This window comes from Mycobacterium paraintracellulare, assembly GCF_000276825.1.
GTDB lineage: Bacteria > Actinomycetota > Actinomycetes > Mycobacteriales > Mycobacteriaceae > Mycobacterium > Mycobacterium intracellulare.
The window spans coordinates 3,312,915-3,370,585 of record NC_016948.1 but is presented as its reverse complement, the minus strand read 5'-3'; the positions used below and the strand labels follow the sequence as shown (position 1 = coordinate 3,370,585).

Sequence of the window (57,671 nt, the reverse complement as noted above, 5' to 3'; positions counted from 1 at the left end):
ACGCTCGCGCGGGTCGTCGCGGCCGAGCGGCCGGCCGTGGTGCCGCTGTCGTTCGCGCAATCCCGCCTGTGGTTCCTCGACCAGCTGCACGGTCCGTCGCCGGTGCACAACATGTCCGTCGCCCTGCGGCTGCGCGGGCCGCTGGACCCCGACGCCATGGGCACCGCGCTGGGCGACGTGGTGGCACGCCATGAAAGCTTGCGCACGGTGTTCGTCGCGTCCGAGGGGACGCCCCGGCAGGTGGTGGTCCCGGTCGAGCGCGCCCGGGTCGGCTGGCAGGTCATCGACGCCGGCGGATGGCCGGTCGGCCGGCTGAGCCAGGCCATCGAGACCGAGGCGTGCCACCGATTCGACCTTTCCAACGAAATCCCTTTGCGGGCAAAGCTTTTCCGGCTCGCCGAGGACGACCACGTGTTGGTGGCGGTGGCCCACCACATCGCCGCGGACGGATGGTCGCTGACCCCGCTGGTGCGCGACCTCGGCGCGGCCTACGTGCGCAGGTCCCGCGGGCAGGCCCCGGATTGGGCGCCGCTGCCGGTGCAATACGTCGACTACACGCTATGGCAACGCGCCCAATTCGGTGACCTCGACGATCCGGGCAGCCCCATCGCCGCGCAGCTGAGGTACTGGCAGGACGCGCTGGCCGGGATGCCCGAACGCCTCGAACTGCCGACCGATCGCCCCTACCCGCCGGTCGCCGACCACCGCGGCGCGCGCATCGACGTCGAGTGGCCGGCCGAACTGCAGCAGCGGGTCGCGCAGGTGGCGCGGGCCCACAACGCGACCACCTTCATGGTCGTGCAGGCGGCCCTGGCCGTGCTGCTGTCGAAGGTCAGCGCGAGTTCCGATGTGGCGGTGGGCTTCCCGATCGCCGGCCGCGGCGATCCGGCGCTCGACGATGTCGTCGGCTTTTTCGTCAACACCCTGATTTTGCGGGTCGACCTGAGCGGCGACCCCAGCGTCGCCGAGCTGGTGGCCCGGGTGCGCCAGCGCAGCCTGGCGGCCTACGAACACCAGGACGTACCCTTCGAAGTCCTGGTGGACCGGCTCCATCCCACCCGCGACCTGGCGCATCATCCGCTCGTCCAGGTGGTGTTGGCCTGGCAGAACCTGCCCTGGCAGCACGACGGCCCCGCCGCCGGGCTGGAGCTGGGCGACGTTCGGGTCACCCCGCTGCCGGTCGACACCCAGGTCGCCCGCATGGACCTGGTGTTCTCCCTGGCCGAACGGTGGGACGAGGAGGGCGCGCCCGCCGGCATCGGCGGCATGGTGGAGTTCCGCACCGACGTATTCGACGCGGACAGCATCGAGACGCTGATCGAGCGGCTGCGCCGGATGCTCGCGGCCATGACCGCCGACCCCGACCGCCCGCTGTCGGCGATCGACCTGCTCGACGCCGCCGAGCGCGAACGGCTCGACGACATCGGCAACCGCGCGGTGTTGACCATGCCGTCCATGGCCGCCCTGGTGTCGATCCCGGCGTTGTTCGCCGCGCAGGTGGCCCGCGGCCCGGGGGCGGTGGCGATCACCTGCGGCGGGCGGTCGTTCACCTACCGCCACCTGTACGAGGCCACAAATCGGTTGGCGCACTTGCTCGTTGAGCGGGGCGCGGGCCCGGGCCAGCGGGTCGCGGTCGCGGTGCCGCGGTCGGCCGAGGCGATCGTGGCGATCCTGGCGGTGCTCAAGACGGGCGCCGCCTACGTGCCGATCGACCCGAGCGTGCCGGCGGCGCGGGTGCAGTTCGTGCTCGGTGACGCCGCGCCGATCGCGGCGGTGACCACCGCCGAGGTGCGGCCGCAGTTGGGTGGCTTCGCCGGGCAGATCATCGACATCGACGACCCCGCCGTCGCCGGCCAGCCCGCCACGGGCCTGCCGGTGCCGTCGGCGGACAGCATCGCCTACATCATCTACACCTCGGGGTCCACCGGCGTTCCCAAGGGGGTGGCGGTCACCCACAGCAACGTCACCCAGCTGCTGGAGTCCATCGACGCTCAACTCGACGTCGGGCAGGTCTGGACCCAGTGCCATTCCCTGGCTTTCGACTTCTCGGTGTGGGAGGTCTTCGGCGCTCTCCTGCACGGAGGTCGCCTGGTCGTCGTGCCCGACGATGTCGTGCGATCACCAGATGACTTGCGCGCCTTGCTGGTTCGCGAGCAGGTCAGCGTGCTCAGCCAGACGCCGTCGGCGTTCTATGCGCTGCAGAGTGCCGACGCGTTGGCCCCGGAGCTGGGTGAGCAGCTGAAGTTGCAGACGGTGGTGTTCGGCGGGGAGGCGTTGGAGCCGCGCCGGCTGTCGACGTGGCTGCATCACCATCCCGGCCTGCCGCGGATGATCAACATGTACGGCATCACCGAGACCACGGTGCACGCCTCGTTTCGCGAGATCCTTCGCGGCGACGTCGACAACAACGTGAGCCCGATCGGGGTGCCGTTGGGCAACCTCGCCTTCTTCGTGTTCGATGGGTGGCTCCGCCCCGTGCCGGTCGGGGTGGTCGGCGAGTTGTACGTCGCCGGTGGGGGATTGGCCACCGGCTATGTGGGCCGCCCGGGGCTGTCGGCGTCACGATTCGTGGCCTGCCCCTTCGGTGCGCCCGGCGCGCGGATGTATCGCACCGGTGACCTCGTCCGGTGGAGCGCCGACGGGCAGCTGCAGTACATCGGCCGCGCCGACGAGCAGGTCAAGATCCGCGGTTACCGCATCGAGTTGGGCGAGATCCGTGCTGCGCTGGCCGACGTCGAGGGCGTCGAGCAGGCGGCGGTGCTCGTTCGTGAGGATCGTGCCGGCGACAAGCGTCTCGTCGGTTATGTGACCGGAGCCGCCGACCCTTCCGAGATTCGGGCCCGGTTGGGTCGGCGGCTCCCCACCTACATGGTGCCGGCGGCGGTGGTGGTGCTCGACGTGCTGCCGCTGACGGTCAACGGCAAGCTCGACACCCGCGCCCTGCCCGCCCCGGAATACTCCGACGTCGACCGCTACCGGGCGCCGGCGAGCGCCATCGAGGAGATCCTGGCCGGCATCTACGCCCAGGTGCTGGGGGTGGAGCGCGTCGGTGTGGACGACTCCTTCTTCGACCTCGGCGGGGACTCGCTGTCGGCGATGCGCCTGATCGCGGCCGTGAATGCCGCTCTGGATGCCGGGGTTTCGGTGCGCGCGTTGTTCGAGGTGCCCACGGTGGCCCAATTGGCTCCGCGCCTCGACGAGGGTGCGGAACGGCTCTCGCGGGTCGCGGCGGCCGACCGGCCGGCGGTGGTGCCGTTGTCGTTCGCGCAGTCCCGGCTGTGGTTCATCGATCAGCTGCAGGGGCCCTCGCCGATGTACAACATGGCAGCAGCGTTGCGGCTGCGCGGGCCGCTGCAGGTGGAGGCGCTGCGGGCCGCGCTCGTCGACGTGGTGGGCCGCCACGAGAGTTTGCGCACGGTGTTCGCCGTGTCCGACGGGACGCCACAACAGGTGGTGTTGCCCGCCGAGGGGGTCGATATCGGGTGGGAAGTAATAGATGCCGCCGGCTGGTCGCCGGCACGGATAAAGGAGGGCGTTGATGCCGCAGCCGATTATGCATTTGATCTGTCAGCCGAAATACCCTTGCAGGCCAAGCTTTTCCGTGCCTCCGACGACGAGCATGTGCTGGTGGCGGTGGTCCATCATATTGCTGCGGATGGTTGGTCGCTGAATCCTCTGGTGCACGACCTGGGGGTCGCCTATGCCGGCCGCTGCGCCGGACGGGCCCCACAATGGTCTCCGCTGGCGGTGCAGTACGTGGATTACACCCTCTGGCAGCGAGCCCAATTCGGAGACCTCGACGACCCGGAGAGCCCGATCGTCGAGCAGCTCGCGTATTGGGAGCGCACGCTGGCGGGCCTGCCCGAAAGGGTCGAGCTGCCGACGGATCGACCGTACCCGGCGGTGGCCGACTACCGCGGCGCCAACGTGGACATCGACTGGCCGGCCGAGTTGCAGCAACACATCCGCGCGGTGGCGCGGGCGCACAACGCCACCAGTTTCATGGTGGTGCAGGCCGCCCTGGCGGTGCTGCTCGGCAAGATCGCCGCGACTTCCGATGTGGCCGTGGGCTTTCCGATCGCCGGGCGGCGCGATCCCGCCCTGGACGAACTGGTGGGCTTCTTCGTCAACACGTTGGTGCTGCGGGTCGACTTGGCCGGCGATCCCAGCGTTGCCGACGTGTTGGCCCGGGTCCGCCGGAGCAGCCTGGCGGCCTACGAAAATCAGGACGTGCCGTTCGAGTTCCTGGTGGAGCGACTCAACCCCACCCGTTCCCTGGCGCATCATCCGCTGACGCAGGTGATGTTGGCCTGGCAGGGCAACGATCCCGCCGAGCTGAGCCTGGGTGAACTGCGGATCACCGCGGTTCCGGTGCAGACCCGCACCGCGCGTACCGATTTGACGTTCTCCTTGTTCGAACGCCGCAGCGGCGACGGCCGGCCCGCGGGAATCGGCGGCACCGTCGAGTTCCGCACCGACCTGTTCGACGCGGACACCATCCGTGTGCTCACCGAACGGTTGCGGCGGGTGCTGGTCGCCATGGCCGCCGACCCCGGTCGCAGACTCTCGTCGATCGACGTACTGGACGACGACGAGCACGCCCGCCTTGACCAGTGCGCCAATCGTTCGGCATTGCGCCGGCCGAGCGCGGGGGCGTCGGTCCCGGCGCTGTTCGGCGCGTGGGTGCAGCGCGCGCCGCACGCGGTGGCGATCAGGTGCGCTGGGCGATCGTGGACCTACGAGCAAGTGGAGTCGGACGCGAATCGGCTGGCGCACCTGCTGGTTGGCCGCGGTGTGGGCCGCGGCCAGCGCGTGGGCCTGCTGCTCGAGCGCTCGGCCGAGGCCGTGATCGCGATTCTGGGGGTGCTGAAAACGGGGGCGGCCTATGTGCCGATGGACCCGGCGGTGCCGGCGGCGCGGATCGGCTTCATGGTCGCCGACGCCGGCATGCGGGCCGTGGTGACCAGCGCCGAGTTGCGTTCGCGGCTAGGAGAATTCGGCGGGCCGATCGTCGAGGTCGACGACCCGGCCCTGGCGCCGCATCCGGCGACGCCGGTGGCGGCGGGGCCGGCGGCCGACGACGTCGCGCACGTCATCTACACGTCGGGCACCACGGGTAGGCCCAAGGGGGTGGCGGTCACCCACGCGAACGTGACGCAGCTGTTCGGTGCGCTGGACGCCGGGGTGGAACTGGGGCCCGATCAGGTGTGGAGCCAGTGCCATTCGCTGGCATTCGATTTCTCGGTGTGGGAGATCTGGGGTGCGCTGCTGCACGGCGGGCGGCTGGTGGTGGTGCCCGATACGGAGGCCCGGTCGCCGGAAGAGTTGCGCGCCAAACTCATTGGCGAGCGCGTCACCGTGTTGACCCAGACGCCGTCGGCGCTGGGGATGCTGTCGCCGCGGGGCTTGGAGACGGTCACGGTGGTGGTGGGCGCCGAACCGTGTCCGGGTGAGCTGGTGGATCGGTGGGCGCCCGGCCGGGTGATGGTCAACGTGTACGGCCCGACGGAGACCACCATGTGGGTGTCGCACAGCCCACCTCTGACAGCGGGGCGGGCGCGGTCCGGGCCACCGGCAATCGGGTCGCCGGTGGCCGGAGCCGCGCTCTTCGTGCTGGACGGGTGCCTGCGCCCGGTGCCCGCCGGCGTGGTGGGGGAGTTGTACGTCGCCGGTGCCGGGGTGGGCGTGGGCTATCTGGGGCGGGCGGGGCTGACGGCGTCGCGATTTGTGGCGTGCCCGTTCGGTGGGGCCGGCGCACGGATGTATCGCACCGGCGACCTCGCCCGATGGGACCGCGACGGACAGTTGCACTATGTCGGCCGCGCCGACGAGCAGGTCAAGATTCGCGGCTATCGCATCGAGTTGGGCGAAATCCGCTCCGCCCTGGCCGAATTGGAGGGTATCGAGCAAGCCGCGGTGCTCGCCCGCGAAGATCGTGCCGACGAGAGGCGTCTCGTCGGCTATGTGACCGGAGCCGCTGACTCCGCCGACATTCGGGCCCGGTTGGGTCAGCGGCTCCCCACCTACATGGTGCCGGCGGCGGTGGTGGTGCTCGACGCGATGCCGTTGACGGTCAACGGCAAGCTCGACACCGCCGCCCTGCCGGCCCCGGACTACCGGGACGCCGGCCGGTATCGGGCCCCGGACAACGCGGTCGAGGAGACTCTGGTGGGCGTCTACGCCCGGGTGCTCGGCGTCGAACGGGTCGGCGTCGACGATTCCTTCTTCGACCTCGGCGGCGACTCCCTCTCGGCGATGCGTTTGATCACCGCGATCAACGCCGACCTGGACGCCGGGCTGACCGTCCGATCCGTGTTCGAGGCCCCCACGGTCGCGCAGCTGGCGCTCCGGGTCGAGGCCGGCGCCGGCCGCGCCGGACGATTGGTGGCCGGCGAGCGCCCGGCGCTGCTTCCGTTGTCGTTCGCCCAGACCCGCCTGTGGTTCATCGATCAGCTGCAGGGGCCCTCGCCGATGTACAACATGGCGGTCGCCCTGCGCCTTTCCGGCCGCCTGGATGCCGACGCGATGGGGGCCGCCCTGGACGACGTGGTGGCCCGACACGAAAGCCTGCGGACGATCTTCCTCGCCCCCGAGGGCGCCCCCCAACAGGTCGTGCTGCCCGCCAAACGGGCCGACGTCCACTGGCAGGTCGTCGACGCGACGCGGTGGCCCTCGTCCTGGCTGGCGGAGGCCACCCAGGACGCGGCGCGCTACACCTTCGACCTCGCCACCGAAATCCCGTTGCGGGCCTGGCTATTCCACACCGGCGAGGACGAACACGTGTTGGTGGCGGTCGTCCACCACATCGCCGCCGACGGATGGTCGGTGACCCCGCTGGTGCGCGATCTGGGGGAGGCCTACGCGGCCCGCCGCGGCGGGCGGGCGCCGGATTGGGCGCCGCTGCCGGTGCAATACGTCGACTACACCCTGTGGCAACGGGGCCGATTCGGCGACCTCGACGACCCCGACAGCCCCATCGCGGCGCAACTGGACTATTGGGAGCGCGCCCTGGCCGGGCTGCCGGAACACGTTGAGCTGCCCACGGATCGGCCCTACCCGCTGGTGGCCGACCATCGCGGGTCCAGCGTGGACGTGCACTGGCCGGCCGCCCTGCAGCACCAAGTCGCCGAGCTGGCGCGGGCACACAACGCAACGAGCTTCATGGTCGTCCAGGCGGCCCTGGCGGTGCTGCTGTCCGCGTTGAGCGCCAGTCCCGATGTGGCCGTGGGGTTCCCGATCGCCGGGCGGAGCGACCCCGCCCTGGATGAGGTGGTCGGGTTCTTCGTCAACACCCTGGTTCTGCGGGTCGACCTCAGTGGCGACCCCACCGTCGCCGAACTGCTGGGCCGGGTGCGCCGGCGCAGCCTGGCGGCCTACGAACACCAGGATGTGCCGTTCGAGGTGCTGGTGGAACGGCTCAACCCGGCCCGCGACATGGCGCATCATCCGCTGGTCCAGGTCATGCTGGCCTGGCAGAACAACGACCCCGTCGACATGAGCCTCGGCGACGTGCGGGCGACGCCGCTGCCGCTCGAAACCCAGGTCGCCCGCATGGATCTGGTGTGGTCGCTGGCCGAACGGTGGGACGAGGACGGAGAGCCCGTCGGCATCGCCGGGGCGGTGGAGTTCCGCACCGACGTCTTCGATGCGGCCAGCATCGAGTCACTCGTCACGCGCTTGCAACACGTGCTGGCCGCCATGACCGCCGACCCCACCCGGCCGCTGTCCGCGATCGACGTCCTCGACGAATCCGAGCGCGCCCACCTCGACGCCATCGGCAACCGCGCCGTGCTGACCCGGCCCGCGACCGCACGCGCGTCCATCCCGGCCTTGTTCGCCGCGCAGGTGGCACGGGACCCCGAGGCAGTCGCGATCACCTGCGGCGAGCGGGCGTGGACCTACCGTGAAGTGTACGAGATCACAAACCGGTTGGCGCACAGGCTGATTGGTTGCGGCGCCGCGCCGGGCCAGCGGGTCGCGGTGGCGATGCCACGGTCGGCCGAAGCGATCGTGGCGATCCTGGCGGTCCTCAAGACCGGGGCCGCGTATGTGCCGATCGACCCGGCGCTGCCGACCGCCCGCATCGAGTTCATGCTCACCGACGCCGAACCGATCGCGGCGGTGACCACCGCCGAGGTGCGGCCACGGTTGGGCGCATTCGCCGGGCACATCATCGACGTCGACGACCCCGCCCTGGCCACGCAGCCCGCCACCGGGCTGCCGGACCCGTCGCCCGACGACATTGCGTACGTCATCTACACCTCCGGGACCACCGGCGTGCCCAAGGGTGTGGCGGTCACGCACCACAACGTCACCCAGCTGTTGCGGTCGGTGGACGCCCAACTGGACCTGGGGCGGGTGTGGGGCCACTGCCACTCGCCGGCCTTCGACTTCTCGGTCTGGGAGATCTTCGGCGCGCTGCTGCGCGGGGGACGCCTCGTCGTCGTCCCCGACGACATCGTCGGCTCGCCGGAAGACCTGCACGCCTTGCTGATTGCCGAACGCGTCACCGTGCTGAGCCAGACCCCGTCGGCGGTGGCGGCGCTCTCGCCGCACGGGCTGGACTCGGTGGCGCTGGTCGTCGGCGGCGAGCCGTGCCCGGTCGAGGTCATGGACCGGTGGGCCCCCGGACGGGTGATGGTCAATCAATACGGCCCCACCGAGACCACGATGTACGCGGCCATGACGGCGCCGCTGACGGCGGGCTCCGCTCCGGTGCCGATCGGGTCGCCGGTGCCCGGGGCCGCCCTGTTCGTGCTGGACCGATGGTTGCGCGCGGTGCCGCCCGGCGTGGTCGGCGAGCTGTACATCGCCGGACGCGGCGTCGCCGCGGGCTACCTGGGCCGGGCGGCGCTGACGGCCTCGCGGTTCGTGGCGTGCCCGTTCGGCGGTAACGGAACGCGGATGTATCGCACCGGGGACGTGGTGCGCTGGGGCCGCGACGGTCAGCTGGAGTACCTCGGTCGCGCCGACGAGCAGGTCAAGATCCGCGGCCACCGCATCGAACTGGGCGAAATCCGCTCCGCCCTCGCCGAATTGGACGGCGTCGAGCAGGCCGCGGTGATCGCCCGGAACGACCCTGCCGCCGCGCGGCTGGTGGGCTACGTGACCGGGACCGCCGACCCGTCCGAGACCCGGGCGCGGCTCGCCGAGCGGCTGCCGTCCTACATGGTGCCGTCGGCGGTGGTGGTGCTGGACGCGTTGCCGTTGACGGCCAACGGCAAGCTCGACACCCGCGCCCTGCCGGCACCGGACTACCAGGGCGGCAACGGATATCGCGCTCCGGAAAACGCCATCGAGCAGATCTTGGCCGGCATCTACGCCCAGGTGCTGGGCGTCCAACGGGTCGGGGTGGACGACTCGTTCTTCGACTTGGGCGGCGACAGCATCCTGTCGATGCAGGTGGTGGCCCGGGCTCGCGCGGCCGGCGTAATGTGCCGGCCCCGCGATGTTTTCGTCGAGCAGTCGGTGGCCCGGCTGGCGCGGGTCGTCACGCTGGCCACCGGCGAGGACGACGTGGTCGACGAGGGGATCGGGCCGGTGGTGGCCACCCCGATCATGCGTTGGCTGCGCGACATGGACGGCCCCATCGAGCAGTTCAACCAGACCATGGTGCTGGCGGCGCCCGCCGGGGTGGGCCAGGCTGACGTGGCGGTCGTGCTGCAGGCGCTGCTGGACCGCCATCCCACGCTGCGGCTCTGCGTCGACGACGACGGGGCCGGCGGCTGGGACATACACGTTCCCGAAGCGGGCTCGGTGGACGCCCGGGCCTGCCTGCGCACCGTCGACGCGCTCTCGGAGGAGGCGCTGATGCGGGCCCGCGCGCGGCTGAACCCCGGCGCCGGCGTGCTGGTGTGCGCGGTATGGGCAAGCGCGACAAACCAATTGGCATTGATCGTCCACCACCTGGCCGTCGACGGTGTGTCCTGGCGGACCCTGATCGAGGACCTCAACATCGCCTGGGCCCAACATCACCGCGGCCAACCGATCGAGCTGCCCGCCCCCGGCACCTCGTTCGCCCGCTGGTCGTCGCTACTGGCCCAGCACGCGAAGGATCCGGCGGTGACCGAGCTGGCGGAGGTGTGGCGGCGAATCACCGAGACGCCGCCGGCGTTGCCGCCCGCCCAGCCGTGGGACACCTATGAGACGGCCGGGCAGTTGTCGGCGGCGCTGGACGCCGAGACGACCCGCCAGCTGCTGGGCGAGGTGCCCGCCGCGTTTCACGCCGGGGTGCAAGACATCCTGCTGATCGCCTTCGGGCTGGCATTCACCGAATTCCTGGGAACGGCGAGGCCGATCGGCATCGACGTCGAGGGCCACGGGCGCAACGAGGAACTGGCCCCCCACGTGCACCTGTCCCGCACCGTCGGGTGGTTCACCGCCAAGTACCCGGTGGCCCTCGACGTCGGCGGGCTGGACTGGGCTCGCGTGGTCGCGGGTGAGGCCGCGCTGGGGGCGGTGATCAAGGACGCCAAGGAGCAGTTGCGCGGGCTGCCCGACGGCCTGACCTACGGGCTGTTGCGCTACCTGAATCCCGAAGCGGACCTGGGCGGTCCGGACCCGGCCATCGGCTTCAACTACCTGGGCCGCCTCGGGGGAGCGCCCGCCGAATCGTCCGACGGGCTATGGCAACTCAGCCCGAACAGCCACGCGCTGGGCGCCGCGGCGGCGGCGGCGGCCCTGCCGTTGCCGCACACGGTGGAACTCAACGCCGGCACCATGGACACCGAGGACGGCCCGCACCTGCACGCCAGCTGGACGTGGGCGTCCTCGGCGCTCACCCACGATCAGGTAAACCGGTTGAGCCGGTTGTGGTTTGACGCCCTGGCCGGCATCTGCGCACACGTGCGCCGCGACGGCGGCGGGCTGACGCCGTCGGACATCGCACCGGCCCGCCTGGACCAGCAGCAGATCGACGAACTCGAGCGGCGATACGACGTCGCCGATATCCTGCCGTTGACCCCGCTGCAGCAGGGGCTGCTCTTTCATTCGACGACGCAACCCGACGGCGACGTGTACGCGGTGCAGCTGACCATCACGCTGCGCGGCGGCCTCGACCCCCAGCGGCTCCACCACGCCGTGCAGAACGCCGTCGCCCGCCACCCCAACCTCGCCGCCCGATTCTGCTCCGGCTTCGGCGACCCGGTGCAGATCATCCCGGTCACCCCCGAAATCGCCTACCGCCACGTCGAACTCGACGGCGACGCCGACGACATCGACGACCAGGTCCGGCGGATGTCCGCCGCAGAACGCGCCGCGGTGCGAGACCTCGACGACCAGCCACCCCTGCGGGCCACGCTGATTCGCACCGCGGACCAGGAATTCCGGTTCGTGCTCACCGTCCACCACATCGTGATGGACGGCTGGTCACTACCGATCCTGCTGCAGGAGATCTTCGCCTGCTACTACGGGTCGCGGCTACCGGCTGCGCCGCCCTACCGCCGCTTCGTCACCTGGCTGGCGGCCCGCGACGCTCCGGCCGCCCGCGCCGCGTGGCGCGACGCGCTCGACGGTTTCGACACCCCCGCCCTGGTGGGCCCGGCGGGTCGGGCGGAGCTCGGGCCGCGGGGAGCCGCCGCTGTCCGGCTCTCCGCCGAAACCACCGGTGCGCTCGGCGAACTCGCCCGCTCCTGCCGCACCACCCTCAACACCGTGCTGCAGGCCGCCTGGGCGCAACTGCTGATGTCGCTGACCGGCCGGCACGACGTCGCCTTCGGCACCGCGGTGTCCGGCCGGCCGGCGGAATTGCCCGGCGCCGAATCCATGGTGGGCCTGCTGATCAACACCGTGCCGGTGCGCGCCCAGGCCACCGCGACGACGACCGTCGCCGAATTTCTGGACCGGCTGCAACGCGCCCACAACGACACCGTCGAGCACCAGCACCTGGCGCTGAACGAAATCCACCGCGTCACCGGACACGACCAACTGTTCGACACGTTGCTGGTGTACGAGAACTATCCGATCGACGCCGCCGCGCTATCGGCGGCCGACGACCTGACCGCCACCGAATTCACCAGCCACGACTACAACCACTACCCGCTGTCGCTGCAAGCCGTGCCGGGCGACGAACTGCGCCTGCGCATCGAATTCGACACCGACGTCTTCGAACCCGCCGCCGTCGACGCCCTGGCCGACCGCCTGCGCCGGCTCCTGACGGCCATGCCCGCCGATCCGGATCGGCCGTTGCGATCACTGGATGCGCTCGACGCGCCGGAGCGCGCCCAGCTGCAACTGTGGGGAAACCAAGCAGTGCTGGCCGCCGAGTCGAGCGCCGCCCTATCGCTCCCGGCGCTGTTCGCCGCGCAGGTCTCCCGCGTCCCCGACGCGGGAGCGGTCACTTTCGAGGGCCGTTCGATGACCTACCGCGAACTCGACGAGGCATCGAACCGATTGGCGCACAGGCTGATCGAGCGCGGCGCGGGGCCCGGGGAGTGCGTGGCGCTGCTGTTCCCGCGTTCGGCCGAGGCGATCGTGGCGATCCTCGCGACGCTCAAGGCGGGGGCCGCCTACCTGCCGATCGACCCCGCGCTGCCCGCGGCGCGCCTCGAGTTCATGCTCGGCGACGCCACCCCGGTCGCCGCGGTCGCCGCCGCCGGCCTGCGGGCCCGGCTGGACGGATTCGAGCTGCCGGTCCTCGACGCCGGCGAGGCCGACGCCGGGCCCACCGGGCCGTTGCCGGCGCCCGCGCCCGAGAACATCGCCTACGTCATCTACACCTCGGGGACGACCGGCGTCCCCAAAGGTGTTGCGGTGACCCACCGCAACGTCACCCAGCTGCTGGAATCGCTGCACGCGACGCTGCCCGAGGCGGGGGTATGGTCACAATGCCACTCGTACGGCTTCGACGTCTCGGTGCAGGAGATCTGGGGCGCGCTGGCCTGCGGCGGTCGGCTGGTGGTGGTGCCCGAGTCGGTGACACGCTCACCGGACGAGCTGCACGCCCTGCTGGCCGCCGAGCGGGTGAGCGTGCTGAGCCACACCCCGTCGGCGCTGACCGCTCTGTCACCGCGAAAGCTGCGCTCGGCGTTGATCATCGGCGGCGAGCCCTGCCCGGCCGCGCTCGCGGACCAATGGGCGCCGGGCCGCGTGATGATCAACGCCTACGGCCCGACGGAAACCACCGTGGACGCGACGCTCAGTGCGCCGCTGACCGCGGGCGCCGGAGCGCCGCCCCTGGGGTCGCCGGTGCCCGGGGCGGCGCTGTTCGTGCTGGACGACTGGCTGCGGCCGGTGCCCGCCGGTGCGGTCGGTGAGCTGTACGTGGCGGGGCACGGGGTCGCCGTCGGGTATCCGCGCCGTCCCGGTTTGACGGCGTCGCGGTTCGTCGCCTGTCCGTTCGGCGCGGCCGGTGCGCGCATGTACCGCACCGGGGACCTGGTGCGGTGGGCGCCGGACGGGCGGCTGCACTACGTCGGCCGCGCCGACCACCAGGTCAAGATCCGCGGCCACCGCATCGAGCTGGGCGAAATCCAGTCCGCGCTCGCCGAATTGGACGGCGTCGGGCGGGTCGCGGTGATCGCCCGCGAGGACACGCCCGGCGACAAGCGGCTCGTCGGCTACATCACCGGCACCGCCGACCCGGTCGAGCTGCGCGCCCGGCTGGCCGACCGGCTGCCGGCCTACCTGGTGCCGGCCGCGGTGGTGGCGATCGAGGCATTGCCCCTGACACCGAACGGCAAACTCGACACCGGGGCCCTGCCGGCGCCCGAATACACCGGCGGCCGGTATCGGGCGCCGGCCACGCCCACCGAGGAGATCTTGGCCGGCATCTACGCCCAGGTGCTCGGGCTCGAGCGCGTCGGCGCGGACGACTCCTTCTTCGACCTGGGCGGGGATTCGCTGTCGGCCATGCGGGTGATCGCCGCGATCAACTCCGGTCTCGACGCGCACCTCGGCGTGCGAACGCTGTTCGAAGCGCCCACAATCGGCGAGCTGGCGGCGCGCGTCAGCGCGAACGGCGGGCTCCTGGCCGGCGTGGAGCGTCGCGAGCGGCCGGCGGTGGTGCCGTTGTCGTTCGCCCAATCGCGGCTGTGGTTCATCGATCAGCTGCACGGCCCGTCGCCGGTGTACAACATGGCGGCGGCACTGCGCCTCGCCGGGCGCCTGGACGCCGGTGCGCTGGGTGCCGCGTTCGCCGACGTGGTGGCGCGGCACGAGAGTTTGCGGACGGTGTTCGCCGCCACCGAGGGCATACCGCAGCAGGTGGTGCTGTCGCCCGATCGGGCCGACGTCACATGGCAGACCATCGACGCCACCGGCTGGTCACCGGCCCGGCTGGAGGGCGCCATCCGCGACGCGGCCCGGCACACCTTCGACCTGGCGACCGAAATCCCGCTGCGGGCAATGCTTTTCCGGGTGAGCGACGAGGAACACGTGCTGGTGGCCGTGGTGCACCACATCGCGGCCGACGGGTGGTCGCTGACTCCGCTGGTGCGCGACCTGGCGCTCGCCTATGCCAGCCGGTCGGTCGGGGATGCGCCGGGCTGGGCGCCGCTGCCGGTGCAGTACGTCGACTACACGCTCTGGCAGCGCGCCCAGTTCGGTGACCTGGAAGACCCGGGCAGCCCGATCGCCGCGCAGCTCGCGTACTGGGAGGAGGCGCTGGCCGGCCTGCCGGAACGGCTGGAACTGCCCACCGATCGTCCGTATCCGTTGGTGGCCGATTTCCGCGGGGCCAGCGTGGCCGTCGACTGGCCCGCGGAGTTGCAGCAGCGGGTGCGCGCGGTGGCGGGCGCGCATAACGCGACGAGCTTCATGGTGGTGCAGGCCGCGCTGGCGGTGCTGTTGGCCAAGATCAGCGCGAGTTCGGATGTGGCGGTGGGCTTCCCGATCGCCGGGCGGCGCGATCCGGCCCTCGACGATGTGGTGGGCTTCTTCGTCAACACCTTGGTGCTGCGCGTCGATCTCGGCGGCGACCCCACGATTGCCGAACTACTGGCGCGGGTGCGCCAACGCAGCCTGGCCGCCTACGAGCATCAGGACGTGCCGTTCGAGGTCCTCGTCGAACGGCTCAACCCGGCCCGCAGCCTCGCGCACCATCCGCTGGTGCAGGTCATGCTGGCCTGGCAGAACGACGAACCCACCGACGTGAGCCTGGGCGACGTGCGCGTCACCGCGCTGCCGGTCGACACCCGCACCGCCCGCACGGATCTCGCGTGGTCGCTGGCCGAACGCTGGAGCGCCGACGGCCGGCCCGAGGGCATCGGCGGGGCCGTGGAGTTCCGCACCGACGTGTTCGACACCGCCACCATCCAAAGTCTGATCGAACGATTGCAGCGGGTGCTGGCGGCCATGACCACCGACCCCGCCCGGCGGCTGTCGTCGATCGACGTGCTCGGCCCCGACGAGCACGCCCGGCTCGACGCGATCGGCAACCGGGCGGCGTTGACCCGGCCACCGCACGCATCGGCCTTGACCCGGGCCTCGATCCCGGCACTGTTCGCCGCCCACGTCGCGCGCACCCCCGAAGCGGTGGCGCTGAGCGACCGGGACCGTTCGATGACCTACCGCGAATTCGATGAGTCCACAAACCGGTTGGCGCACTTGCTCGTTGAGCGGGGAGCGCGGCCGGGGCGGTGCGTCGCCGTCCTGATGGAGCGCTCGGCGCCCGCGATCGTCGCGATCGTGGCGGTGCTGAAGACGGGGGCCGCCTACCTGCCGATCGACCCGGCGATGCCGGACACCCGGGTCGCATTCATGCTGACCGACGCCGCACCGATCGTCGCCCTCACCACCGCGGAACTGCGAGACCGGCTCGACGGTTTCGACGGAGCTGTCATCGACGCCGACGACCCCGCCGTGCACACCCGGCCCGCCACCGCCCTGCCGCCGCCGGCCGACGACAACATCGCCTACGTCATCTACACCTCCGGCACCACCGGCACCCCCAAGGGCGTGGCGGTCACCCACCACAACGTCACCCACCTGCTCGCCTCGCTGCACGACCGGCCGGCGCCGGCGGGGGTGTGGAGCCAGTGCCATTCGCTGGCCTTCGACTTCTCGGTGTGGGAGATCTTCGGCGCCCTGCTGGGCGGCGGACGCCTGCTGGTCGTGCCCGACGAGGTGGTGCGCTCGCCGGAAGACCTGCACGCCTTGCTGATCGCCGAGAACGTCAGCGTGCTGAGCCAAACCCCGTCGGCGTTCTCGGCGCTGCAGAGCCTGGACGGCGCGCGGTCGGGCCCGCGGCTCAACGTCCGGGCCCTCGTGTTCGGGGGCGAAGCGCTGAGCCCGCAACGGCTGGCGAAGTGGCTCGACAGCCATCCCCACCGGCCGCGCGTGATCAACATGTACGGCATCACCGAGACGACGGTGCACGCCTCCTACCGGGAGATCGTCGACAGCGACATCGACACCAACGCCAGCCCCATCGGAATGCCATTGGCGCATCTGGGATTTTTCGTGCTCGACGCGTGGCTGCGGCCGGTGCCCGAGGGTGTGACGGGCGAGCTGTACATCGCCGGTTCCGGCGTCGCGGCCGGTTACGTCGGCCGGGCCGGCCTGACGGCGTCCCGGTTCGTCGCCTGCCCGTTCGGCGCGGCCGGCGCGCGCATGTACCGCACCGGGGACCTGGTGCGGTGGGGCCCGGGCGGGCAGCTGCACTATCTCGGCCGCGCCGACGAGCAGGTCAAGATCCGCGGCTACCGCATCGAGCTCGGCGAGATCCAGTCCGCGCTCACCGAATTGGACGGCATCGAACAGGCCGCGGTCGTCGCCCGCGAGGACCGGCCCGGCGACAAACGGCTCGTCGGCTACATCACCGGGACCGCCGATCCGGTCGAGGTCCGCGCCCGGCTGGCCGAGCATCTACCGGCCTACATGGTCCCGGCCACGGTGCTCGCCGTCGACGCAATGCCGCTGACGGCCAACGGAAAACTCGACACCCGCGCGCTGCCCGCACCCGACCACTCGCACCGGTCGCAGGGCTCCGATCACTACCGCGCCCCGACCACCCCCGTCGAGCGGGCCCTGGCCGACATCTACACCCACGTCCTGGGCGTCGAGAACGTCGGGATCGACGACTCCTTCTTCGACCTCGGCGGGGACTCGCTGTCGGCCATGCGGCTGGTCGCGGAGGTCAACACCGGCCTCGACGTCCACCTCGGCGTGCGGGCCCTGTTCGAGGCGCCCACCATTCGCCGGCTGGCGGCGCGCCTGGGCACCGACGGCGGAGCGCGCGCGCCGCTGGTGGCCGGCGAGCGGCCGGAGATGGTGCCGTTGTCGTTCGCCCAGTCGCGGCTGTGGTTCATGGGCCAATTGCACGGGCCCTCACCGGTGCACAACATGGCGATCGCGTTGCAGCTGCACGGGCGCCTGGACGCCGAGGCGTTCGGCGCGGCGCTGGCCGACGTGATGGCCCGCCACGAGAGCCTGCGGACGATGTTCCCGGCGCGCGAGGGAATACCGCGGCAGCTGGTCGTCGATGTGGACGACGCCGACTGCGGCTGGCAGATCAGCGACGCGCGCGGGTGGTCGACCACCCGGCTGTGCAACGCGGTCGAGACCCTGGTGGGTCACCGGTTCGACCTGGCCACCGAAATCCCGCTGCGGGCAATGCTTTTCCGGGTGAGCGACGACGAACACCTGCTGGTGGCCGTGGTGCACCACATCGCCGCCGACGGGTGGTCGCTCACCCCGCTGGTGCGCGACCTGGGGGAGGCCTACGCCAGCCGCTCGGCCGGCTGCGCCCCGGACTGGGCGCCGCTGCCGGTGCAGTACGTCGACTACACGCTCTGGCAGCGCGCCCAATTCGGCGAACTGCAGGATCCGCACAGCCTGATCGCCGGACAGCTGCGGTATTGGGAACACACCCTGGCCGGAATGCCCGAGCGGCTCGAATTGCCCACGGACCGTCCGTATCCGTTGGTGGCCGATTTCCGCGGCGCGAGCGTGGCCGTCGACTGGCCGGCGGAGTTGCAGCAGCGGGTGCGCGCGGTGGCGGGCGCGCACAACGCGACGAGCTTCATGGTGGTGCAGGCCGCGCTGGCGGTGCTGTTGGCCAAGATCAGCGCGAGTTCTGATGTGGCGGTGGGCTTTCCGATCGCCGGGCGGCGCGACCCCGCCCTCGACGACGTCGTGGGCTTCTTCGTCAACACTTTGGTGCTGCGCGTCGACCTGACCGGTGACCCCACCATCGCCGACGTGCTCGCCCACGTCCGCGCGCGCAGCCTGGCCGCCTACGAGCATCAGGACGTGCCGTTCGAGGTCCTCGTCGAACGGCTCAACCCGGCCCGCAGCCTCGCGCACCATCCGCTGGTGCAGGTCATGCTGGCCTGGCAGAACACCGACTCCGCGGAGCTGAGCCTCGGCGACGTGCGCGTCACCCCGCTGCCGGTCGACACCCGCACCGCCCGCATGGATCTCGCGTGGTCGCTGGCCGAACGCTGGAGCGCCGACGGCCGGCCCGAGGGCATCGGCGGGGCCGTGGAGTTCCGCACCGACGTGTTCGACACCGCCACCATCCAACGTCTGATCGAACGATTGCAGCGGGTGCTGGAGGCCATGACCGCTGACCCCGCCCGGCGGCTGTCGTCGATCGACGTGCTCGGCCCCGACGAGCACGCCCGCCTCGACGCGATCGGCAACCGCGCGGTGCTGGACGGCCCGTCGCGCCCGCCGATGTCGATCCCCGAGGTGTTCGCCGACCACGTCGCGCGCACCCCGCAAGCGGTGGCCGTCACCCATGGGGCGGACTCGTGGACATACCGCGAACTCGACCAGTCATCAAACCGACTGGCGCACTTGCTCGTTGACCACGGTTGCGGGCCGGGGCAGTGCGTGGCGCTGCTCACCGAGCGCTCGGCGCGGGCCGTCGTCGCCATCCTGGCGGTGCTCAAAACCGGGGGCGCGTACGTCCCGATCGACCCAGGCCTGCCCGCCGCCCGAATCGACTTCATGCTCGCCGACGCCGCACCGGCGGCGGTGCTCACCACCGCCGAACACCGCTCGCGCCTCGACGATTTCGACGTGCTCGTCATCGATATCGATGACCCGGCGATCCAGCACCGGCCCACCACGGCGTTGCCGGCGCCGGCGCCGCACCACATCGCGTACACGATCTACACCTCGGGCACCACCGGAGTTCCCAAGGGCGTGGCGGTCACCCACCACAACGCCACCCAATTGTTCGCCTCCCTGGGGGCCGCCGGTCTGCCCGCGGCACCGGCACGGGTGTGGAGCCACTGCCATTCCCTGGCGTTCGACTTCTCGGTGTGGGAGATCTTCGGCGCGCTGCTGCACGGCGGGCGGGTGCTCGTCGTACCGGACGAGGTCGTGCGTTCCCCGAAAGACCTGCACGCCTTGCTCGTTGCCGAACGCGTCGACATGCTGACCCAGACACCGTCCGAGGTGACGATGCTCTCGACCGAGGGCCTGGAGTCCGCGGTGCTGGCGGTCGCGGGCGAAGCGTGCCCGGCCGAAATCGTGCAGCGGTGGGCGTCCGGGCGGGTGATGGTCAACGTCTACGGCCCCACCGAGATCACGATCGTCGCGGCCGTCAGCGCGCCGCTGACACCGGGACCCGAAGCGCCGCCGATCGGTTCGCCGGTATCCGGGGCCGCGCTGTTCGTGCTCGACGGATGCCTGCAGCCGGTGCCCGCGGGCGTGGTCGGCGAGCTGTACGTGGCCGGCGGCGGCGTGTCGACCGGTTACCTGGGCCGGCCCGGTCTGACCGCGTCCCGGTTCGTGGCGTGCCCCTTCGGCGGGGAGGGCGCGCGCATGTATCGCACCGGCGACCTGGCGTCGTGGGGTTCCGACGGGCAGCTGCGCTACGTCGGGCGCGCCGACGAACAGGTCAAGATCCGCGGGTATCGCATCGAACTCGGCGAAATCCAATCCGCGCTGGCCGCGCTGGACGGTGTGGAGCAGGCGCTGGTGATCGCCCGCGAGGACCGCCCGGGCGACAAGCGTCTGGTCGGCTACGTCACCGGGACGGCGAACCCGGCCGAACTCCGCACCCTGCTGGCCGACCGGCTGCCCGCCTACATGGTGCCGGCCGCGGTGGTGGTGCTCGACGCGCTGCCGCTGACACCCGCCGGCAAACTCGACGTCCGCGCCCTGCCCGCCCCCGATTACCAGGGCGGCGACGACTACCTCGCCCCGGCCACCGCGGTCGAGGAGATCCTGGCCTGGCTCTACGGCCAGGTGCTGGGCCTCGAGCGGGTCGGGGTGCAGGAGTCGTTCTTCGACCTGGGCGGGGATTCCCTGTCGGCCATGCGCCTGGTCGCCGCGATCTACAACGCCCTCGACATCCACCTGCCCGTGCGCGCCGTCTTCGAGGCGCCGTCGGTGCGCAGCCTGAGCCAGCAGCTCAACCGCGATCACGATGCCGGGGAAGGCCACCAGGGGGACTTCGCGTCGGTGCACGGCCGCGACGCCACCGAGGTGTACGCCTGCGACCTCACGCTGGACAAGTTCATCGACGCCCTGACGCTGGCCGCCGCGCCGTCGCTGCCGGGACCGAGCGCCGAGGTGCGCACGGTGCTACTGACCGGGGCCACCGGCTTTTTGGGCCGCTACCTGGTGCTGCAATGGCTGGAACGGTTGGAACTGGCCGACGGCAAGCTGATCTGCCTGGTGCGGGCCACCTCCGACGAGGACGCGCGGCGCCGGCTGCAGAGGACCTTCGACCCTCCCGGTTTTGCAGGGGACCCCGCTTTGCGGCGGTATTTCGACGAGCTCGCCGCCGACCATCTCGAGGTCATCGCCGGCGACAAGGGCCGCGCCAATCTCGGCCTGGACGAACACACCTGGCAGCGGCTGGCCGACACCGTCGACCTCATCGTGGACTCCGCGGCCGTGGTCAACGGCGTGCTGCCCTACAGCGAGCTGTTCGCCCCCAACGTCGCCGGCACCGCCGAGCTGATCCGGCTCGCGCTGACCACCAAACTCAAGCCGTACACGTATGTCTCGACCGCCAACGTCGGCGACCAGATCGAGCCGGCCGCGTTCACCGAGGACGCCGACGTCCGCGTCGCCGGCCCGATCCGCACGATCGACGGCAGCTACGGCAACGGCTACGGCAACAGCAAGTGGGCCGGCGAGGTGCTGCTGCGCGAGGCCCACGACCTGTGCGCGCTGCCCGTCGGCGTGTTCCGCTGCGACATGATCCTGGCCGACACCACCTACGCGGGCCAGCTCAACCTGTCCGACATGTTCACCCGATTGCTGTTCAGCGTCGTGGCCAGCGGCGTCGCGCCGCGCTCGTTCTACCAGCTCGACGCCCGCGGCAACCGGCAACGCGCGCACTTCGACGCCCTGCCGGTCGAGTTCGTCGCCGAGTCGATCACCACGCTGGGCGCCCAGGCGGGCCGCGATTCGGCCGCAGGGTTCGAGACCTATCACGTGATGAACCCGCACGACGACGGCATCGGGCTCGACGAGTACGTCGACTGGGTCATCGAGGCCGGCTATCCGATCGAGCGGGTCGACGACTTCGGGGAGTGGCTGCACCGGATGGAGACCGCGCTGCACGCCCTGCCGGAACGCCAGCGCCACCAGTCGGTGCTGCAGCTGCTGCAGTTGCGCAACGCCCAACACGTGCCGCCGGCGGACCCGGCGCGCGGCTGCCTGGGACCGACCGAACGTTTCCGCGCCGCGGTGCAGGAAGCCAAAATCGGCCCCGATAACGACATCCCGCACATCACCGCGGCGGTGATCGTCAAATACGTGACCGACCTGCGGCTGCTCGGTCTGCTTTGAAATATTTTGGGCTGCAGCATATTTCGTCGCCGTGTCCGAAGTCGTCGTTCGTCACGCCTCCCGCTGACTACCATGACCGTAGAACGCGACGGTCCCGCCGCCGGAGAGGAGTGCTCATCCGATGACAACAGCGCGCCTGCCCAAACTGCCACTGGACGAAGCCAAAGCCGCCGCCGACGAAGCGGCCGTCCCCAACTACATGGCCGAACTGAGCATCTTCCAAGTGCTGCTCAACCATCCGCCGCTGGCGCGCGCCATCAACGACCTGCTCGCCACCATGCTCTGGCACGGCGCCCTCGACGCGCGGTTGCGCGAGTTGGCGATCATGCGGATCGGCTGGCTGACCGCGTGCGACTACGAGTGGACGCAGCATTGGCGCGTCGCGTCCCGGCTCGGCGTCCCGGGTGACGACCTGCTCGGCGTGCGAGATTGGCGGAACTACGCCGGGTTTGGGCCCGCCGAGCGGGCCGTGCTGGCGGCGACCGACGACGTGGTGCGCGACGGCGCTGTCAGCGCCGCGAGCTGGACGGCCTGCGAGCGCGAATTCGACGGCGACACAACGGTTCTCGTCGAGCTGGTCACGGTCATCGGCGCGTGGCGCATGGTCTCCTCCATCCTGCAGAGCCTCGAGGTGCCGCTGGAGGACGGCGTATCGAGCTGGCCTCCGGACGGCCGGCCGCCCGGGCCCAAGGGTTGAGCCGGCGGCGCGAATTGCACAGGGCCGTAAGCGATTGACTTCTCAAGCGGGAACTCTTAGCGTCGGGCAATGAGAACCAGGGTCGCCGAGATGCTCGGTGTCGAATTCCCGATCTGCGCCTTCAGCCATTGCCGCGACGTGGTGGCCGCGGTGACCAACGCGGGCGGATTCGGCATCCTGGGCGCCACCGCGCACAGCCCGGCGCGACTGCGCAGCGAGCTGACCTGGATCGAGCAGCAGACCGGCGGCAAGCCCTACGGGGTCGACCTGCTGCTGCCGCCCAAATACGTCGGCGCCGAGCAGGGCGGGATCGACACCAACCAGGCCCGGACCCTGCTGCCCGAGGAGCATCGCGCGTTCGTCGACGACCTGCTGGCCCGCTACGGCGTGACGGCGCCCGCCGGGGACGCCCGCCCGTCCGTGGGCGGTTTGAACATCTCGCCCAAGAGCTACCAGCCGCTGCTCGACGTGGCCTTCGACCACGACATCCGGCTGATCGCCAGCGCGCTCGGCCCACCCCCGGCGGACCTCGTCGAACGCGCCCACGACGCCGGCGTGCTGGTGGCCGCGCTGGCCGGCACCACCCGCCACGCCCAGCGGCACGCCGCCGCCGGCGTCGACCTGATCGTCGCGCAGGGCACCGAAGCGGGCGGCCACACCGGCGAGGTGGCGACGATGGTGCTGGTGCCGGAGGTCGTCGACGCCGTGGCCCCGGTGCCGGTGCTCGCCGCCGGGGGTATCGCCCGCGGCCGCCAGATCGCGGCGGCGCTGGCGCTGGGCGCCGAGGGCGTGTGGTGCGGGTCGGTGTGGCTGACCACCGAGGAAGCCGAGACGGTGCCCGTGGTCAAGGAGAAGTTCCTGGCCGCCACGTCCTCGGACACGGTGCGGTCCCGCTCGATGACCGGCAAGCCGGCGCGCATGCTGCGGACCGCCTGGACCGAGGAGTGGGACCGGCCGGAGAACCCCGACCCGCTCGGTATGCCGTTGCAGACCGCGCTGATCACCGAGCCGCAGCTGCGCATCAATTCCGCCGCCGCCCACGACGGCGCCAGGGCGCGTGAGCTGGCGACTTACTTCGTCGGGCAGGTGGTGGGCTCGCTCGATCGGGTCCGGCCGACGCGCTCGGTGGTGCTGGACATGGTCGAGGAATTCATCGACACGATCGGCCGGCTCGACGGCCTGGTCGAGAAGTGATCACGGCGCGGTCGGTAACGAATCGCGGACACGCTGTCCAGGGATTTGACCGCGTCAGACCGCTCGTGCATTATCGGTCGGGTAAGCACCTCGTTAGGTGAGGCGTCTACACGAATACAGGCCACTGACCCCGAACGTCGAAAGACGCCCCGGGTCAGGACAGCTCCTCCCGGCTTAAGGGTTGAGCCCAGGTGGCTTCCGGTTTGGTTTTTCCAGGCCAGGACACGTCGTGTGGTGCCGAAGCTCTGACGAGAGGGGTGCGGATCTCCGGCGGTCGTCGGATTCTGCTCCTTTTGCTGCGCCTAGATCGCATGCGACCCCGCATGCGTCGCGACCGCGAGGAGGTGAGGGACACATGAGTTCTTGCGATAGTCCGGATCGAAGTCCGAACCCTGTTCCGTCCCGATCCGTTCTCCGGCGCGACCTCCTCGGCTGAGGCGTCGCACACGCTAAGTGCTTATCCGCCAAGCGTTCTGAGATCGGAACCCACCCGGGACGGGACACGTCAGTCCTTTTTGGTCCCCGTTGGAATTCTCCTCTAGGAGTCGATCATGACCGCAGCTCTCTACGACGACGTCGTCACCGTCGCGCCCGCCCGCACCCTGAGGGTGGTACGCGACGTCCCCGAAATCCACGTCCCCGAGCCCGTGGAAGAGCCGCGCCGCAGCGACTTCCCGCTCTTCGGCCCGGGCGGCGACCCCCTGATCCACGGGGCCTGCCGGTTGCTCAGCATTCCGCTGCGCCACGTGTACGCGGCGCTGTGGCGGGTGGGTGTGCTCGAGGTTCGGGGCCAGTAGAATCGTTTCATTGGCGTCGATCCGGCCATCACCGGGGAGCTTTCGGAAGAACAGCCGTTCCGGCTCAGTAGAACCGAACGGGTAGGCCCGTCACAGCCTTCAATGAGCGGTCGCGCGTGAGCGCGGCAAGCGGGGTGGTACCGCGGCGCTCGCGCAGCCGGCGCGTCGTCGTCCCCAGGCCTGGAGACTGGCACAGGAGACGACGTTTGACCGAGCACACATACCCGAAGCCGGCGGGCGGGGCGCCCGACTTCCCGGCCCTCGAGGTCGAGGTGCTGGACTACTGGGCCCGAGACGACACCTTCCGCGCCAGCATCGCCCGCCGCGACGGCTCGCCGGAGTACGTGTTCTACGACGGGCCGCCGTTCGCCAACGGCCTGCCGCACTACGGGCACCTGCTCACCGGCTACGTCAAGGACATCGTCCCGCGCTACCGCACCATGCGCGGCTACAAGGTGGAGCGCCGATTCGGCTGGGACACCCACGGGCTGCCGGCCGAACTCGAGGTCGAGCGCCAGTTGGGCATCACCGACAAGTCCCAGATCGACGACATGGGCATCGCCGCCTTCAACGACGCCTGCCGCGCCTCGGTGCTGCGCTACACCGACGAGTGGCAGGCCTACGTCACCCGCCAGGCGCGCTGGGTCGATTTCGACAACGACTACAAGACGCTGGACCTGCCCTACATGGAGTCGGTGATCTGGGCGTTCAAACAGCTGTGGGACAAGGGCCTGGCGTATGAGGGCTACCGGGTGTTGCCCTATTGCTGGCGCGACGAAACCCCGTTGTCCAACCACGAATTGCGGATGGACGACGACGTCTACCAGAGCCGCCAGGACCCCGCTCTCACCGTCGGATTCCGGGTAGTGGGCGGTTCGCTTGATGGCGCGCATCTGCTGGTGTGGACGACGACGCCCTGGACGCTGCCGTCCAACCTCGCCGTCGCCGTCAACCCCGATGTGACCTACGTGCAGGTGCGGGTGGGCGAGCGTCGTTTCGTGCTGGCGGAGGCGCGGCTGGCCGCCTACGCCCGCGAGCTGGGCGAAGAGCCCGAGGTGCTGGGCACCTACCGGGGCGCGGACCTGCTCGACACCCGATACCTGCCGCCGTTCCCGTATTTCGTGGACACCCCTAACGCGTTTCGGGTCCTGCCGGGCGAGTTCGTCACCACCGAGGACGGCACCGGCATCGTGCACATGGCGCCGGCCTACGGCGAGGACGACATGGCGGTCGGCGAGGCGGCCGGCATCGCGCCGGTCACGCCGGTCGACTCCAAGGGCCGATTCGACGCCAGCGTCCCGGATTACCAGGGGCAGCACGTCTTTGACGCCAACCCGCACATCATCCGCGACCTGAAGAACGGCACCGGCCCCGCCGCGGCCAACGGGGCGGTGCTGGTGCGCCACGAAACCTACGAGCACCCCTACCCGCACTGCTGGCGGTGCCGCAATCCGCTGATCTACCGGGCGGTCTCGTCGTGGTTCGTCGCGGTCACCGAATTCCGGGACCGCATGGTGGAGCTCAACCAGCAGATCACCTGGTACCCCGAACACGTCAAGGACGGCCAGTTCGGCAAGTGGTTGCAGGGGGCCCGCGATTGGTCGATCTCGCGAAACCGCTACTGGGGCACCCCGATTCCGGTGTGGAAGTCCGACGATCCGGCCTACCCGCGCATCGACGTGTACGGCAGCCTCGACGAGCTGGAGCGCGATTTCGGGGTGCGGCCGACCAACCTGCACCGTCCCTTCATCGACGAGCTGACCCGGCCCAATCCGGACGACCCGACCGGGCGTTCGGTCATGCGGCGCATCCCGGACGTGCTCGACGTGTGGTTCGACTCCGGGTCGATGCCCTATGCCCAGGTGCACTACCCGTTCGAGAACTCCGACTGGTTCGACACGCACTACCCGGGCGACTTCATCGTCGAGTACATCGGCCAGACCCGCGGCTGGTTCTACACGCTGCACGTGCTGGCCACCGCGCTGTTCGACCGGCCCTCCTTCAAAACCTGTGTGGCCCATGGCATCGTGCTGGGCTCCGACGGCCAGAAGATGAGCAAGTCGCTGCGCAACTATCCCGACGTGTCCGAGGTGTTCGACCGCGACGGCTCCGACGCCATGCGGTGGTTCCTGATGGCCTCGCCGATCCTGCGCGGCGGCAACCTCATCGTCACCGAGCAGGGCATCCGCGAGGGCGTGCGCCAGGTGCTGCTGCCGTTCTGGAACGCCTACAGCTTCCTGGCCCTCTACGCGCCGAAAGTCGGTACCTGGCGCACCGATTCGACTCAGGTGCTGGATCGCTACATCCTGGCCAAGCTCGCCCAACTGCGCGACGACCTGACCCGCGAGATGGACAGCTGTGACATCTCGCGGGCCTGCGAGCAGCTGCGCCTGTTCACCGAGGCGTTGACGAACTGGTATGTGCGACGGTCGCGTTCGCGGTTCTGGGCCGAGGACGTCGACGCCATCGACACCCTGCACACCGTGCTCGAGGTGACCGCGCGGCTGGCCGCGCCGCTGCTCCCGTCGGTGACCGAGGTCGTCTGGCGCGGCCTGACTTCTCAGCGCTCGGTGCACCTGACCGATTGGCCGGCACCCGGTGCCGTGCCCGCCGACCCCGAGCTGGTCGCCGCGATGGATCAGGTTCGCGAGGTGTGCTCGGCCGCCTCGTCGCTGCGCAAGGCCAAAAAGCTGCGGGTGCGGTTGCCGTTGCCGAAACTCACTGTGGCCGTGGAGAACCCGCACCTCCTGGAGCCGTTCGTCGACCTGATCGCCGACGAGCTCAACGTCAAGACCGTCGAGCTGACCGACGCGATCGACACCTACGGCTCCTTCGAGCTCACCGTCAACGCGCGGGTGGCCGGGCCGCGGCTGGGCAAGGACGTGCAGGCGGCGATCAAGGCGGTCAAGGCGGGGGAGGGCGTCGTCAACGACGACGGCACCCTGACCGCCGGGCCCGCGGTGCTGCAGCCCGGTGAGTACAGCTCGCGGCTGGTGGCCGCCGACCCGGAATTCACCGCGGCCCTGCCCGACGGCGCGGGCCTGGTGGTGCTGGACGGCACCGTCACACCAGAACTCGAAGCCGAGGGCTGGGCCAAGGACCGCATCCGCGAACTGCAGGAGCTGCGCAAGTCGAGCGGGCTGGACGTCTCCGATCGCATCAGCGTGGTGATGTCGGTGCCCGCCGAGCGCGCCGACTGGGCGCGGGCGCACCGCGACCTCATCGCCGGCGAAATCCTGGCCACCAGCTTCGAATTCGGCGACCCGGCCGACGGCGCGGACATCGGCGACGGCGTGCGGGTGAGCATCGCCAAGGCCTGAGCCGTCACATCCGCCACTTTCGTCTCCCCGCGAGGCGACACGTCTTGTGCCCACCTCCGAGCGACAATCGCCACCGCAGCGTGTCGGCGTGACCAACTGTCGCTGTGAGGCGGGCACAACACCATATGGTCGGACGCCGCTTTCGGCGGCCAAGCGAGCCGGGCGCGCGTCCGGAGGGCCCTAGCATCAATCTGTGGAGTCGCGTTGGGTGCTGCACCTGGACATGGACGCGTTCTTCGCTTCCGTCGAGCAGCTCACCCGGCCGACCCTGCGCGGTCGGCCGGTGCTGGTCGGCGGTTTGGGTGGGCGCGGAGTGGTGGCCGGCGCCAGCTACGAGGCCCGGGTGTTCGGCGCCCGGTCGGCCATGCCCATGCATCAGGCCCGCCGGCTGGTCGGCGTGAGCGCGGTGGTGTTGCCGCCGCGCGGCGTGGTGTACGGGGTGGCCAGCCGGCGGGTCTTCGACACCATCCGCGCCGTCGTCCCCGTCGTCGAGCAGCTCTCCTTCGACGAGGGATTCGGCGAACCCGCGCAGCTGGCCGGCGCGTCCGCCGCCGACGTCGCAACCTTCTGCGAGGACCTGCGCCGACGGGTCCGCGACCAGACCGGGCTGATCGCCTCGGTCGGCGCGGGCTCGGGCAAACAGATCGCCAAGATCGCCTCCGGTCTGGCCAAGCCCGACGGGATCCGCGTCGTCCGCCGCGACGAAGAACGGTCGCTGCTCGGCGGGTTGCCGGTGCGCCGCCTATGGGGAATCGGTCCGGTCGCCGAGGAGAAGCTGCATCGCCTCGGCATCGAGACCGTCGGCGAGCTGGCCGCGCTGAGCGACGCCGAGGCGGCCAACATCCTGGGCGCGACGATCGGGCCGGCGCTGCACCGGCTGGCCCGCGGCGTCGACGACCGCCCCGTCGCCGAGCGCGCCGAGGCCAAACAGATCAGCTCCGAGTCGACCTTCGCCGTCGACCTGACCAGCCTCGAGCAGCTGCGGGAGGCGATCGAACCGATCGCCGAGCACGCCCATCACCGGCTGCTGCGCGATGGCCGCGGCGCGCGCACGGTCACGGTCAAGCTGAAGAAGTCCGACATGAGCACGCTGACCCGGTCCGCGACGCTGCCCTACGCCACCACCGAGGTCGCCGCGCTGGTCGGCGTGGCCCGCCGCCTGTTGCTCGATCCGCGCGAGATCGGGCCCATTCGCCTTCTCGGCGTGGGGTTTTCGGGGTTGAGCGACGTGCGCCAGGAGTCGCTGTTCCCCGATTTGGAATTGCCGCAGCCGCAACCGGATTCGCCGTCGGTCGAAACCGCGACCGAGGTGATGTTCACCAAGGGGCCGGAAGAGGCTGGGTGGCGGGTGGGCGATGACGTCGTGCACCGCGAGCTCGGGCACGGCTGGGTGCAGGGCGCGGGCCACGGCGTGGTGACCGCGCGGTTCGAAACCCGCACCTCCGGGCCGGGCCCGGCCCGCACGTTTCCCGCCGACAGCGGAGAGCTCGCCCGCGCCAACCCGGTCGATTCGCTGGACTGGCCGGACTATGTGGGCGATCTGCAGACCGACGCCGCGTCAGCCCCACCGGCCGATGACGTCGGCGACCGGTAACCCGGCGGCCAGCGCGGCGATCAGCAAAACCCGCGCCTGGGCCGGGCGCAGCCCGGGCACCATGATCGCCCCGGCCGCCGCCATGTCATGGCCGGGGCCGTAGCTCGCGCCGACCCGCCCGCCGGGGACCCGGGTGGACACCGCGACGACGACCCCGTCGCCGCAGTGCCGGCGCACCGCGTCGACCACCGCGGGACCGGCGTTCCCCGAGCCCAGCGCCTCGAGCACCACGCCGCGCGCCCCGGCAGCCACGCAGGCGTCGAGCGCGACCGCGTCACTGCCCAGGTAGGCCGCGACGATGTCCACCCGCGGCGCCGAGTCCGCCCGCACCTCGCCCACGTACGGCCTCGTCTTCGACCCGGTCAACGCCACCTCGCCGGCGACGGTGCCCAGCAGCCGGCCGGTGAAGCCGCTCAGGTCCTCGGTGGCCACCTTGTACATGCCCAGCGGCTGCAGCACCCGGCCCGCGAAACACATCACCACGCCCAGGCCGCGGGCGGCGGGGCTGGCCGCCACGGCCAGGGCGTCGCGCACGTTCGCCGGACCGTCCGCGTCGGGCGCGTCGGCGCTGCGCATGGCGCCGGTCAACACGACCGGCGCGTCGCCGCCGTAGGTCAGGTCGAGCCACAGGGCGCTTTCCTCCATCGTGTCGGTGCCATGCAGGACGACCACCCCGTCGGCGCCCGCGTCGAGCGCGCCCGTCACCGCGTCGCGGATCCGGTCCCAATCGGCCAGCGTCAGCTCCGAGCTGTCGACCGCCAGCAGGTCCACGACGTCGACGTCGAGACCGGACGTCAGCTCCGCCGCGCCGTAGGCCGGCCGATGCACCCCGTCGGCGCCGGTGGCGGTCGATATCGTGCCCCCGGTGGCGATCACGGTGAGGCGGGCCATGTTCGAATCATTGCGCATCGCTGTCGCGGACGTCGCTCGCCCGCGCGGGGCGGTAGGGGATGATGGGAGAGTGCCTGAAGAACCAACGGGATCGACTGAGCCGGTGACCTCGGCCGACAAGCCCGAGGACGCCGCGGCGACCGACCCGCAGCGGCCCCCGCGCCGGCTGCGCCTGCTGCTGTCGGTCGCGGCCATCGTCCTGGCCCTCGACATCGTCACCAAGGTGCTCGCCGTCAAGCTGTTGCCGCCCGGCCAGCCGGTGCCGATCATCGGCGACACGGTCACCTGGACCCTGGTGCGCAATTCGGGTGCCGCGTTCTCGATGGCCACCGGATACACGTGGATGCTGACCTTGATCGCGACGGGCGTGGTGGTCGGCATCTTCTGGATGGGCCGGCGGCTGGTATCCCCCTGGTGGGCGGTGGGCCTGGGGTTGATCCTCGGCGGCGCCATGGGCAACCTGGTCGACCGCTTCTTCCGGGCCCCCGGACCGCTGCGCGGCCACGTCGTCGACTTCCTCTCCGTCGGTTGGTGGCCGGTGTTCAACGTCGCCGACCCCTCGGTGGTCGGTGGAGCCATCCTGCTGGTGGTGCTGTCGATCTTCGGCTTCGACTTCGACTCGGTCGGTCGGCGTCGCAAGGACGACGACACCGGGGACAGCGCGGGTGAGTGACCGCTCGATGCCGGTCCCCGAGGGACTGGCGGGCATGCGCGTCGACGCCGGGCTGGCCCGCCTGCTGGGGCTGTCGCGCAGCGCGGCGGCGGCGCTGGCCGAAGACGGCGGCGTCGAGCTGGACGGGGTGCAGGCCGGCAAGTCCGATCGTCTGACCGGCGGGGCGTGGCTGCAGGTGCGCCTGCCCGAGCCGCCGGCCCCGTTGCAGAACACGCCGGTCGACATCGAGGGCATGACGATCCTGTATTCCGACGACGACATCGTCGCGGTCGACAAACCGGCCGCGGTGGCCGCCCACGCGTCGGTGGGCTGGAGCGGGCCGACGGTGCTCGGCGGCCTGGCGGCCGCCGGTTACCGGATCACCACCTCCGGCGTGCCCGAGCGGCAGGGCATCGTGCATCGCCTCGACGTCGGCACCTCCGGGGTGATGGTGGTGGCGCTCTCCGAGCGCGCCTACACGTTGCTCAAGCGGGCGTTCAAGCAACGCACCGTCGACAAGCGCTATCACGCGCTGGTGCAGGGACACCCGGATCCGTCCAGCGGCACCATCGACGCGCCGATCGGGCGCCACCGCGGCGGCGAGTGGAAGTTCGCGATCACCAAGGACGGCCGGCACAGCCTCACCCACTACGACACCGTGGAGGCCTTCGTCGCCGCCAGCCTGCTCGACGTGCACCTGGAAACCGGGCGCACCCACCAGATCCGGGTGCATTTCTCCGCGTTGCACCACCCGTGCTGCGGAGACCTGGTCTACGGCGCCGACCCAAAGCTCGCGAAAAGGCTTGGGCTGGAACGTCAATGGCTGCACGCCCGCTCGCTGTCGTTCGCCCACCCGGCCGACGGCCGGCGGATGGAGATCGTCAGCCCCTATCCGCCCGACCTGCAGCACGCGCTGGACGTGCTGCGCGACGAGGGCTGACTCAGTCTGATGGTCGCGCCCGGCTTCGCCGCGCTTGCGATCGCTCAGCCGGGCTTGCGGGCCTCGACGAGCAGCCGCACGGAGTCGGTGACGAACGGCCCCTCGGACTCGATGCGCTCGTGCAGTTCGGCCAGCCGGTCGCGGTAGCGCTGGACGGTGAAGTCGGGCACCGACCAGATCACCTTGCGCAGGAAGTAGACGATGGCGCCGATGTCGAAGAACTCCGCGCGCATCCGCTCCATGCGCAGATCGACGATCTGCAGCCCGGCCGCCTCGGCCTGCGCGCGCACGGCGTCGGGGTGAAACTCGGTCCCTTTCTCCGGTTGGGGCCCGATGAAGTACTCGACCAACTCGGCCATCGTGGCGGGGCCGATGTGCTGCGCGAAGTAGCTGCCGCCGGGGCGGAGCACCCGAAAGATCTCGGTCCACCAGACGGAGATCGGATGGCGCGTGGTCACCAGGTCGAACGCGTCATCGGCGAACGGCAGCGGCGGCTCGTCCCGCGTCGCGACGACCACCGCGCCCAGCGGATGCAGGCGTTGCGTGGCCAGGGCGGCGTTGGGAGGCCACGTCTCGATGGCCGCCATGGTGGGCGGGAAGGGGGCGGCGCCGGCCAGCACCTCGCCGCCTCCGGTGTGAATGTCCAGCGCGGCCGACACGCTCGCCAACCGTTGCCGCAGCAGGCGCTGGTAGCCCCACGACGGGCGTTCCTCGGTCGCCCGGCCGTCCAGCCACGAGAAATCCCAGCCGTCGACCGGGGCGGCCTCCGCCTCCGCGATCAGGTCGTCAAATGTGCGCCGCATGTCAGCATGCTAGGCACCGTTCGAGACGGATAGCACGCGCGCTCAGACCGTCGCCTTGGCGTCGCCCGTCGCGATCTCGGGCGCCAACGGCGCGATCGCACCGAGGATCTCGGTCACCGTCTCGGGCGGCACCCCGGCGGCGGCCAGCGCATCGGCCAGATGCGCGGCCACCAAACCGAAGTGGTGCATGGTGATTCCGCGGCCCTGATGCACCTGCTTCATCGGTGCGCCGGTGTAAGGCTCCGGGCCGCCCAGCGCCGCGGCGAAGAACTCGACCTGTTTGCCCTTGAGGCGGTTCATGTTCGTGCCGGCGAAGAAGCCGGCGAGTTCGTCGTCCGCAAGCACTCGGACGTAGAAGTCGTCGACGGCGACCTCGATCGCCTCGTGCCCGCCGATCCGGTCGTAGATGGTGCCCGGTTCAGGCTTGCGGAAGCGCGCCAGAATTTTCATAAGGCCGATTGGAACATCCCGGCGTTGCCCGTCGGTTAGTGCGCGATCACGTCCGGATTGCTGTGTGTAACAAGCGGATTGCCTATCGGTGGCGGTCGTGATGGGTGAACCGTGAGAGGGCGCGGCGGGCCACATGAGCGCAATCCGCATCGGGGCGGGGGCCTGATGACCTAGGTTGGCGGTATGACCCGCGTCACATCACTGTCCAGGAGCGAACGCCGATGAACCTTGGCGACTTGACGAACTTGGTGGAGAACTCGCTGGGGAGCCTGGTGGAAAAGCCGCTGGCGACGGTGTCTCACCTCGTCAACACCCCGAACTCAGCGGGCCGGTATCGGCCGTTCTATCTGAGGAATCTGCTCGACGCGGTGCAGGGCCGCACGCTCGAGGAAGCCGTCCGCGACAAGACCATCCTGATCACCGGGGGATCGTCGGGCATCGGCGAGGCCGCCGCGAAGAAGATCGCCGAGGCCGGGGGAACCGTGGCGCTGGTCGCCCGCACCCGGGAAAACCTCGAGAAGGTCGCGGACGAAATCAGCGGTGCCGGCGGGGCCGCCCACGTCTACCCCTGCGACCTGTCCGACATGGACGCCATCGCGGCCATGGCCGATCAGGTGCTCGACGAGCTCGGCGGCGTCGACGTCCTGATCAACAATGCCGGGCGGTCGATTCGCCGATCGCTGGAGCTGTCCTACGACCGCATCCACGACTATCAGCGGACCATGCAGCTGAACTACCTGGGCGCGGTCCAGCTGATTCTCAAGTTCATCCCCGGGATGCGCGAGCGGGGGTATGGGCACATCGTCAACGTCTCCTCGGTGGGTGTGCAGACGCGGGCACCCCGCTTCGGGGCCTACATCGCCAGCAAGGCCGCGCTGGACAGCCTGTGCGACTCGCTGCAGGCCGAGACCGTCAACGACGGCGTCAAGTTCACCACCGTGCACATGGCTTTGGTGCGCACGCCGATGATCAGCCCGACCACGCTGTACGACAAGTTCCCGGCGCTGACGCCCGAGCAGGCGGCCGGGGTGATCGCGGACGCGATCGTGCACCGGCCGCGCCGGGCCAGCTCGCCGTTCGGGCAGTTCGCCGCCGTCGCCGATGCGGTCAACCCGGCGGTGATGGACCGGGTGCGCAACCGGGCGTTCACCATGTTCGGTGACTCCAGCGCCGCGAAGGGTGATCAATCGACAAGCGACACAACGGAATTCGATAGACGAAGCGAAACGTTTGTGCGGGCGACCCGCGGGATACATTGGTGAGACATGAGCCTTCCGAAACCTGACATCCAGACCACCGTCGTCATCACCGGGGCCTCCTCGGGCATCGGCGCCGAACTGGCTCGCGGCCTGGCCCGCCGCGGCTTCCCGCTGCTGCTGGTGGCGCGGCGCCGCGAGCGCCTCGACGAGCTGGCCAACGAGGTCGGCCAGGAGTACTCGGTGGCGGTCGAGGTGCTCCCGCTGGACCTCAGCGACGAGCAGGAGCGCGCCAAGCTGGCGAGCCGGCTGCGCGCGGAGCCGATCGCCGGGCTGTGCAACAGCGCCGGCTTCGGCACCAGCGGCGTCTTCCACGAATTGCCGGTGGAACGCGAGAGCGAGGAGGTCACCCTCAACGCGCTGGCGCTGATGGAACTCACCCACGCGGCCTTGCCCGGGATGGTCGAGCGCGGCGCCGGCGCGGTGATGAACATCGCCTCGATCGCCGGCTTTCAGCCGGTTCCGTACATGGCCGTCTATTCGGCCACCAAGGCGTTCGTGCAGACGTTCTCCGAAGCCGTGCACGAGGAGCTGCACGACACCGGGGTGTCGGTGACCTGCCTGTGCCCGGGGCCGGTGCCGACCGAGTGGGCGGAGATCGCCAACGCCGAGCGGTTCAGCATTCCGCTCGCTCAGGTTTCGCCGCGCGACGTGGCCGAGGCGGCGATCGGCGGCATGCTGTCCGGCCGCCGCACGGTGGTGCCCGGCGTGGTGCCCAAGGTGGTCAGCACGGGCGGGCGGTTTGCGCCGCGCAGCCTGCTGCTGCCGGGCATCCGGATCGGCAACCGATTTCGCGGCGGGCCCAAACACTGAGGTATATGGCGCGTGTTCGTCTCACGCGCTGTTTCGTCTCACGCGCCACACCCGTCCCTCCGTCGGGAGACTGACGAATTGCCCACCTCCGAGCGACAAATGTGATGGCGCGCGTCGCAGCCCGTTGTCGCCCGCGCGTCGCCTCTCGTTGTCGCCCCGCGTCGCCTCTCGTTGTCGCCCCGTGCCGCCTCCTGTTGCCGGCCGCGCGTCGCCTCTCGTTGTCGCCCCGCGTCGCCTCCTGTTGCCGGCCGCGCGTCGCCTCCCGTTGTCGCGCGGAGGTGGGCACAAGACCACATCCCTCCCCGGCGCGACCCAATTGACGGATGTGAGGCGCGACCCGAGTGAAGATGTGAGCCGCGACCCAAGTGACGGATGTGACGCCGGGCTAAGCTCAGTCGGTGGCCGCCGTGGAGATGACCGCCGACGTACCGATGAGCCCCCAGCAGATGTGGGACCGGGTCTCCGATCTGTCGGACCTGGGCGACTGGCTGGTCATGCACGAGGGCTGGCGCAGCGAGCTGCCCGACGAGCTCGGCGAAGGCAGCCAGGTCGTCGGCGTGGCCCGCGCCAAGGGCTTCCGCAACCGGGTGACCTGGACGGTGACCAAGTGGGACCCGCCGCACGAGGTCGCGATGGCGGGCTCGGGCAAGGGCGGCACCAAATACGCCGTTTCACTCACCGTGCGACCCACCGGCGAGGGCTCGACGCTCGGCCTGCGCCTGGAACTGGGTGGGCGCCCGCTGTTCGGTCCGGTGGGCGCGGCGGCGGCCCGCGCCGTCAAAGGCGACGTGCAGAAGTCGTTGAAAAACTTCGTCGAGCTGTACGGATAAACCCTGTGGCGATCGCAAGCGCGGCGAAGCCCGGCGCGGCGGGTCGCCTCCGAAATCATCCGTGACACACGCGGCGACACGCCCAACTCGTGTCGGTCCGCGGTCATAGACTGGCGTCCCTATGAACCACTCGTCCTTCGTGCACCTGCATAACCACACCGAGTACTCGATGTTGGACGGTGCCGCGAAGATCGCGCCGATGCTCGCCGAGGTGGACCGGCTGCAAATGCCCGCGGTCGGGATGACCGACCACGGAAACATGTTCGGCGCCAGCGAGTTCTACAACGCGGCGACCAAGGCCGGGATCAAGCCGATCATCGGCGTCGAGGCCTACATCGCGCCCGCGTCGCGGTTCGACACCCGGCGGATCCTGTGGGGTGACCCCGGCCAGAAGTCCGACGACGTCTCGGGCAGCGGCTCCTACACGCACATGACGATGGTGGCCGAGACGCCCACCGGCCTGCGCAACCTGTTCAAGCTGTCCTCGCTGGCGTCGTTCGAGGGCCAGCTCGGCAAGTGGTCGCGGATGGACGCCGAGATCATCGCCGAACACGCCGAGGGCATCATCGCCACCACGGGCTGCCCCTCGGGGGAGGTGCAGACCCGGCTGCGCCTGGGTCACGACCGCGAGGCGCTGGAGTCGGCGGCCAAGTGGCGCGAGATCTTCGGCGCCGACAACTACTTCCTCGAGCTGATGGACCACGGGCTGTCCATCGAGCAGCGGGTCCGCGACGGGCTGCTCGAGATCGGCCGCAAGCTGGGCATTCCGCCGCTGGCCACCAACGACTGCCACTACGTCACCCGCGACGCCGCCCACAACCACGAGGCGCTGTTGTGCGTGCAGACCGGCAAGACGCTCTCGGACCCCAACCGGTTCAAGTTCGACGGCGACGGCTACTACCTGAAGTCGGCCGCCGAGATGCGCCGCATCTGGGACGACGAGGTCCCCGGCGCCTGCGACTCCACCCTGTTGATCGCCGAGCGGGTGCAGCCCTACGACGAGGTCTGGGCGCCGCGCGACCGGATGCCGATCTTCCCGGTGCCCGAGGGGCACGACCAGGCGAGCTGGCTACACCACGAGGTGATGGCGGGGCTGGCGCGCCGCTTCCCGTCCGGCGTCGGCCAGGACTACATCGACCGGGCCGAGTACGAGATCAAGGTCATCTGCGACAAGGGTTTCCCGTCGTACTTTTTGATCGTCGCCGACCTGATCAACTACGCCCGGTCGGTCGACATCCGGGTGGGGCCGGGGCGCGGTTCGGCGGCGGGCTCGCTGGTGGCCTACGCGCTGGGCATCACCAACATCGATCCCATCCCGCACGGCCTGCTGTTCGAGCGGTTCCTCAACCCGGAACGCCCGTCCGCGCCCGACATCGACATCGACTTCGACGACCGCCGTCGGGGCGAAATGGTGCGCTACGCCGCCGACAAGTGGGGCTCCGACCGCGTCGCCCAGGTCATCACCTTCGGCACCATCAAAACCAAAGCGGCCCTGAAGGACTCGGCACGCATCCACTACGGCCAGCCCGGCTTCGCCATCGCCGACCGGATCACCAAGGCGCTGCCGCCGCCGATCATGGCCAAGGACATCCCGCTGTCGGGGATCACCGATCCCGCCCACGAGCGGTACAAGGAGGCCGCCGAGGTCCGCGGCCTGATCGAAACCGACCCCGACGTCCGCACCATCTACCAGACCGCGCGCGGCCTGGAAGGCCTGATCCGCAACGCCGGGGTGCACGCGTGCGCGGTGATCATGAGCAGCGAGCCGCTGACCGAGGCCATTCCGCTGTGGAAGCGGCCGCAGGACGGCGCCATCATCACCGGCTGGGACTACCCGTCGTGTGAGGCCATCGGCCTGCTGAAGATGGACTTCCTGGGCCTGCGCAACCTGACGATCATCGGCGACGCCCTGGATAACATCAAGGCCAACAGGGGAATTGACCTCGACCTGGAATCCGTCCCGCTGGACGACGGACCCACCTACGAGCTGCTGGGCCGCGGCGACACCCTGGGCGTGTTCCAGCTCGACGGCGGGCCGATGCGCGACCTGCTGCGCCGCATGCAGCCCACCGAGTTCAACGACATCGTCGCGGTGCTGGCGCTGTACCGCCCCGGCCCGATGGGCATGAACGCCCACACCGACTACGCCGACCGCAAGAACGGCCGCCAGCCGATCAAGCCGATTCACCCGGAGCTCGAGGAGCCGCTGCGCGAAATCCTCTCCGAGACTTACGGTTTGATCGTCTACCAAGAGCAGATCATGTTCATCGCCCAGAAGGTCGCCTCCTACACGATGGGCAAGGCCGACGCGCTGCGCAAGGCCATGGGCAAGAAAAAGCTCGAGGTGCTCGAGGCCGAGTACAAGGGCTTCTACGAGGGCATGACCGCCAACGGCTTCTCCGAAAAAGCGGTGAAGGCGTTGTGGGACACCATCCTTCCGTTCGCCGGGTACGCGTTCAACAAATCACACGCGGCCGGCTATGGCCTGGTCTCGTACTGGACCGCCTACCTGAAGGCCAACTATCCGGCCGAGTACATGGCCGGGCTGCTGACCTCGGTGGGTGACGACAAGGACAAGGCCGCCGTCTACCTGGCCGACTGCCGCAAGCTGGGCATCACGGTGTTGCCGCCCGACGTCAACGAATCGCTGGTGAACTTCGCCTCGGTCGGAACGGACATCCGTTTCGGGCTGGGTGCGGTGCGCAACGTCGGCGCCAACGTGGTGGGTTCGCTGATCAGCACCCGCAACGGCAAGGGCAAGTTCACCGACTTCTCGGACTACCTGAACAAGATCGACATCGCCGCCTGCAACAAGAAGGTCACCGAGTCGCTGATCAAGGCCGGCGCGTTCGACTCGCTCGGTCACGCCCGCAAGGGCTTGTTCCTGGTGCACACCGACGCGGTCGATTCGGTGCTGGGCACCAAGAAGGCCGAGGCGATCGGCCAGTTCGACCTGTTCGGCGGCGACGACGGGTGCACCGAAGCGGTGTTCACCATCAAGGTGCCCGACGACGAGTGGGAGGACAAGCACAAGCTCGCGCTGGAGCGGGAGATGCTGGGCCTCTACGTGTCCGGGCATCCGCTCAACGGGGTGGCGCACCTGCTCGCCGCGCAGGTGGACACCCAGATCCCGGCCATCCTCGACGGCGACGTGCCCAACGAGACCCAGGTGCGCGTCGGCGGCATCCTCGCGTCGGTCAACCGGCGCGTCAACAAGAACGGGATGCCTTGGGCGTCAGCGCAATTGGAGGACCTCACCGGTGGCATCGAGGTGATGTTCTTCCCGCACGCGTATTCCACCTATGGCGCCGACATCGCCGATGACACCGTCGTGCTGATCAACGCCAAGGTGGCCATCCGCGACGACCGGATCAGCCTGATCGCCAACGAACTTGTGGTACCGGACTTTTCCAGCGCCCAGGTGAACCGGCCGATCGCCGTCAGCCTGCCGACGCGGCAGTGCACCATCGACAAGGTCAGCGCGCTCAAGCAGGTGCTGGCCCGGCACCCGGGGACCTCGCAGGTGCATCTGCGGCTGATCAGTGGGGACCGGATCACCACCCTGGAACTCGATGCCTCGCTTCGGGTGACGCCGTCGCCGGCGTTGATGGGTGACCTCAAGGAGCTGCTCGGCCCGGGCTGCCTGGGCGGCTAGCGGCGCCGAGTGTGCAGCCGGCCGCGCACTCGCCGACGAGTGTGAAGCTGGGCGCACGCTCGCAAACGCTCAGGCGAGCTGCACCCGCACGATGACGCTGTCCGGCCACACCCCGCGGTCCCGGGCGCGCCGCACCTTCTCACGCAGACACAGATCCCGGTGCACGTTGGTCACGCCCGGCACCTTGAGCAGCGGCACGATGTTCCACTGCCAGCCATAACGGCGGTGCAGCACGCGGTTCGCCCGCTCGGCGTCGGCGCCAGACAGGACCGTGGCGCGGCCGGGCACCCACGGCGCCCGATCACCCGGACGCACCCGGCCCCGGTAATCGCAGGCCACCAGTTCGACGTCGCCGCGCGCGGCCAGCCGCCGGGTCTTGGGGCCCACCTTCGTTCGGAACACCAACCCGTCGCCGTCGAACGCGAACCAGATCGGGGTGTCGACGGCGGTGCCGTCGCGGCGAAAGGAGCGGAGCAGGGCGTAGCGGGATCCGTCCAGTTCCGCTCGTGAGGGGCGTGAGGGGATAGCCATAACCACAGTCAAGGACTTAGAGTTGGCTCTAAGTCAAGCATCGAATCGTTCGGGAGGCGCCATGGCCGGTGGCCGCACCATCGGGGAGATATCCCGCCAAACCGGGGTCGCCGCGACGACGCTGCGCTACTACGAGCAGATCGGCCTGGTGCCCGAGCCGACGCGGCGGGGCGGCCAGCGTCGCTACGACGACTCGATTCTGTCCCGGCTCGAGGTGATCGCGCTGTGCAAGTCCGCGGGGTTCTCGCTCGACGAGATCCAGCTGCTGTTCGCCGACGACGCGCCCGGACGGCCGGCCAGCCGCGCCCTCGCCGAGGCGAAACTCGCCGAGATCGACGCCCAGCTGGAATCGCTGGCCCGCGCCCGCGCGGTCATCGAGTGGGGGATGCGCTGCACGTGTCCGTCAATTGACGACTGTACGTGCGGCATTCACACCGCACCGCCGGCCTGAGCCGGCTCGAACCGGTAACGGAGTATCCGCGCTTTACGGACAGACGCCTTGAACTTTCCGGACATCTTGGTAGCCAACCGAATCCAGCCCGGAAACAACTCGACCTCCGGAGCGTGCGCCAGGCTGGATTCTTCGACCAACCTCAACCGCGGATTCCACGTCTGCGGCACCCGCGCGTCTTTGAAGCCCGAATAGCCCCACTGCGCACCAACCTGGCTGAACATCTGCTGTCGGGCCAGCCTGACCGCAAGCCGGCTGAACCAACCGATGTGCCCGTAGTCGTTGAAGGCCAGCTCCCCGGATTTGAAGTGCTCGGTGATGCGACGGAAGACGCCGACGATCACCGCCTCGGACAAAAACGCGAACAGCCCGTCCGCGATCACCATGGTCGGCCGATCGCTGGGGATGGTCTGGGGCCAGCTCTCGTCGGCCACCGATGCGACGACCGAGTGGGCTTGCCGGCTCGTCGGCAGCAGCCGGTCGCGCAACGCGATGACACCCGGCAGGTCGACGCTGTACCAGTCCACCGTGGCGGGCGGGGCGACTCGAAACAGGCCCGTGTCCAAACCGGCGCCGAGGTCCACCACGACCGCATCGGGGTGGACGGCAGTGAAACCCCGGACCCGGTCGTCGAGCATCTTGGCGCGCAGGGCCGACTGGCACACCACGCTCCTGGGGATGCCGAGCGCGCCGAAGTCGTAGTCGATTTTTCGGACGGTCTCGTCGGCGAGCGTGTCGCCCAGGATGGGCCGTGGCCAACGGCTGTCGAGCGCTCGCGCGTACTGGGTCAGCAACGCGGTCTGCTCAAGTGGGGAAAGATCGTGTACGTCAAAACCCGGTTCGGACCGCATAATCGCCAACGTACTAGGTGACCCGATCGGCGTCGTTGCCGCACCGAAGAATTCGATCAATGTATTCCGTGCTCGCTGACCACCGACGTACGCTACGGAAATGACGACTGCCAAGCGTGCGGCCACCCTGTGCGAGGCGTTCCAGCGCACCGCCGCGATCGACCCGAATGCCGTCGCGCTCCGCACGCCCGGCGACACTCAGACGTTGACGTGGCGAGAGCTCGCGACCCAGGTGCGCAAGGTCGCCGCCGGGCTGGCGGGCCTGGGGGTACGGCGGGGCGACACGGTGTCGCTGATGATGGCCAACCGGATCGAGTTCTACCCCTTCGAAATCGGCGCCCAACACCTCGGCGCCACATCGTTTTCGGTGTACAGCACGCTGCCGGCCGAGCAGCTGACGTATCTGTTCGACAACGCCGGCACCAAGGTCGCCATCTGCGAGGCGCACTACGTGGACCGCATCCGCGCCAGCGGCGCACCCATCGAGCACATCGTCTGCATCGACGGCTCGCCGCCCGGCACCCTCTCCGTGGATGACCTGTATGCCGCCGCGCAGGAGGATTTCGACTTCGAATCCACCTGGCGGGCAGTGCAACCCGGCGACGTCGCCACGCTCATCTACACCTCCGGGACCACCGGAAACCCCAAGGGCGTGGAGATGACCCACGCCAACCTGCTTTTCGAGATGTATGCCTTCGACGCCGTGCTGCCCAGCCGGTACGCCGACCGCGTCACGTCGTTTCTGCCCACGGCGCACATCGCGGACAGGGTGATGGGCCTGTACAGCCTGGAGGTGTTCGGCGCCCAGGTGACGGTGGTCTCCGACCCACGCGCCATCGCCGCCGCGCTGCCCGACGCGCGGCCCACCGTGTGGGGAGCGGTGCCCCGGGTCTGGGAAAAGCTCAAGGCGGGAATCGAATTCGCGATCGCCAACGAGGCGGACGAGGCCACCCGGCAGGCGTTGCAGTGGGCGATGTCGGTGGCCGCCAAGCGCGCCGCCGCACTGGTGGCCTCAGAGCCGATGCCGGATGACCTGGCCGCCGAATGGGCCACGGCCGACGAGCTGGTGCTGTCGAAGCTGCGCGAGCGCCTCGGCTTCGGCGACCTGCGTTGGGCGGTCTCCGGGGCGGCGCCCATCCCCAAGGAGACGCTGGCCTTCTTCGCCGGCATCGGCATTCCGATCGCCGAGGTCTGGGGGATGTCGGAGCTGAGCTGCGTCGCCACCGTCAGCCACCCCCGCGAGGCGCGCCTGGGCTCCGTCGGCAAGCTGCTCCCCGGGCTCGAGGGCAAGATCGCCGACGACGGCGAGTTTCTGGTGCGCGGCCCGCTGGTGATGAAGGGCTACCGCAAGGAGCCGGAGAAGACGGCCGAGGCGATCGACGCCGACGGGTGGCTGCACACCGGCGACATCCTCGAGGCCGACGCGCAGGGCTACCTGCGGGTGGTTGACCGGAAGAAGGAGCTGATCATCAATGCGGCCGGAAAGAACATGTCGCCGGCCAACATTGAGAACTCCATCCTGGCCGCGTGCCCGATGGTCGGGGTGATGATCACCATCGGCGACGGACGGCCCTACAACACCGCGCTCATGGTTTTCGACGCCGACTCGGTCGGCCCCTATGCCGCCCAACGCGGGCTGTCCGACGCGTCGCCCGCCGCGCTGGCGGCCGACCCGGAGGTCGTCGCCCAGATCGCCGCCGGGGTGGCCGCCGGCAACGCGAAACTCTCGCGGGTGGAACAGATCAAACGCTTCCGCATCCTGCCGACGCTGTGGGAGCCCGGCGGCGACGAGATCACGCTGACGATGAAACTCAAGCGCAAGCCGATCATGGCCAAGTACGCCGAGGAGATCGAAGAGCTCTACGCGCTCGACCCGCCGCCCGAGGTGTACGAGCCCTCCGGCGCCGCAACGGTGCAGCCGGCATGATCGGCGGGCCGGCGGGCACCGCCCGTGAGATCGGTCGCGTCGGAGCGCGAAAGCTGTTGCAGCGCACCGGCCTCATCGAGGAGTCGACGACGCCCCTGGCGACCGACCCGGCCGAGGTCGCCCGATTGCTGCGCGCGCCATGGTATGACGAGCGGCTGAGCAAGCTGGCCGACGACCTCGGCCGCGACCCTTCCGCCGTGCGCGCCGAGGCCGCGTCCTACCTGCGGGAGATGGCGCCCTCGCTGGACGATCGGGCGGTGCGGGCCTGGCGCAGCTTCAGTTGCTGGCTGATGCGGGCCTACGACGTGCTGGTCGACGAGGACCAGATCGCCCAGCTGCGCAGGCTGGATCGCAAAGCCACTCTGGCGTTTGCCTTTTCGCATCGCTCGTATCTGGACGGGCTGCTGCTGCCCGAGGTGATCCAGGCCAACCGGCTCTCGCCGGCGCTCACGTTCGGCGGCGCCAACCTGAACTTCTTCCCGATGGGCGCCTGGGCCAAGCGAACCGGGACGATCTTCATCCGGCGTCAGACGAAAGACATTCCCGTCTACCGCTTCGTCTTGCGGGCGTACGCCGCGCAGCTGGTGCAAGACCACGCCAACATGACGTGGTCCATCGAAGGCGGCCGAACCAGGACGGGCAAACTGCGGCCCCCGGTGTTCGGGATCTTGCGGTACATCGCCGACGCGGTCGACGAAATCGACGGTCCCGAAGTGTATTTGGTGCCGACGTCGATCGTGTACGACCAGCTGCACGAGGTGGAGGCCATGACCACCGAGGCCTACGGCGCGACGAAGCGGCCGGAAGACTTCCGCTTCCTGATCCGGCTGGCGCGCCAGCAGGGTGAGCGGCTGGGCCGCGCCTACCTCGACTTCGGTGAACCGCTGCCGCTGCGCAAGCGCCTCGAGGAGCTGCGCGCCTTGCAAAAAACATCAGAGTCCGGCGCCAGCACCGAGATCGAACGCATCGCGCTGGACGTCGAGCACCGGATCAACCGCGCCACGCCCGTCACCCCGACCGCGGTGGTGAGCCTCGCGCTGCTGGGCGCCGACCGCTCGCTGTCGATCAGCGAGGTGCTGGCCACCGTGCGGCCGCTGGCGAGCTACATCGCGGCGCGCAACTGGACGGTGGCCGGCGCCGCCGACCTGACGAATCGCTCCACCATCCGCTGGACCCTGCACCAGCTGGTCGCCTCCGGCGTCGTCAGCGTGTATGACGCCGGCACAGAACCGGTCTGGGGCATCGGGGCGGAGCAGCACCTGGTCGCCGCGTTCTACCGCAACGCCGCCATTCACATCGTGGTCGACCGCGCGATCGCCGAGACGGCGCTGCTGGCCGCCGTCGAAGACGCCGAGGCCTCGGTCGAGGGCCTGGTACAGCCGACGGCCGTGCGCGATGAGGCGCTGCGCCTGCGCGAGTTGCTGAAGTTCGAGTTCCTGTTCTCGGCGCGCGCGCAGTTCGAGAAGGAGCTCACCGACGAGGTGCGCCTGATCGGACGGGTGGACGACACCCGCAAGGCCGCCCACGCGGCCGACGTACGCGGCCTGCTGGAGAAGGCCGACGTCCTGCTGGCGCACCTCGTGCTGCGCCCGTTCCTCGACGCGTACCACATCGTCGCCGACCGGCTCGCCGCCTACGACGACGAATCGTTCAACGAGGACGCGTTTCTCGCCGAGTGCCTCGAGGTGGGCAAGCAATGGGAGTTGCAGCGCAGGATCGCCAGCGCCGAGTCGCGGTCGATGGAGTTGTTCAAGACGGCGCTGCGACTGGCCCGGCATCGCGAGTTGGTCGACGGCGTCGACGGGCCGGACATCGCCCGACGCCGGCGTGAGTTCGCCGACGAGATCGCCACCGCGGTCCGGCGCGTCAACGCCATCGCGGAGCTGGCCAGGACCTGCTGATCACTCGTCCACCGGGCGCACGGGTTCACGGACCATTAACGTTTGGTCGCGATAGTGCGTTGGCCCTATCGGTGAAGCGAGGATCTGATGAGTGACGAGTCGACCGGGCAGGCCCGCCCGCTAATCGGGTACATCACCCATGAGATCGCGCCGCAGATCACCCCCGCGCCGATCGGTCGCGCGTGGATGTCGGAGATGCGTCAGGGCTGGCCCCACCGGTGCCTGCCGATGCTGATCGCCAATCAGAGCGGCTGGGAGGTGCGCAACCGCAACGCATTCACGGCGACGTGGATGGGCGGGGACGACCGCACCAGCCTGATGATCGCGCCCGACACCCGCGAGAGCGGCCAGTTCCTGCCCTCCAGCCACTTCGGCTACGGCATCTTGACCTGGCATCTGCCGATGCTGTTTCGCACCCCGCCGGGCTACAACCTGTTGGTGCGGGGTCCGGCGAACCATCCCAAGGACGCCATCTCCGCGTTGGAAGGCGTCGTCGAAACCGATTGGTCCAGTTCGAGTTTCAGCATGAACTGGAAATTCACCCGCGAGTTCATGCCGGTGCGCTTCGAGGTCGACGAGCCGATCTGCATGATCGTCCCGCAGCGCCGCGCCGAACTGGAGGAGTTCGCCCCCGAACTTCGGCCCATCGAGTCCGACGAGGAACTGCATCGCAAGCACGAGTTCTTCCTGGGCTCACGCGGCGCGCTGGGACGCGAGCAGGAGACGGCCGACGGCGCCCCCGGCGAGCGGGTGCCGTGGCAGGGCGACTACACCCGGGGCCGCCACGCCGACGGCGAGTCCGGGGCCGACGACCACCAGACGAAGCGCCGCCTGCGTCCCTTCGCCGCGCACGAACCCGAGCACCGGGACTAGCGCGATTGCCCGCCTCCCAGCGACAGCGGTGTGGACGAGCCGTAACCAACCTGGGGGTCCTGGCCGGACCTACACTTTCTAGTTATGAACAAGGTTACGAGGGTCTTGTTTGCGCTGTTGCTCGCGTTCGCGGTCTCAACTACCTCGGTGAGCTGCGTACCTCCCTACTGCCCCCTCACCGGCGGCCCGGCCGTCATCTGCTAGTCACCCGCGGCCACTGAGGGGTGAAACCGCTCGCCGCACGGATAAGCCAACCGCGTGGCTGGCCTTCGGCAGCGCAGCCGTCGGGCGGCCGCTGATCGTATTTGGCGAATCAGGCTGGGCGGTCATAGATCTGGGACCTCGAGCGCGAAGCCCATGTTTTGAGTGTGGCTGGGCGCGCCGCGGTTCACAGCCTCGATGGTTTGCGTCTTGGTGTGCTTGACCGCGTCGCGTGACGGCCGCAGCGCCACGAGGGGGAGCAAGGTAGAGATCGCCATGTGCCACGAACAATGAGAACCGGCCGTTGTCGCTCGGAGGTGGGCATTAGCACTATGTCCGTCGAGCCGTGACCCGTGGGGCCGGTGCGGCCCCTGTGGCGAACTCAGTCACCGCAGACCGGGCGCCGCGCTTAAAGTTGGTGGCATGCCGCTTTCTGGAGAGTACGAGCCGTCGCCCTGGGACTGGTCTCGCGAGCAAGCCGACAAGTACGCCGCGTCGGGGGGCGCCGAGGCTGCCGACATGAAGGGCAAGCCGATCATCCTGCTGACCACGGTCGGCGCCAAGACCGGCAAACTCCGCAAGACCCCGCTGATGCGGGTCGAGCACGACGGCCAGTACGCCGTCGTCGCCTCGCTCGGCGGAGCGCCGAAAAACCCGGTCTGGTACCACAACATCAAGAAGAACCCCCGGGTGGAGTTGCAGGACGGCTCCGTCACCCGCGACTACGACGCCCGCGAGGTGTTCGGTGACGAGAAGGCCGTCTGGTGGGAGCGGGCCGTCGAGGCCTGGCCGGAGTACGCCGAGTATCAGACCAAGACCGACCGCCAGATCCCGGTGTTCGTGCTGACCCCGGTCGGCTGAATTCCGGAGTTGGCCAGCTGGCATGGCACCATTAATCAGTGTCCGCTGAATTGAGCCGCCCTCCGAGCGTCGCGCCGCTGACCGCGGCGGACATCGACACCGCGGCCAAGCGGATCGCGGCCGTCGTGACGCCGACCCCGTTGCAGTTCAGCGACCGGTTGTCGGCCATCACCGGCGCGCGGGTCTACCTCAAGCGCGAGGACCTGCAGATCGTGCGCTCCTACAAACTGCGGGGCGCCTACAACCTGCTGGTTCAGCTCTCCGAGACGGAGCTGGCCGCGGGCGTGGTGTGTTCGTCGGCGGGCAACCACGCCCAGGGCTTCGCCTACGCGTGCCGGATGTTGCAGGTGCACGGCCGCGTCTACGTGCCCGCCAAGACGCCCATGCAAAAGCGTGACCGCATCCGCTACCACGGCGGGGACTTCATCGAGCTGATCGTCGGTGGAACGACCTACGACCTTGCCGCCGAGGCCGCGCTGGCCGACGTGGAAAGCACCGGCGCCACCCTGGTCCCGCCCTACGACGACCCGCGCACCATGGCGGGCCAGGGCACCATCGCCGTCGAACTGCTCGACCAACTGGAGACCGAGCCGGACCTGGTGGTGGTCCCGGTGGGCGGCGGCGGCTGCATCGCCGGCATCACCAGCTACCTCGCCGAGCGGACCGAGAACACGTCGGTCCTCGGCGTCGAACCGGCCGGCGCCGCGGCGATGATGGCCGCCCTGTCCGCCGGCGAGCCGGTGACCCTGGATCACGTCGACCAGTTCGTCGACGGCGCCGCGGTGCGCCGCGCCGGCGACCTGACCTACGCCGCGCTGGCGGCCGCCGGCGACATGGTGTCGATCACCGCGGTCGACGAGGGAGCGGTGTGCACCACGATGCTCGACCTCTACCAGAACGAGGGCATCATCGCCGAACCCGCGGGCGCCCTGTCGGTGACGGGATTGCTGGATGCCGATATCGAGCCCGGCTCGACGGTGGTGTGCCTGATTTCGGGCGGCAACAACGACGTCTCGCGCTACGGCGAAGTGCTGGAGCGTTCGCTGGTCCACCTCGGCCTCAAGCACTACTTCCTGGTCGACTTCCCGCAGGAGCCCGGCGCCCTGCGCCGGTTCCTCGACGAGGTGCTCGGACCCAACGACGACATCACGCTCTTCGAGTACGTCAAGCGCAACAACCGGGAGACCGGCGAGGCGCTCGTGGGCATCCAGTTGGGATCCTCGGCCGACCTCGACGGCCTGCTGTCGAGGATGCGCGCGACGGAGCTGCACGTCGAAACCCTGAAACCCGGGTCGCCCGCCTACCGCTACCTGCTGCTCTAGCCGTCGGGCCGCGTTACATGCACGAGCCGTATGGACCCGGGACCCCCGGATTCGGGGTGGTCAGCGCCGCCACCATCGCCTTGCTCGTGCTGCTCGCGTGGGCGGCCATCTGGGTCGCCCGGCGCGGGCGCCTGCTGCGGGGCCTGCGGGAGAGGGTGTCGGGCGTCGCCGTGATCGGCGAGACCCTGGCGTGGGCGCGCGAGCGGATCAGCGACCGCTGGCGGGCGCTGGCCGGCCGGCTGCCGATCAGCGAGGTCGCCGCCGTGGCGCTGCTGCTCGGGCTGGCCGTGGTCGTGACGCTGGCGGTCGGCTTCACCGAAGTGCTCGACGACGTGCTGGAGGGCGACGGCATCGCCGTGATCGACCACCCGGTGACCCGGTGGCTTGCGACCCATCGTGACCTGTGGCTGACCACCGTCCTGCGGACGATCACCGTCGCGGGCGGCCCCCTGTTCCTGGCCGCGTTCGCCCTGCCGATTGCCATGGTGGCCGGTTGGCGCTGCGGGTCGTGGCGCCCGGTGGTGCTCGCCCTGGCGTGCGGCGCCGGGGTCCCGTTGATGCTCTTCACCGCCAAGGCCTTGGTGGGGCGGAATCGCCCGGCCCTGCCGTTCGCCCTCGTCGACGCGGACGGGTACTCGTTTCCCTCCGGACACGCCACCGGCACGGCGGCGATCATGGTCATCTCCGCGTGGATATTGACCCGCTGGCTGATCCGGGGGTGGACCGGGCGCGTGACGGTGTGGGCCGTCACGATCGGCGCGGGGTTCCTGATCGGATTCTCGCGCGTCTACCTGGGCGTCCATTACCTCAGCGACGTGCTCGCGGGCTGGCTGCTGGGCATGGCCTGGGCGGGCGCGGTCATGGTCGTCGGCACCTGGTGGGACAACACCCGACGGGCCCGCGACCGGCAACCGGGGGCGTGAGCTCAGCCTCGGCGCCGGCCGAGGTATGGCGGCGCGGGAATGGCGGGATCGAGGTCGGCGGCCGGCACCGGCGTCCCGGCCGTCAGGGTCAGCGGCACCACGCCGGCCCAGTGGGGCAGCGGGAGGTCCTGCGGGTCGTCGGCCGGGGGACCGCCGCGCACCTTGGCCGACACCTCGGCGAGGTCGAGCGCGAGCACCCCGGTCGCGGCGAGCTCGCGGGCGTCGGGGGCCCGGCAGTCGGCGGCGCGCCCGGGCGCGATGTGGTCGAGCAGGCAGCCCAGCGCCCGCGACTTCTCCGCCGGGTCGTCGACCACGCGCGCCTCACCCACCGCGACCACCGAGCGGAAGTTCACCGAGTGGTGCATCGCCGAGCGCGCCAGCACCAGCCCGTCGACCAGGGTGACGGTGACGCACACCGGCAGGCCCGAACCCGCTGCCTCGGCCGCCCGCGCCGCCAGGAGCGGGCCGCTGCCGGTCGAACCGTGCAAATAGAGCGTCTCGTCCAGCCGGGCGTGCGTGGTCGGCAGGACCACCGGGCGGCCGGCGCTCAGGTATCCCAGATGGCAGACCAGCGCCTCGTCGAGGATGTCGTGGACGGTGCGACGGTCGTAGCGGGCGCGTTCCCGGTAGCGGGTCGGGGTGGTGCGTGAGGTCGGCGGGTATGCGGTGTCCGCGGAATTGCCCATTGATTTGTCCTAGTACATAATGTAATGCGTGCCAGTACAAAACAGCATAACCGGAACCGGCGCGGATTCCATAGCCGCGAGCATCGAAGCGGCGATCTCGGCCGGCTCCCTGACCCCCGGCGACGCGCTGCCGCCCGTCCGCGAGCTGGCCACGCAGCTCGGCGTGAACGCCAACACCGCCGCCGCGGCCTACCGCCTGCTGCGCGATCGCGGCGCCGTCGAAACCGCCGGCCGCCGGGGCACCCGGGTGCGGCACCGGCCGGCGACCAGCCCGCGTTCGCTGCTCGGGCTCGAGGTGCCCGCGGGCGTGCGCGACCTGTCGACCGGCAACCCGAACCCGCACCTGCTGCCCATCGCGGGCGCCGCCCCGCCCGCACCGGCGCCCGCCGCGCCCGTGCTCTACGGCGGGCCGGCGATCTCGCCGGCGCTGGAGGAGTTCGCCCGCCACGCGCTGACCGCAGACGGGGTGCCCGCCGAACACCTGGCGGTGACCAGCGGCGCGCTGGACGGCATCGAGCGCGCGCTCACCGCGCATCTGCGCCCCGGCGACCGGGTCGCCATCGAGGATCCGGGGTGGGCGAACCTGCTCGATCTTCTTGCCGCCCTGGGGCTTTCGGCCGAGCCGGTGCGCGTGGACGACGACGGGCCGTTGACCGCCGACCTGGCCCGGGCCCTCGGGCGCGGGGTGCGCGCGCTGGTGCTGACCAACCGCGCGCAGAACCCGACGGGTGCCGCGCTATCGGCGCAACGCGCCGAGGGCCTGCGTGAGGTGTTGGCCCACCGCGCCGAGGGCCTGCTGGTGGTCGAGGACGATCACTGCGCGGGCATCGCCGGCGTACCGCTGCGCACCCTGGCCGGCTGCACCGCCCACTGGGCGTTCGTCCGCTCGGCGTCCAAGGCCTACGGCCCGGACCTGCGCGTGGCCGTGCTGGCCGGTGACCACCGGACCGTCGAGCGCGTACATGGCCGCCTGCGGCTCGGGCCGGGCTGGGTCAGCCACCTGTTGCAACGGCTGGCCGTCGGGCTGTGGTCCGACGGCGCGGCAGCCGAGCTGGTCGCCGACGCCGAGCGGCACTACGCCGACCGCCGGTCGCGGCTGTGCGACGCCCTGGCCGGCCGCGGTCTCGACGCGCACGGACGGTCCGGGCTCAACGTGTGGGTGCCGGTTCCCGACGAGGCGGTCGCGATCTCACGGCTGCTCGGCGCGGGCTGGGCGGCGGCGCCGGGCGCCCGATTCCGCATGCGGACGCCGGCGGGGATCCGGCTGACGATCTCGGACCTGGCGCCCGACGAGATCGATCCACTCGCCGACGCGGTCGCCCAAGCGGTGCGCCCCGACGGCCGGCCCATCGTGTAGCCGCAGGTCAAGCGGTCTCGTCGTCACCCGGGCCGGGGCCGGTCCATAACAGCTCGATGGTGGGGTTGGGCGGCGCGTCGCGGCGCACGGTGCGCCGGGTGTTCAGGCCGCGGCGGGTCGGATTGTGCGAGCAGATCCGCCGCAGTTTGTGACCGAATTCAGAATGATTCATGGCCGCATCATCGGGGTCGACGCCCCGCGGCCGCCACTCAGTTATCCACAGCCCGCGCGGGTGCGGCGAGGATGGCGAACGAATGGCCTTGCAGCACAGCGCCGTCGGCGTCGACGGCCGGCTCCTCCCAGGCCAGCACCACGTCGCCGCCGACCGGCACCCGCACGGGCTCGGCGCCCAGGTTGCACACGATGCGCAGCCGCCCGCGCGATACGGCGATCCAGCCCTGGTCCTCGTCGTAGTCGACCGCGAGGTGCTCGAGCCAGGGATCGGCGAGGTCGGGGTCGGTGCGCCGCAACGCGATCAGGTCGCGATACAGCCGGCGCAGGCGGGCGTGTTCGCCGGTGTCGACCTCGTCCCAGTTCAGCTTGGAGCGCGCGAACGTCTCGGGGTCCTGCGGGTCGGGGATCTCGTCGGCGTCCCAGCCGTGCTCGGCGAACTCGGCCTTGCGTCCCTCGGCGGTGGCCCTGGCCAGCTCCGGTTCGGGATGGGAGCTGAAGAACTGGAACGGCGTGGACGCCGCGTATTCCTCACCCATGAAAAGCATTGCGGTGTAGGGGGATCCGAGCGCCAGGGCCGCCTTGATGGCCAGCTGGCCGCCGGTCAGGTTCTGTGAGGGGCGATCCCCCAGGGCGCGGTTGCCGACCTGATCGTGGGTGCAGGTGTAGGCGACCAGGCGGGTCGCCGGAATGGCTCCGGTGTCCAGCGGGCGGCCGTGGCGGCGACGCCGGAACGACGAATAGGTCGCGGCGTGAAAGAAGCCCTGGCGCAACGTGTGCGCCAGGGTGGCCAGGCTGCCGAAGTCGCCGTAGTAGCCCTGACGCTCGCCGGACACCGCGGTGTGGATGGCGTGATGAACGTCGTCGGCCCATTGCGCGGTCAGACCGTAGCCGCCGCGATCGCGCGGGGTGATCAGCCGCGGGTCGTTCAGGTCGCTCTCGGCGATCAGCGACAACGGGCGCCCCAACTGCTGTGCCAGCCAGTCGGTTTCGGTGGCAAGTTCTTCGAGGATATGGATGGCGGTGGTGTCCACCAGTGCGTGGACGGCGTCCAGCCGCAGACCGTCGGCATGAAAATCGCGCATCCAGCGCAACGCGCAGCCGATGATGTAGCGGCGGACCTCGTCGGAGTCGGCGTCGGCGATGTTGATGCCCTCGCCCCACGGGTTGCTCGCCGAGGACAGGTAGGGGCCGAACCGCGGCAGGTAGTTGCCCGACGGGCCCAGGTGGTTGAACACCGCGTCGATCAGCACGCCCAGCCCCTTCGCGTGGCAGGCGTCGACGAAGCGCACCAGCGCGTCGGGGCCGCCATAGGGCTCGTGCACGCTGTACCACAACACCCCGTCGTATCCCCAACCGTGGCTGCCGGCAAAGGAATTCACCGGCATCAGCTCGACGAAGTCCACGCCGAGGTCCACCAGATAGTCCAGCTTGTCGATGGCGGCGTCGAGGGTCCCGGCACCGGTGAACGTCCCCAGGTGCAGCTCGTAGATCACCGCGCCTTCGACCGACCGGCCGGCCCACCCGGTGTCGGTCCACGTCGCGCCGGCCGGGTCCCACAGCTGGGAGCGGGCGTGCACGCCCTCGGGCTGGCGCGCGGAGCGCGGGTCGGGCAGCACGGTGGGGTCGTCGTCGAGCAGGTATCCGTAGCGGGCGTCCGGGGTGGTGTCCACGCTCGCATGCCACCAGCCGTCCCGCGAGCGCGTCATGGGGTGCACCTGGCCCTCGACGTCGAGCCGGACCCGTTCGGGTTTGGGCGCCCACACCCGGAAGTCAGTCATGGTGCCGCTCCAGCAGCACGACCGGCAGGTCGGCGAACAACTGGGCCGCCGAGGTCGGTCCGTCCGCGACCGCCCCGGTGAGCGCGTCTTTCCAGGTGCCGTCGGGCAGCGGCAACACGGTGTTGCCCCAGCCGCTTTCGGCCAGCCGCACCGTCCAGCGGGTCACCGCGACCACGATGTCTCCGCCATTTGAGCCCCGGCGGAAGGCCACCACGTGGTCGGCGGCGTCGCCGTCGGCCAGCACCGGGACGTAGTCGCCCCGCAAAAAGCTGTCCGGGTGGGCGCGGCGCACGCGCAGCGCGGTGGTGACCACCCGGATCTTCGGGTGCTGCAACTCGTGCAGGGCGGCGCGCCGGGCCGCGTAATCGACCGGGCGGCGATTGTCCGGATCGACCAGGCTGTCGTCCCACAGCTCGGTGCCCTGATAGACGTCCGGAATCCCCGGCACGGTCAGCGCCAGCAGCTTCTGCCCGAGCGCGTCACTGGCGGCGTGCGGATTGAGTTGCGCGACAAGCTCGGTCAGTTGCCCGGCCACCGGGCCGTCGAGCACCGTGTCCAGCCAGCGGTGGATCGCGTCCTCGAAGTCGGTGTCGGGTTCGTTCCACGAGGTGTGCCAGGCCGCTTCCCGGATGGCCTTCTCGGCGTAGCCGTGCAGCCGGTCGCGCAGCTCGCGGGTGACCTGCCCGCTGACCGGCCACACGCCGAAGATGTTCTGCCACAGGAACTGTCCGGTCGCCGGGTCGGGGGAGGGGGCGCGGGTCTCCCAGCGGGCGACGAACTCGGCCCACAGCGACGGCACCTGCGACAGCACCCCGATCCGGGCGCGCACGTCCTCTCCGCGTTTGGTGTCGTGGGTGGTCAGCGTCGTCATGGCCTGCGGCCACAACCGGGCGCGGCTGGCGGCGCTGTGATGGAACTCGGCCGCGCCGACCCCGAAGCGGTGCGGTTCGCCGCCCACCTCGTTCAGCGATACCAACCGGGCGTCGCGATAGAACAGGCAGTCCTCGACCGACTTTGCGGTGACGGCCCCGCACAGCTGCTGTAGCCGGGTGGCCGGCTCGCCGCCGCGGGCCAGCGCCGCGGCCAGCACCTGCAGCGCCGGGCCCAATTCCGGTGCGGCCGCCTCGGTTTCGGCCAGTGCGGTGGGCAACAGCGCGACCAGGCCGGGGTAGTCGCTGCGGTAGACGCCGAGGTGGGTGAGCAACGCCGCCACCGCCGCGGGCAGCTGCGGGTGGTCGGCGCCGGCGGCGGCAGCGATGCTGCGGCGCAGCCGGGACAGCTCGCTGCCCAACGTGTCGGTGGCCGAACGGATCTTGAGGTCGGCCAGCATGTCCGGCAACGCCCGGTAGTCCACGCCGGAGGACTCCACCAGCGCGGTCAGCGCCGGGACGCCCTGCGGATCCACGAAGACGCCGCCGACCTCACGCAGCACGTCGTAACCGGTGGTGCCGCCGACCGGCAGGGTGGGCTCGAGCGCCTCGTCGACCGCCAGGATCTTCTCGATCACGATCCAGGCCGAGGGGCCGACCAATTCGCGTAACCACGCCAGGTAGCCGCACGGATCGGATAGGCCGTCGGGGTGATCGATGCGCACACCGTCGACGAGCCCCTCGGCGAACCACCGCCCGACTTCGGCGTGCGTGGCGTCGAAGACCGCGCGGTCTTCCTGGCGCAGCCCCGCCAGCGAGGTGATCGAGAAGAACCGGCGGTAGCCGCACACGCCGTTGCGCCAGCCCACCAGGCGGTAGTGCTGGCGATCGTGCACCTCGGCACCGGTGCCGCCGGCGGTGCCGGGCGCGATCGGCAGCGCCAGATCGCCCAGGCGCAGCACGTCCCCGTCGACGGTCAGGTCGGCGGCGTCCTCGTCGGAGCCCAGCACCGGCAGCACGATGCGGCCATCCTGGTCGAGGTCCCAGTCGATGTCGAAAAACGTTGCGTAGGGCGAAGAACGGCCGTTCCGCAGGACGTCCCACCACCAGGGGTTCTGCCGGGGCTGGTCGATTCCGACGTGGTTGGGCACGATGTCGACGACCAGTCCCAGGCCACGCGCCCGCGCCGCCGCCGACAGCCGCGCCAGGCCGTCACGGCCGCCGAGCTCGGGGGACACCGTCGTGGGGTCGGTGACGTCGTAGCCGTGGCTCGACCCGGTGGTCGCGGTCATGATCGGGGACAGGTACAGGTGCGTCACCCCGAGGTCGTCCAGGTAGTCCAGCAGGTCTTCCGCGTCGGCGAAGGTGAACGCGGACCCGCTCGACTCACCACGCAGCTGCAGCCGATAGGTGGACAGGATGGGTAAATCCATGCGTCACAGAGTCTTACGCAAGATGAGCAACGAGCGTGAGGGCAACGACACCTTCTCCTCGGCGGTCACCACCTGGTCGGGACCCTCTTTGCTGCCCGTCGGTTCGTTGGTGTCCAGTTCCACCGTCCACTCCTGCGCATAGTCGTCGGGCGGCATCGAGAACTCCACCGGATCGTCGCCGGCGTTGAAGCACAACAGGAATGAGTCGTCGACCACCCGCTCCCCGCGGGCGTTCGGCGCGGTGATGGCGTCACCGTTGAGGAAGACGGCCACGCACTTGTGAAAGCTCTCGCCCCAATCCTCGTGCGTCATCTCGCGGCTGCTCGGATTCAGCCAGGCGATGTCACGCACCTCGTCGCCGCTGCGGATCGGCTCGCCCTCGAAGAACCGGCGCCGGCGAAACACCGGGTGCTGCTTGCGAAGGGCGGTCACCTTGCGCACGAACGCCAGCAGGTCGGAGTTCTTGTCGACCAAAGACCAATCCATCCAAGACAATTCGGAGTCCTGGCAGTAAACGTTGTTGTTGCCGTTCTGGGTACGCCCGAGCTCGTCGCCGTGGGCGATCATCGGCGTGCCCTGGCTGACCATCAGCGTCGCCCAGAAGTTGCGCATCTGTCGGTAGCGCAGCTCGGTGATGTCGGGGTCGTCGGTGGGGCCCTCGACGCCACAGTTCCACGAGCGGTTGTGGCTTTCGCCGTCCCGGTTGTCCTCGCCGTTGGCCATGTTGTGCTTTTCGTTGTAGGACACCAGGTCATTGAGCGTGAAGCCGTCGTGCGCCGTGACGAAGTTGATGCTGGCGCTGGGGCGCCGGCCGGTCGCCTCGTACAGGTCCGACGACCCGGTCAGCCGGGAGGCGAACTCACCCAGGGTTGCGGGCTCACCCCGCCAGTAATCGCGCACAGTATCGCGATACTTCCCGTTCCACTCGGTCCACAAACCCGGGAAGTTTCCGACTTGATAGCCGCCCTCGCCGACGTCCCACGGCTCGGCGATCAGTTTGACCTGGCTGACGATCGGATCCTGCTGCACTAGATCGAAGAACGCGCTCAACCGGTCGACGTCGTGCAGTTCGCGGGCCAGCGTGGCGGCCAGGTCGAAGCGGAATCCGTCGACGTGCATCTCGGTCACCCAGTAGCGCAGCGAGTCCATGATCAGCTGCAGCACGTGCGGGTGGCGCGGGTTGAGGCTGTTACCGGTGCCGGTGTAGTCCTTGTACAGCCGCAGGTCGCCGTCGACGAGCCGGTAGTACGCGGCGTTGTCGATGCCCCGGAAATTGATGGTCGGGCCCAGGTGATTGCCCTCGGCGGTGTGGTTGTAGACCACGTCGAGGATCACCTCGATGCCCGCCTCGTGGAAGCTGCGCACCATGGACTTGAACTCGGCGACGCTGGAGTTGCGGTTGGCGGCGTATTGGTTGTGCGGGGCGAAGAACCCGAACGTGTTGTAGCCCCAGTAGTTTCGCAATCCCAGGTCGAGCAGTCGCGAGTCGTGCATGAACTGGTGCACCGGCATCAGTTCGATGGCGGTGACGTTGAGCGACTTGAGGTGGTCGATGATCGCCGGGTGGGCCAGGCCGGCGTAGGTGCCCCGCAGCTCCTCCGGGACGCTGGGGTGGTTCTGCGTCATGCCCTTGACATGCGCCTCGTAGATGACGGTTTCGTGGTACGGGGTCAGCGGGGCTCGGTCGGATCCCCAGTCGAAGAACGGGTTGCTCACCACGCTGGTCATGGTGTGGCCCAGCGAGTCGACCATGGGGGGAGTTCCCGGGTCGGCGCCGTCGGCGTTGGGTCCGTCGGGGTCCCTTTCCCGGTAGGCCTTCAGGTCGTAGGAGAACAGCGCCTGGCCGAACGCGAAATCGCCGTGAAAAGCCTTGCCGTACGGGTCGAGCAACAGCTTGCTGGGGTCGCACCGGTGACCCGCCGCCGGGTCGAAGGGGCCGTAGACG

General features: G+C 70.0%; 30 protein-coding genes and 1 riboswitch (2 of these 31 cut by a window edge). Of the genes, 20 read left to right on the top strand and 10 right to left on the bottom strand.

Going from position 1 to position 57,671, the window contains the following annotated elements; translation table 11 throughout:
* The 6 genes from OCQ_RS15330 to OCQ_RS15305 all read left to right on the top strand — a co-directional run.
* Positions 1 to 21,696 carry the 3' portion of a non-ribosomal peptide synthase/polyketide synthase gene (locus OCQ_RS15330; RefSeq protein ID WP_014385154.1) on the top strand. The gene continues 3,078 nt to the left of window position 1, outside the view, so only the last 21,696 of its 24,774 coding nucleotides appear in the window; the start codon falls outside the window, past its left edge; its stop codon occupies positions 21,694 to 21,696.
* A 121-nt stretch (positions 21,697 to 21,817) separates the two neighbouring features.
* The gene (locus tag OCQ_RS15325; protein WP_014385153.1) at positions 21,818 to 22,393 is read left to right on the top strand and encodes a carboxymuconolactone decarboxylase family protein; all 576 of its coding nucleotides are present in this window, start codon (positions 21,818 to 21,820) and stop codon (positions 22,391 to 22,393) included.
* Positions 22,394 to 22,462: 69 nt separating this feature from the next.
* Positions 22,463 to 23,587 carry an NAD(P)H-dependent flavin oxidoreductase gene (locus OCQ_RS15320; RefSeq protein ID WP_008257872.1) on the top strand — a complete coding sequence of 375 codons (1,125 nt, stop codon included), beginning with the start codon at positions 22,463 to 22,465 and terminating at the stop codon, positions 23,585 to 23,587.
* 82 nt (positions 23,588 to 23,669) lie between these two features.
* A riboswitch (M-box (ykoK) riboswitch) is annotated at positions 23,670 to 23,851 on the top strand.
* Between the two features lie 287 nt (positions 23,852 to 24,138).
* Complete coding sequence (locus OCQ_RS15315; protein WP_008257871.1) at positions 24,139 to 24,384, top strand: Rv1535 family protein; 246 nt, start codon at positions 24,139 to 24,141, stop codon at positions 24,382 to 24,384.
* A 206-nt stretch (positions 24,385 to 24,590) separates the two neighbouring features.
* Positions 24,591 to 27,704, top strand: a complete 3,114-nt coding sequence (gene ileS, locus OCQ_RS15310; protein WP_014385152.1) for an isoleucine--tRNA ligase — start codon at positions 24,591 to 24,593, stop codon at positions 27,702 to 27,704.
* Positions 27,705 to 27,897: 193 nt separating this feature from the next.
* Positions 27,898 to 29,298: a DNA polymerase IV gene (locus OCQ_RS15305; protein ID WP_020822855.1), complete on the top strand. Its 1,401-nt coding sequence runs from the start codon at positions 27,898 to 27,900 to the stop codon at positions 29,296 to 29,298.
* Here the strand turns inward: OCQ_RS15305 and OCQ_RS15300 are convergent.
* Positions 29,263 to 30,189 (bottom strand): asparaginase, encoded by a 927-nt coding sequence (locus OCQ_RS15300; RefSeq protein ID WP_036456157.1) that lies wholly within the window; start codon positions 30,187 to 30,189, stop codon positions 29,263 to 29,265. The genes OCQ_RS15305 and OCQ_RS15300 overlap by 36 nt on opposite strands.
* A 70-nt stretch (positions 30,190 to 30,259) precedes the next feature.
* Here OCQ_RS15300 and lspA point away from each other — a divergent pair, with 70 nt between their 5' ends.
* Both lspA and OCQ_RS15290 read left to right on the top strand, forming a co-directional pair.
* Positions 30,260 to 30,862 (top strand): signal peptidase II, encoded by a 603-nt coding sequence (gene lspA / locus OCQ_RS15295; RefSeq protein WP_080588025.1) that lies wholly within the window; start codon positions 30,260 to 30,262, stop codon positions 30,860 to 30,862.
* Positions 30,855 to 31,781: an RluA family pseudouridine synthase gene (locus OCQ_RS15290; RefSeq protein WP_008257866.1), complete on the top strand. Its 927-nt coding sequence runs from the start codon at positions 30,855 to 30,857 to the stop codon at positions 31,779 to 31,781. Before lspA ends, OCQ_RS15290 begins: the two co-directional genes overlap by 8 nt.
* A gap of 44 nt (positions 31,782 to 31,825) precedes the next feature.
* On the opposite strand, the gene OCQ_RS15285 is transcribed toward OCQ_RS15290, so the two are convergent.
* On the bottom strand, positions 31,826 to 32,584 hold the full coding sequence (locus OCQ_RS15285) for a class I SAM-dependent methyltransferase (protein ID WP_014385149.1): 759 nt from the start codon (positions 32,582 to 32,584) through the stop codon (positions 31,826 to 31,828).
* 42 nt (positions 32,585 to 32,626) lie between these two features.
* Positions 32,627 to 33,034, bottom strand: a complete 408-nt coding sequence (locus OCQ_RS15280) for a group I truncated hemoglobin (protein ID WP_009955507.1) — start codon at positions 33,032 to 33,034, stop codon at positions 32,627 to 32,629.
* 221 nt (positions 33,035 to 33,255) lie between these two features.
* Between OCQ_RS15280 and OCQ_RS15275 the strand changes: the two genes are divergently transcribed.
* The 4 genes from OCQ_RS15275 to dnaE all read left to right on the top strand — a co-directional run bounded on the left by OCQ_RS15275 (position 33,256) and on the right by dnaE (position 39,588).
* Complete coding sequence (locus tag OCQ_RS15275; RefSeq protein WP_014385148.1) at positions 33,256 to 34,296, top strand: SDR family NAD(P)-dependent oxidoreductase; 1,041 nt, start codon at positions 33,256 to 33,258, stop codon at positions 34,294 to 34,296.
* 3 nt (positions 34,297 to 34,299) lie between these two features.
* A complete protein-coding gene (locus OCQ_RS15270; protein WP_008257860.1) occupies positions 34,300 to 35,103 on the top strand; it encodes an SDR family NAD(P)-dependent oxidoreductase in 804 nt (267 codons plus the stop codon).
* A gap of 398 nt (positions 35,104 to 35,501) precedes the next feature.
* Positions 35,502 to 35,933: a type II toxin-antitoxin system Rv0910 family toxin gene (locus tag OCQ_RS15265; protein WP_008257858.1), complete on the top strand. Its 432-nt coding sequence runs from the start codon at positions 35,502 to 35,504 to the stop codon at positions 35,931 to 35,933.
* A 121-nt stretch (positions 35,934 to 36,054) separates the two neighbouring features.
* Positions 36,055 to 39,588: a DNA polymerase III subunit alpha gene (gene dnaE, locus OCQ_RS15260; RefSeq protein ID WP_014385147.1), complete on the top strand. Its 3,534-nt coding sequence runs from the start codon at positions 36,055 to 36,057 to the stop codon at positions 39,586 to 39,588.
* Positions 39,589 to 39,657: 69 nt separating this feature from the next.
* On the opposite strand, the gene OCQ_RS15255 is transcribed toward dnaE, so the two are convergent.
* Positions 39,658 to 40,119, bottom strand: coding sequence for a PPOX class F420-dependent oxidoreductase (locus OCQ_RS15255; protein WP_008257855.1), 462 nt, complete (start codon positions 40,117 to 40,119; stop codon positions 39,658 to 39,660).
* A gap of 61 nt (positions 40,120 to 40,180) precedes the next feature.
* Here OCQ_RS15255 and OCQ_RS15250 point away from each other — a divergent pair, with 61 nt between their 5' ends.
* A complete protein-coding gene (locus OCQ_RS15250; protein WP_008257853.1) occupies positions 40,181 to 40,570 on the top strand; it encodes a helix-turn-helix domain-containing protein in 390 nt (129 codons plus the stop codon).
* On the opposite strand, the gene OCQ_RS15245 is transcribed toward OCQ_RS15250, so the two are convergent.
* Positions 40,549 to 41,421 (bottom strand): class I SAM-dependent methyltransferase, encoded by an 873-nt coding sequence (locus OCQ_RS15245; RefSeq protein ID WP_041785045.1) that lies wholly within the window; start codon positions 41,419 to 41,421, stop codon positions 40,549 to 40,551. The two genes, OCQ_RS15250 and OCQ_RS15245, sit on opposite strands and share 22 nt — an antisense overlap.
* Positions 41,422 to 41,521: 100 nt before the next feature.
* Between OCQ_RS15245 and fadD11 the strand changes: the two genes are divergently transcribed.
* From fadD11 to OCQ_RS15215, 6 genes are all read left to right on the top strand, one after another.
* On the top strand, positions 41,522 to 43,348 hold the full coding sequence (gene fadD11 / locus OCQ_RS15240; protein WP_014385145.1) for a fatty acid--CoA ligase FadD11: 1,827 nt from the start codon (positions 41,522 to 41,524) through the stop codon (positions 43,346 to 43,348).
* Complete coding sequence (locus tag OCQ_RS15235) at positions 43,345 to 45,249, top strand: lysophospholipid acyltransferase (protein ID WP_014385144.1); 1,905 nt, start codon at positions 43,345 to 43,347, stop codon at positions 45,247 to 45,249. The genes fadD11 and OCQ_RS15235 overlap by 4 nt, the downstream gene beginning before the upstream one ends.
* An 87-nt stretch (positions 45,250 to 45,336) precedes the next feature.
* A complete protein-coding gene (locus OCQ_RS15230) occupies positions 45,337 to 46,122 on the top strand; it encodes a DUF6065 family protein (RefSeq protein WP_014385143.1) in 786 nt (261 codons plus the stop codon).
* 624 nt (positions 46,123 to 46,746) lie between these two features.
* Positions 46,747 to 47,184, top strand: coding sequence for a nitroreductase family deazaflavin-dependent oxidoreductase (locus OCQ_RS15225; protein ID WP_036459140.1), 438 nt, complete (start codon positions 46,747 to 46,749; stop codon positions 47,182 to 47,184).
* A gap of 38 nt (positions 47,185 to 47,222) precedes the next feature.
* A complete protein-coding gene (gene ilvA / locus OCQ_RS15220; protein WP_008257839.1) occupies positions 47,223 to 48,506 on the top strand; it encodes a threonine ammonia-lyase in 1,284 nt (427 codons plus the stop codon).
* A gap of 17 nt (positions 48,507 to 48,523) precedes the next feature.
* Positions 48,524 to 49,429, top strand: coding sequence for a phosphatase PAP2 family protein (locus OCQ_RS15215; protein ID WP_043955017.1), 906 nt, complete (start codon positions 48,524 to 48,526; stop codon positions 49,427 to 49,429).
* Positions 49,430 to 49,431: 2 nt separating this feature from the next.
* On the opposite strand, the gene OCQ_RS15210 is transcribed toward OCQ_RS15215, so the two are convergent.
* Positions 49,432 to 50,115: a pyridoxamine 5'-phosphate oxidase family protein gene (locus OCQ_RS15210; RefSeq protein ID WP_009955522.1), complete on the bottom strand. Its 684-nt coding sequence runs from the start codon at positions 50,113 to 50,115 to the stop codon at positions 49,432 to 49,434.
* 28 nt (positions 50,116 to 50,143) lie between these two features.
* Here OCQ_RS15210 and OCQ_RS15205 point away from each other — a divergent pair, with 28 nt between their 5' ends.
* Positions 50,144 to 51,472 carry an aminotransferase class I/II-fold pyridoxal phosphate-dependent enzyme gene (locus OCQ_RS15205; protein WP_014385141.1) on the top strand — a complete coding sequence of 443 codons (1,329 nt, stop codon included), beginning with the start codon at positions 50,144 to 50,146 and terminating at the stop codon, positions 51,470 to 51,472.
* Positions 51,473 to 51,479: 7 nt separating this feature from the next.
* On the opposite strand, the gene OCQ_RS26820 is transcribed toward OCQ_RS15205, so the two are convergent.
* The 4 genes in view from OCQ_RS26820 to glgX are tightly spaced (at most 37 nt apart) and all read right to left on the bottom strand, a layout consistent with a single transcriptional unit that may run on beyond the window.
* Complete coding sequence (locus OCQ_RS26820) at positions 51,480 to 51,644, bottom strand: hypothetical protein (RefSeq protein WP_009954057.1); 165 nt, start codon at positions 51,642 to 51,644, stop codon at positions 51,480 to 51,482.
* Between the two features lie 37 nt (positions 51,645 to 51,681).
* Entirely contained in the window at positions 51,682 to 53,424 is a 1,743-nt protein-coding gene (gene treZ, locus OCQ_RS15200; protein ID WP_014385140.1) for a malto-oligosyltrehalose trehalohydrolase, read from the bottom strand.
* Entirely contained in the window at positions 53,417 to 55,726 is a 2,310-nt protein-coding gene (treY, locus tag OCQ_RS15195) for a malto-oligosyltrehalose synthase (protein ID WP_014385139.1), read from the bottom strand. The genes treZ and treY overlap by 8 nt, the downstream gene beginning before the upstream one ends.
* Positions 55,727 to 55,729: 3 nt before the next feature.
* A protein-coding gene (gene glgX, locus OCQ_RS15190) for a glycogen debranching protein GlgX (protein ID WP_014385138.1) crosses the window boundary here: on the bottom strand, positions 55,730 to 57,671 show its 3' portion. 269 nt of this gene lie beyond the right edge of the window; the window shows 1,942 of its 2,211 coding nt (coding positions 270-2,211); its start codon lies off the right edge, out of view; its stop codon occupies positions 55,730 to 55,732.

Bases quoted from the DNA above. Each gene is read 5' to 3' on its own strand.
- OCQ_RS15300 (WP_036456157.1), bottom strand. From the start codon at position 30,189: ATGGCCCGCCTCACCGTGATCGCCACCGGGGGCACGATATCGACCGCC.
- OCQ_RS15225 (WP_036459140.1), top strand. From the start codon at position 46,747: ATGCCGCTTTCTGGAGAGTACGAGCCGTCGCCCTGGGACTGGTCTCGC.
- OCQ_RS15215 (WP_043955017.1), top strand. From the start codon at position 48,524: ATGCACGAGCCGTATGGACCCGGGACCCCCGGATTCGGGGTGGTCAGC.
- OCQ_RS26820 (WP_009954057.1), bottom strand. From the start codon at position 51,644: ATGAATCATTCTGAATTCGGTCACAAACTGCGGCGGATCTGCTCGCAC.
- OCQ_RS15320 (WP_008257872.1), top strand. From the start codon at position 22,463: ATGAGAACCAGGGTCGCCGAGATGCTCGGTGTCGAATTCCCGATCTGC.
- OCQ_RS15255 (WP_008257855.1), bottom strand. From the start codon at position 40,119: ATGGCTATCCCCTCACGCCCCTCACGAGCGGAACTGGACGGATCCCGC.
- OCQ_RS15235 (WP_014385144.1), top strand. From the start codon at position 43,345: ATGATCGGCGGGCCGGCGGGCACCGCCCGTGAGATCGGTCGCGTCGGA.
- OCQ_RS15315 (WP_008257871.1), top strand. From the start codon at position 24,139: ATGACCGCAGCTCTCTACGACGACGTCGTCACCGTCGCGCCCGCCCGC.
- OCQ_RS15285 (WP_014385149.1), bottom strand. From the start codon at position 32,584: ATGCGGCGCACATTTGACGACCTGATCGCGGAGGCGGAGGCCGCCCCG.
- OCQ_RS15275 (WP_014385148.1), top strand. From the start codon at position 33,256: ATGAACCTTGGCGACTTGACGAACTTGGTGGAGAACTCGCTGGGGAGC.
- OCQ_RS15325 (WP_014385153.1), top strand. From the start codon at position 21,818: ATGACAACAGCGCGCCTGCCCAAACTGCCACTGGACGAAGCCAAAGCC.
- dnaE (WP_014385147.1), top strand. From the start codon at position 36,055: ATGAACCACTCGTCCTTCGTGCACCTGCATAACCACACCGAGTACTCG.
- treZ (WP_014385140.1), bottom strand. From the start codon at position 53,424: ATGACTGACTTCCGGGTGTGGGCGCCCAAACCCGAACGGGTCCGGCTC.
- OCQ_RS15245 (WP_041785045.1), bottom strand. From the start codon at position 41,421: ATGCGGTCCGAACCGGGTTTTGACGTACACGATCTTTCCCCACTTGAG.
- OCQ_RS15280 (WP_009955507.1), bottom strand. From the start codon at position 33,034: ATGAAAATTCTGGCGCGCTTCCGCAAGCCTGAACCGGGCACCATCTAC.
- treY (WP_014385139.1), bottom strand. From the start codon at position 55,726: ATGGATTTACCCATCCTGTCCACCTATCGGCTGCAGCTGCGTGGTGAG.
- OCQ_RS15210 (WP_009955522.1), bottom strand. From the start codon at position 50,115: ATGGGCAATTCCGCGGACACCGCATACCCGCCGACCTCACGCACCACC.
- OCQ_RS15250 (WP_008257853.1), top strand. From the start codon at position 40,181: ATGGCCGGTGGCCGCACCATCGGGGAGATATCCCGCCAAACCGGGGTC.
- OCQ_RS15230 (WP_014385143.1), top strand. From the start codon at position 45,337: ATGAGTGACGAGTCGACCGGGCAGGCCCGCCCGCTAATCGGGTACATC.
- fadD11 (WP_014385145.1), top strand. From the start codon at position 41,522: ATGACGACTGCCAAGCGTGCGGCCACCCTGTGCGAGGCGTTCCAGCGC.
- OCQ_RS15270 (WP_008257860.1), top strand. From the start codon at position 34,300: ATGAGCCTTCCGAAACCTGACATCCAGACCACCGTCGTCATCACCGGG.